Annotated in this window: 41 protein-coding genes (2 of these 41 running past the window's edge); 6 read left to right on the forward strand and 35 right to left on the reverse strand. The window is 48.0% G+C overall.

The window, feature by feature from the left end; genetic code table 11:
* From GV64_RS22635 to GV64_RS22665, 7 genes are all read right to left on the reverse strand, one after another.
* A protein-coding gene (locus tag GV64_RS22635) for a chondroitinase family polysaccharide lyase (protein WP_081622082.1) crosses the window boundary here: on the reverse strand, window positions 1-1,718 show its 5' portion. The gene continues 1,294 nt to the left of window position 1, outside the view; only the first 1,718 of its 3,012 coding nucleotides appear in the window; it begins with the start codon at window positions 1,716-1,718; its stop codon lies off the left edge, out of view.
* A gap of 146 nt (window positions 1,719-1,864) precedes the next feature.
* Window positions 1,865-3,400 (reverse strand): polysaccharide lyase 6 family protein, encoded by a 1,536-nt coding sequence (locus GV64_RS22640; RefSeq protein WP_020581872.1) that lies wholly within the window; start codon window positions 3,398-3,400, stop codon window positions 1,865-1,867.
* A 66-nt stretch (window positions 3,401-3,466) separates the two neighbouring features.
* The gene (locus GV64_RS22645; protein WP_160171825.1) at window positions 3,467-5,107 is read right to left on the reverse strand and encodes a sulfatase family protein; all 1,641 of its coding nucleotides are present in this window, start codon (window positions 5,105-5,107) and stop codon (window positions 3,467-3,469) included.
* 715 nt (window positions 5,108-5,822) lie between these two features.
* The gene (locus GV64_RS22650; protein ID WP_020581874.1) at window positions 5,823-6,713 is read right to left on the reverse strand and encodes a PTS system mannose/fructose/sorbose family transporter subunit IID; all 891 of its coding nucleotides are present in this window, start codon (window positions 6,711-6,713) and stop codon (window positions 5,823-5,825) included.
* Window positions 6,703-7,455, reverse strand: a complete 753-nt coding sequence (gene agaW / locus GV64_RS22655) for a PTS N-acetylgalactosamine transporter subunit IIC (RefSeq protein WP_020581875.1) — start codon at window positions 7,453-7,455, stop codon at window positions 6,703-6,705. Before agaW (GV64_RS22655) ends, GV64_RS22650 begins: the two co-directional genes overlap by 11 nt.
* 164 nt (window positions 7,456-7,619) lie before the next feature.
* Window positions 7,620-8,216, reverse strand: coding sequence for a rhombosortase (rrtA, locus tag GV64_RS22660; protein WP_081622083.1), 597 nt, complete (start codon window positions 8,214-8,216; stop codon window positions 7,620-7,622).
* An 8-nt stretch (window positions 8,217-8,224) separates the two neighbouring features.
* Window positions 8,225-11,389, reverse strand: coding sequence for a chondroitinase family polysaccharide lyase (locus tag GV64_RS22665; protein WP_152554165.1), 3,165 nt, complete (start codon window positions 11,387-11,389; stop codon window positions 8,225-8,227).
* On the opposite strand from GV64_RS22665, the gene GV64_RS22670 reads away from it, so the two are divergent.
* The gene (locus tag GV64_RS22670; RefSeq protein ID WP_020581878.1) at window positions 11,389-11,631 is read left to right on the forward strand and encodes a hypothetical protein; all 243 of its coding nucleotides are present in this window, start codon (window positions 11,389-11,391) and stop codon (window positions 11,629-11,631) included. The two genes, GV64_RS22665 and GV64_RS22670, sit on opposite strands and share 1 nt — an antisense overlap.
* Window positions 11,632-11,651: 20 nt before the next feature.
* On the opposite strand, the gene GV64_RS22675 is transcribed toward GV64_RS22670, so the two are convergent.
* From GV64_RS22675 to agaR, 17 genes are all read right to left on the reverse strand, one after another.
* A complete protein-coding gene (locus GV64_RS22675; protein ID WP_201772510.1) occupies window positions 11,652-12,884 on the reverse strand; it encodes an anaerobic sulfatase maturase in 1,233 nt (410 codons plus the stop codon).
* Window positions 12,885-13,019: 135 nt separating this feature from the next.
* Window positions 13,020-14,561 carry a DUF2264 domain-containing protein gene (locus GV64_RS22680; RefSeq protein ID WP_020581880.1) on the reverse strand — a complete coding sequence of 514 codons (1,542 nt, stop codon included), beginning with the start codon at window positions 14,559-14,561 and terminating at the stop codon, window positions 13,020-13,022.
* Window positions 14,562-14,692: 131 nt separating this feature from the next.
* Window positions 14,693-17,800, reverse strand: a complete 3,108-nt coding sequence (locus tag GV64_RS22685; RefSeq protein WP_020581881.1) for an autotransporter outer membrane beta-barrel domain-containing protein — start codon at window positions 17,798-17,800, stop codon at window positions 14,693-14,695.
* A 78-nt stretch (window positions 17,801-17,878) separates the two neighbouring features.
* Complete coding sequence (locus tag GV64_RS22690) at window positions 17,879-20,299, reverse strand: polysaccharide lyase 8 family protein (protein WP_020581882.1); 2,421 nt, start codon at window positions 20,297-20,299, stop codon at window positions 17,879-17,881.
* 27 nt (window positions 20,300-20,326) lie between these two features.
* Entirely contained in the window at window positions 20,327-21,298 is a 972-nt protein-coding gene (locus GV64_RS22695; RefSeq protein ID WP_020581883.1) for a hypothetical protein, read from the reverse strand.
* A 512-nt stretch (window positions 21,299-21,810) separates the two neighbouring features.
* Entirely contained in the window at window positions 21,811-22,881 is a 1,071-nt protein-coding gene (locus GV64_RS22700; protein WP_020581885.1) for a glycoside hydrolase family 88/105 protein, read from the reverse strand.
* A gap of 118 nt (window positions 22,882-22,999) precedes the next feature.
* A complete protein-coding gene (gene kduD / locus GV64_RS22705; protein WP_020581886.1) occupies window positions 23,000-23,764 on the reverse strand; it encodes a 2-dehydro-3-deoxy-D-gluconate 5-dehydrogenase KduD in 765 nt (254 codons plus the stop codon).
* Between the two features lie 129 nt (window positions 23,765-23,893).
* Window positions 23,894-24,724 (reverse strand): 5-dehydro-4-deoxy-D-glucuronate isomerase, encoded by an 831-nt coding sequence (kduI, locus tag GV64_RS22710; protein WP_020581887.1) that lies wholly within the window; start codon window positions 24,722-24,724, stop codon window positions 23,894-23,896.
* A gap of 125 nt (window positions 24,725-24,849) precedes the next feature.
* Window positions 24,850-25,704 carry a tagatose bisphosphate family class II aldolase gene (locus GV64_RS22715; protein WP_034844478.1) on the reverse strand — a complete coding sequence of 285 codons (855 nt, stop codon included), beginning with the start codon at window positions 25,702-25,704 and terminating at the stop codon, window positions 24,850-24,852.
* Entirely contained in the window at window positions 25,704-26,894 is a 1,191-nt protein-coding gene (gene nagA / locus GV64_RS22720; protein ID WP_020581889.1) for an N-acetylglucosamine-6-phosphate deacetylase, read from the reverse strand. The genes GV64_RS22715 and nagA overlap by 1 nt, the downstream gene beginning before the upstream one ends.
* Window positions 26,895-27,329, reverse strand: a complete 435-nt coding sequence (gene agaF, locus GV64_RS22725; protein WP_034844481.1) for a PTS galactosamine/N-acetylgalactosamine transporter subunit IIA — start codon at window positions 27,327-27,329, stop codon at window positions 26,895-26,897.
* A gap of 123 nt (window positions 27,330-27,452) precedes the next feature.
* Entirely contained in the window at window positions 27,453-28,343 is an 891-nt protein-coding gene (locus GV64_RS22730) for a PTS system mannose/fructose/sorbose family transporter subunit IID (RefSeq protein ID WP_020581891.1), read from the reverse strand.
* A complete protein-coding gene (agaW, locus tag GV64_RS22735) occupies window positions 28,333-29,118 on the reverse strand; it encodes a PTS N-acetylgalactosamine transporter subunit IIC (RefSeq protein ID WP_020581892.1) in 786 nt (261 codons plus the stop codon). Before agaW (GV64_RS22735) ends, GV64_RS22730 begins: the two co-directional genes overlap by 11 nt.
* A 2-nt stretch (window positions 29,119-29,120) precedes the next feature.
* Window positions 29,121-29,609, reverse strand: a complete 489-nt coding sequence (gene agaV, locus GV64_RS22740; RefSeq protein WP_020581893.1) for a PTS N-acetylgalactosamine transporter subunit IIB — start codon at window positions 29,607-29,609, stop codon at window positions 29,121-29,123.
* A gap of 33 nt (window positions 29,610-29,642) precedes the next feature.
* Window positions 29,643-30,809 (reverse strand): SIS domain-containing protein, encoded by a 1,167-nt coding sequence (locus GV64_RS22745; RefSeq protein ID WP_034844483.1) that lies wholly within the window; start codon window positions 30,807-30,809, stop codon window positions 29,643-29,645.
* 195 nt (window positions 30,810-31,004) lie between these two features.
* Window positions 31,005-32,276 carry a D-tagatose-bisphosphate aldolase, class II, non-catalytic subunit gene (locus tag GV64_RS22750; RefSeq protein WP_020581895.1) on the reverse strand — a complete coding sequence of 424 codons (1,272 nt, stop codon included), beginning with the start codon at window positions 32,274-32,276 and terminating at the stop codon, window positions 31,005-31,007.
* A 138-nt stretch (window positions 32,277-32,414) separates the two neighbouring features.
* Window positions 32,415-33,182, reverse strand: coding sequence for a transcriptional repressor AgaR (gene agaR / locus GV64_RS22755; protein ID WP_020581896.1), 768 nt, complete (start codon window positions 33,180-33,182; stop codon window positions 32,415-32,417).
* A gap of 229 nt (window positions 33,183-33,411) precedes the next feature.
* Between agaR and GV64_RS22760 the strand changes: the two genes are divergently transcribed.
* The 5 genes from GV64_RS22760 (at window position 33,412) to ptsI (ending at window position 38,924) form a co-directional block, all read left to right on the forward strand.
* Entirely contained in the window at window positions 33,412-34,395 is a 984-nt protein-coding gene (locus GV64_RS22760; protein WP_020581897.1) for a sugar kinase, read from the forward strand.
* 86 nt (window positions 34,396-34,481) lie between these two features.
* Window positions 34,482-35,114 carry a bifunctional 4-hydroxy-2-oxoglutarate aldolase/2-dehydro-3-deoxy-phosphogluconate aldolase gene (locus tag GV64_RS22765; protein WP_020581898.1) on the forward strand — a complete coding sequence of 211 codons (633 nt, stop codon included), beginning with the start codon at window positions 34,482-34,484 and terminating at the stop codon, window positions 35,112-35,114.
* A 2-nt stretch (window positions 35,115-35,116) separates the two neighbouring features.
* Window positions 35,117-36,754 (forward strand): sulfatase-like hydrolase/transferase, encoded by a 1,638-nt coding sequence (locus GV64_RS22770; protein WP_020581899.1) that lies wholly within the window; start codon window positions 35,117-35,119, stop codon window positions 36,752-36,754.
* Between the two features lie 110 nt (window positions 36,755-36,864).
* Entirely contained in the window at window positions 36,865-37,125 is a 261-nt protein-coding gene (locus GV64_RS22775) for an HPr family phosphocarrier protein (RefSeq protein ID WP_020581900.1), read from the forward strand.
* 92 nt (window positions 37,126-37,217) lie between these two features.
* Window positions 37,218-38,924, forward strand: a complete 1,707-nt coding sequence (gene ptsI, locus GV64_RS22780) for a phosphoenolpyruvate-protein phosphotransferase PtsI (protein WP_020581901.1) — start codon at window positions 37,218-37,220, stop codon at window positions 38,922-38,924.
* A 48-nt stretch (window positions 38,925-38,972) separates the two neighbouring features.
* Here ptsI and GV64_RS22785 read toward each other — a convergent pair whose 3' ends face one another.
* From GV64_RS22785 to GV64_RS22835, 11 genes are all read right to left on the reverse strand, one after another.
* The gene (locus GV64_RS22785) at window positions 38,973-40,310 is read right to left on the reverse strand and encodes a hypothetical protein (RefSeq protein WP_152554166.1); all 1,338 of its coding nucleotides are present in this window, start codon (window positions 40,308-40,310) and stop codon (window positions 38,973-38,975) included.
* Between the two features lie 252 nt (window positions 40,311-40,562).
* Complete coding sequence (locus tag GV64_RS22790) at window positions 40,563-41,423, reverse strand: hypothetical protein (RefSeq protein ID WP_152554167.1); 861 nt, start codon at window positions 41,421-41,423, stop codon at window positions 40,563-40,565.
* 514 nt (window positions 41,424-41,937) lie between these two features.
* Complete coding sequence (locus GV64_RS22795; RefSeq protein ID WP_020581904.1) at window positions 41,938-42,876, reverse strand: carbamate kinase; 939 nt, start codon at window positions 42,874-42,876, stop codon at window positions 41,938-41,940.
* 259 nt (window positions 42,877-43,135) lie between these two features.
* Complete coding sequence (gene guaD, locus GV64_RS22800; protein ID WP_020581905.1) at window positions 43,136-44,455, reverse strand: guanine deaminase; 1,320 nt, start codon at window positions 44,453-44,455, stop codon at window positions 43,136-43,138.
* A gap of 142 nt (window positions 44,456-44,597) precedes the next feature.
* Window positions 44,598-45,593: a dihydroorotate dehydrogenase-like protein gene (locus GV64_RS22805; RefSeq protein WP_020581906.1), complete on the reverse strand. Its 996-nt coding sequence runs from the start codon at window positions 45,591-45,593 to the stop codon at window positions 44,598-44,600.
* A 76-nt stretch (window positions 45,594-45,669) separates the two neighbouring features.
* Window positions 45,670-49,290, reverse strand: a complete 3,621-nt coding sequence (gene nifJ / locus GV64_RS22810; protein ID WP_020581907.1) for a pyruvate:ferredoxin (flavodoxin) oxidoreductase — start codon at window positions 49,288-49,290, stop codon at window positions 45,670-45,672.
* Window positions 49,290-50,954, reverse strand: a complete 1,665-nt coding sequence (locus tag GV64_RS22815; protein ID WP_020581908.1) for an NAD(P)-binding protein — start codon at window positions 50,952-50,954, stop codon at window positions 49,290-49,292. Before GV64_RS22815 ends, nifJ begins: the two co-directional genes overlap by 1 nt.
* Before the next feature lie 90 nt (window positions 50,955-51,044).
* Window positions 51,045-52,409: a nucleobase:cation symporter-2 family protein gene (locus GV64_RS22820; RefSeq protein ID WP_020581909.1), complete on the reverse strand. Its 1,365-nt coding sequence runs from the start codon at window positions 52,407-52,409 to the stop codon at window positions 51,045-51,047.
* A gap of 180 nt (window positions 52,410-52,589) precedes the next feature.
* Window positions 52,590-55,472 (reverse strand): molybdopterin-dependent oxidoreductase Mo/Fe-S-binding subunit, encoded by a 2,883-nt coding sequence (locus GV64_RS22825; RefSeq protein WP_020581910.1) that lies wholly within the window; start codon window positions 55,470-55,472, stop codon window positions 52,590-52,592.
* A gap of 2 nt (window positions 55,473-55,474) precedes the next feature.
* Window positions 55,475-56,266 carry an FAD binding domain-containing protein gene (locus GV64_RS22830; protein WP_020581911.1) on the reverse strand — a complete coding sequence of 264 codons (792 nt, stop codon included), beginning with the start codon at window positions 56,264-56,266 and terminating at the stop codon, window positions 55,475-55,477.
* A gap of 618 nt (window positions 56,267-56,884) precedes the next feature.
* Window positions 56,885-57,671: the 3' portion of an NCS2 family permease gene (locus GV64_RS22835; RefSeq protein ID WP_020581912.1), read on the reverse strand. It continues 560 nt past the right edge of the window; only the last 787 of its 1,347 coding nucleotides appear in the window; its start codon lies off the right edge, out of view; the stop codon is at window positions 56,885-56,887.

The following is a 57,671-nucleotide window of genomic DNA, read 5'->3' on the forward strand; positions in this document are numbered from 1 at the left end:
TACGTAGCGGCCAGCTCTGCATCCAGCGGCTCACCGGTTTCAGCATTTCCTGCCACGGCCAGCATGCGATAAATTTCTTTAATTCCGTGTACGTTGCTGCCCTTGAATGGGCGACGACCGCTGATACCCATGCCAATCTGAGGGTTGGCATAGTTTCGGGCTGCCATGAAGGCATTCTTTACATTTTTTCTGGCCGCAGGTGTCAGTTCAAACCCGGTTCCAGAAAGCAATTCAGCAACATGAGCCATGCCGACAAAAGCAGGGAAAGAGTAACCCGGATAGTTGCCACGATGGCGGAAGGCGGTGCCATCAGGACGCAAACCATCGTATTCACCGGTCGGAGTCTGAGCCAGGGCTCCAGAAACGAAGCCGCTGAATTTGTTCAACAGAGCCACACGACGATCAGGGTCTTCTTCCAGCAGCACCATGATCAGGTGCTGGCGTGACAGCGTATTGAAGTAGTCCAGGTTGGAGCTTTTTTTATTCAGCTCCATATCAAAGCTGTCTTTAAACTCACGGGAATACCACATCAACGCATCATAGGCATCATCAAGCAGACCCGCTTCACGCAGTACATCTTCCATGACAAACATGGAGGTATACCAGTCACGGCCGCTGTATCCCCAGTGGTGACTGGTTACCAGTGTACTGCCGGCAACGAAGCCCTGGTTGTACAGGTGCTCACTCATCATCACAAACTTGTCTGCCATCTCTTTCTTCAGAGCAGCATCATCGGTTTTGTGATAAATCTGGCCAATCTTCAGCATCAGTTCTACATAAGGACGGAAGATGAGGTAATCCTTAACCAGCAGCTTGTCATCAGCATCAAGGTGCTTTGGCTGGTAGATTTTAACCTGTTGTCCAGTCAGTACATGGCGACCGGTCAACACGCCATCTTCACGCTTAAGCTCAGTATCAGCAAAGTCTTCCCTAACCTTGTTGATGCTTTTTTCAGTCAGTTTGCTGCGACCAACATAAAAGTTCTGAAGGGAGGTTTTGATTTTTTGGATATCCTGCAACTGTTCAGGGGTTGCAGCAGGAACGTTATCCGGAATGCCAAAATCAATTTCCGGCACTTTATTGTCGGTCGTCGTGTGATAGTCACTCCAGTGACGGCGGTCATCGTCAATAGACACCATCAGACGATCAATATAGAACGTACCGCCTTTGGCGGTATTCGGCGCAATAATCCGCACCGTATCCATGGTGCTGGCTGGCTTGCCACTCATGTCACGGTCAAAACCCTGACCCGGACTGCGCCAGCCATCAAAATTCAGTTTCATCTCAAAAGAGGCATTGGTACCGCTACCATTACCAAACTCAAAACGGACGGTCTCATCCATTGGCTGGTCATTATGCAGCCATGCGGAGAAGAGAGAGATCGCATTACGACCATAGGCATCGGATGCCTCTTTTCTCGGATAAACCCGGAAAGGCTCTGGCAGTTTCAGTTCCAGTACATCTCCAGGCTGCCAGTCCCAGCGCATGCCCTGACGACCATTGATGTAATAACGGCTGTCCATGCTCAACTTGCCGGATTTGGCCGTTGCCCACGCCGGAACCTTTGCTTCCTCAAAGGAAACAATCTGCGCCCTGAGCTTTTCGCTGTTGGTCAGCTCACCGCTGGCCATAACGTTCAGGCTGTACATGCCACCCAGCATGCCAGTTACCATGCAGATGGAGGTGGCCAGACGGGTCATTTTTCCAGGTTTTCTCATGTTTACTCCCACGAGCTCTGTGCTCAAAACCTGGGTTCCTTTTGATGAAAACAAGTAGAAGGACCCGGGCAGATGCTGCTGTTATTGTGAATTTGATCGATTGAATTCCGATACTGCCTACTCTCGCAGGCAGTACCCTAAAAACCTCAATGCATCATCCATGAAGGTCCAACGTCGTTTTTAGTAAGAGGGTGGACTGGCTGATTCTCAGCGTTGTGAGGTATTGAAAAACCGGCAGTTGCTGTCTGATTTTGAATACGCTCAACCATCGAGCGGTTCTCTTCCCATGTCATATCGAGATTCAGCTTTTCCAGATAAACGCCGAGGTCTTTACCACTGACACCGGCCTGCATATCCGTTGGCATGGGCATTCCAAAAGGTCCATCAGCCAAGGAAATTAGCGAATCAGTCAGACCTGTATGATCATGTCCTGGAATCGCATCACTGCTGAAGTTGGCCTGCCATACCATATCTTTGGCCCCATCCAGCTGAAGCACAGATTGACGTCTTGCGCCCACCAGCTGATTGTTGATCAGATAAAGACTATCGGGAATCAATGTACGATCACGGCTGCCAACCTGTGAGCCGATGACCATGGCAAAATCACCGGGCTTCACGATGGTGTTATTGGCAAAAAGAATATTCCGGGTAATGGGAAAGTGGCGACCATTCAGCCCTTTGTCTGCACGCTGTCCATCATAACTACCGGTTGCAGCGCCAAACGAAACAGCACCTTCTTCTTTATATCTCGGCTTGGCGTTCAGGTTATGAAAATAGTTATTGAACACCACATGGCCTTCACCCCGGACAAACAGGCCTCCGTGCTTTTCTTCACCAGTACCAATAAAGTAGTTGTCATAGACCAGAGCGCGCTCACCCTGACGAAGACTCAGGTGACCACGGGAGTTTTTAAAGGTGTTGTAACGGAAAATGTTCTCACTGCTCTTGGCAGAGATCACTTCGCTTTCACCACTTTCATCATCAAACAGGTTGTATTCAAACAGGATACGGGCATTGTTCAGGTACATGGAGCCATGTCCTACCCGTGAAGCAGAGCCTCCGTTTTTGCCCAGTGGCTGACGGGTAAAGTAGTTATGATCAAGTTGATGATAAACGGGTCTGTTTTCTTTGATGTCCATATTGATGTAGCTCTGCCCACTGGTTTTGCCCTCAAACCAGCTATGATCAATACGATTGTAGCGCCCGTTCATCTGAACCCAGACACCTTCCAGATCATCAACATTCCTGAACAAACTCTGGGTAATGCGATTGTGTTCGCCCGCCATGTAAATCAGTTCTGCTTTACCACCAGAACGGGTACCACGCTCAAAGGTAAAACCAGATAACGTGATATGTTTACCGGTAATCTGAATCTCGGTATCACCCGTGATAAAAACAGTACCCCCCTCCTTCGCCTTAATCAGCAACGGGCTTTCAGGCCGATAGGAACGGGAGAGGCTGAGATTCAAATCATCATAATCCCCACTTTCCAGAATAATGACACCGCCCCTGCGCATACGGCTGACCGCCTTGGCCAGCTCCTTTGACGTGCTGACGGTCACTTCACTGAACTCTGTTTGAACAGAGGATGCCGACTGCCTGCTGCTTTCAGATACTGTTGAGCACCCGGATAGCAGCCCAAGAGTGGTCGCCAGAATTACCAGAGAAGTCTTCAAATACATGCTGTTCACTTAGCTGTCATTAAACGGAGGGATCTGACTGGCCTATCACCAGTCAGATGTTGCGTATTAAACGTAATCAATCAGGTGTTTATTGATTCGGGTCTGGAACCAGAGATCATCCCCCTTACGGAGCCACTGCCCAAGTTCCTTACCCAAGGCCTTGACCACTTCCTTTTCAGCGTCAAACAGGTTGTTCATCTGATATGGGTCAGCACTGTTATCAAACAGAACCCCTTCACCTTCTTTATTGATCACAAAGGTGTAACGGTCAGTACGAAGGCCTTTCTGCTCGGTATGCAGGAGATAAGGAATGGAAGTTGGCCTGCTCTCTTTTGCCGCCGTCCCCAGGAAATGAGGTGTCAGGTCCTGTCCATCAACAGACTTTGGAATTTCGCTGTTCAGACCAGCAAGGCCAAGCAACGTAGGCATGAAGTCCATTGACCCCATCAGTACATCGTTAACACCAGGCTTGATAGCTTCTGGATAGCGGACAATCATCGGGATACCCAGTGCTTCTTCATAGGCAGTACTTTTCGACATCAGGCCATGACTACCCATCATCTCACCATGGTCAGAGGTATAAACGACGATAGTGTTTTCTGACATGCCCAGCTCATCCAACGTTTTCAGCAGACGGCCAAACTGACGGTCAACACCGGAAATGCTTGAATAGTAATAGCGAACAACCTCTGTACTCAGCCCTTTACCCGGCTTCCCTTTCATCAGCTGTTCGTTGCTGCTATAGACCATTTTCATGGGCAGCTGATCGTTATGCCGGTTAGGACGGTTGAGCAGATCATCCACATTCGCCACTTTTTCCGGAGAGTAATGTTTGTGATACATCTCAGGGTCAGTGTCTTCCAGATCTGCATAATCCGGGTGTGGAGGGTGCGTGCTGACAAACAGACAGAAAGGGTTGTCTAAATCACGCTGATTGCTGGTGTTTTTCAGATAATCAATGGCGACATCCGTTTCATGGATGGTTGCCCAGATACCCGGCTCATGACGTTTACCATCATTATCATAGTAATGAGGGTTGGCATGGTCATCGTCGGTACCATAGGCATACCAGAAGTCAAAGCCCTGACGGTCTTCCGGTGGTGTGTAGGAGTCCATGCTGTGCTCAATAGGCCCCGTCCAGTTCGGTGAGCTTTCGGCAACATATTTACCTGGGTTGGCCGGATCATTGGGTTCTGGCTTATCCAGATGCCACTTACCAATGTAACCACAGGAATAGCCATTTCTGCCCAGAACCTTGGCCAGAGACTCGGTATCACGAATCAGCCCCCAGTCACGATCTACACGACAGTTCCAGGGAACTCCATTCGAGTGAGGAAACATACCACTGAACAGCATGCCACGGTGTGGACTGCAAACCGGAGTGGATGAACAGCACTGGGAAAGCACCAGACCCTGCTGAGCAAACTGGTCAATGACTGGAGTATGAACCGGATCGGAAACGCCATTAAGGTAGGATGCGTACTGAGGATTTTGCCAAAGCCCTAAAGCCTGACGGCGATGCTGGTCAGCCAGGAAAAAGACAATGTTTGGACGCTTGCTTTCCTGTTCAGGTGTTCCTGCTTTACTGTCAGCAGTTACTGTCTGGCTTGTTCCACTGCAGCCGGCAAGCATACCGGACACGGAAGCCGTACCTGCTACTGCGGCCAGTGCAGCGCTTCTTTTAAGGAAATCTCTGCGATTGGTCATTTTTTTACTGCGCTCACCCATGTCTTTCTAACAGGCTTTCATATTACTTTGTAAATATTTTCGTTTATTGACTCCAATCAACGACCATCGACTTACGAAAAATATCGAAACAAAAAAGCAAACAACAAGAAAGAGAAACAAAACACAAACTTTCAGATTAAACACCCTCAGATTGACGGCTATCAAAGCCTGAGTGTTCAACCTTGAGTATTTTTGCGCATTACTTGCAGCGTCTAACGTTTCTTTATATGACCAATCGAAGGAACTTTTTGAAAGCCGGCGCCTTGCTGTATTGTCAACACACTGGGTAAGGAGCCGGGTACTATTTTGCGGGATTCAGATAACCTGTGGTATCAGCAGCGGATAAATATAGATGTGTTTACTTACGCTTAGGGCCTGTTGACGTTTCGTTGCGTGCTCAGTGATCTAGAAAAGCGTCATATGCGCGAAAGGCTTGCGAAGCATATAGTTATTCTACATCAAGCAAGCCTGACAAAGCAGATGGTGCTTTTCTGGGTCACCCTTCGGGCGGATCAGGGCGCCCCTATGGCTTCGTTGCGGCATTTTGAAAGGCACCAGCATTCCTGCAATGCCGCGCCTCGTCATAGGAGCGCCCTGATCCGCTGAGCTCGCAACGAAACGTCAACAGGCCCTAGGCATTTGCAGGTTCCTGCTGGCAAACCAGTCAGGAACCCTTTCTTAACCAACGCAGACTTTACAGAACCCCAAAGTAAGAACCAGCAAGCCCCATTGTCACAATCCCACCGATAATCTTCAGCGGTGAAACGCCTTTCTTCACGAAATAGAAGATCATCATGGTAAACGCCAATGGCAGCAGTTTTGGCATGATCGGGTCAAACAGGTCTTCCTGCAGACTAATACTTGCTTTACCGACTTCCACCACCGCAGTCATTTGCAACCGAACGAAGGTAGCAATCAACCCACCCACTACGGTCAAACCAACAATCGTCGCCGCATGGGAAAATTTCTGGGTATGTTCCTTCAGGGCACTGATCGCTCTTGAGCCGGCATTATAGCCATAATGCGCCAGGCCAAAACGGAGGCCAAAATGAACCGCATTAAACAGCACCAGAAACAGAATAGGCCCCAGTACACTGCCTTCCATTGCCAGCGAAACACCGAGAGCCGCGCAGATAGGTAGCAGAGTTAACCAAAACAGTGCATCACCGATACCACCCAGCGGCCCCATCATGGCAACTTTGATCGCACGGATAACAGACAACCGTTCTTTGCTGCGCTCCATCGCCAGCACCACCCCCATAATAAAGGAGACCAGAAACGGATGCGTATTAAAGAACTCCATGTGTAATTGCATGGAACGACTCATATCCGTATCGTTTTTATGGATCTTTCTTAGAGCAGGGTTCAGACCATAAAGCCAGCCAGCTGCCTGCATACGTTCGTAGTTGAACGATGCCTGCAAAGCCAGAGAGCGCACCGCCATTCTATTTATATCATCACGGCTCAGCACTTCACCCGGAGATTGATCCTGGTATTCATCCACATCCAGCTTGCTGCTTTCCTGAGCCTTGTTCAGCATCCGTTTGGCCTTTGCGCTCATGGCCGCTTCGCTATTAAATGCCATCGTTTACATCTCCAGCCTGGACGGTTGCCTGTGTTACGGTTTGCTGACTCTTAAAGTAATCCGCCATGGCAATGGCAATACCCACCAAGGCAATAGCAATGACCGGAAGCTCCAAATAGGCTGCCGCCAGAAATCCTGCGATAAAATAGGGGATATAGTTTTGCTTGAACATGATTTTCATCAGCATGGCAAAACCAATAGCAGGCATTAAACCACCAGCAACCCCCAGACCATTCATCACCCATTGTGGAGCGACTTCTACGACAACTTTCGCCTGTTCAGCACCAAAATAGATTGGTAGAAAAGCCAGAATAAAATAGAAGCTGAAAAGCACGCCAATGGCTAGATAATTGATCTTATCAATTCCTTTCCAGTCTGCTTTTTCCGCTAATTCATCACAGCGATGCATCATTGGAGACATGGCGGTAAACAACAATGTAATCAACCCCTGAACCGCTACTGCAAAAGGCACAGCAACACCAATGGCAGCCTGAGGCTCTGCCTGAGTCAGAATGGCAAATGCCACCCCGATGATTCCCCCTATAACGACATTCGGTGGCTGGGCTCCTGCCAGCGGTGCCATCCCCATCCAGACCAGTTCCAGAGACGCACCAGTGATCAGCCCCATTTCCAGATCACCCAGAATCAGTCCAACGATTGGGCCGGTGATAATGGGTCGATGAATGTGGGTCAACCCGTTAAACAGATCAACACCTGCGACACCCGCAAGTATTGCAATCATAAGCGCTTCGAATAGCACAGGAATCCCCCTACCAATGAACAACTGGCACGAAAAAACAAACAAAAGGAAAGAAAATGAAATTTAGAACTAAAAAAACATCAACATACGGAATATATAATCATTATAAACTTACGTATATTGACATTAATCAAAAAGTACAAACATTAATCAACAGTCTTACCCGAATATGATATTTCAGGATAGCTGCGCTCTGGCTTGAGCAAGCCCCTCAGTACAAGCACTCCCCACCCTCCAGCCAGACCATACAGGTGCGCATCAATGGCAACAGCGACACTCAACAGCTCAGCCCTGCTGGATAAGTCTATGAAGCCTGACTGCTCAAGAAGTACTTTCCCCGCCCAAAGAGCCAGTAATAAAACCTGAAATGTTCTGCTATATCGATCTGTCATGACAACAGCAAGAATAAACAAACCGTGCAATACACCGGACAAGCCGGCATAAGTCACGATTTCCGGGTTGAATAACCAGATACCCGCACTGACCCACAGGCAAAGAAAGATAAAACTGAGAGCCCCTTGCCGGGAAAAAAGAAATGCACGGTTGATGGCGGCAATCACCAGCATGCCTGCCAGATTCAACAGGAAATGAACGGCACTGAAATGAACGATATGGGCGGTAAGCCAGCGCCAGATCAGGTTGCTGATGCCTGCATCACGGTCAAGGGCAAACCAATCAAGAAAGAAGGATGACATGGGGAGTATCTTGAATGAGTTGCCAGTAAGCTGGCAACTCTTATTCATTTAGTAATTTACCTAATGTCAGGCTTTTTACGCATGGCAAAGGCAAACAACAGAGCCAACAGGGTCATCCATTCAATAGCGCCGCCACCCTCACCACCGCCTTCACTGGGTGGAGGTGGTGGTGTTACAGACTCTTCACCTTCTGGCTTCAGTTCAATAGATTTGCTCCGCCCAAAATCACTGGTAAACGTGACCTCTGTACTGTCAGACAGTTTGTTCAGCTGAATTCCCTGTTGTGAATCTTCAACCAGCTCCCATAACCCATCCACTGTTACCGTGACATCCACTGGCTGATGACTTTGACGATCATCTTCATGATTTAACGTTAAACCAGGTGATACCGCTGTCAGGGAGAGCCGTCCTGTGGATAATGTTCTGACCATGGCCAGTGCCGGTTTATCAATATGGGTAATCAGGGAGTGATTGGTTTCACCGCGTTCAAAAGCAACATACCCCGTTACGCCAGAGCTTTGATCCTGAATAATATGGAACTGGTGATCCTTGCGAAGGACTTCGTAACCAGGGTTCCCCTGCTGCTGGTTTAAAGACAGGGCTTCCATTTCCTGTGGCGTCGTATCAAGAATCACCTGATATTCATACCCGGCTTTATCTGGCCGCACACCATGATCAATCCAGGCACTGGCAAAGTGGCCTGAAGTAGCTTCCTTTGTCTTATTATGTCGGGATGACTGTTGCTGTCGTCTCACCTCTACAATGGAGTTGCTGCCGATCAGATAACCATTTCCCATACCATCAATCAGCCAGTCATGTTCACCCAGCTGAGTTGAGTCAGTGGATGTGGAAATCTTTCCTCCATTAATCCAGGTATCCATAGAATCATCGGTAATCGCATGCTGGAACAGTGTGGTTTCCGTTCGATTAGAGCCTGAGCCCGTATTGGAAATATCGCTACCGAGCATAATCAGGCGATTGCCAATGGCCAGGACACTTTTGCGAGCGACAAAGGTTGGATCAAAGTTTGGACGGTCTGGAGCCTTGTGCTTGAAAGCAAATAAACCAAACTCATTGTCCAGTGAGGCACTGCCACTGAAGGCTTCATCAGAGAACACCATCAGGGTTCCACTGTTCGGACTTTCAAGCGTATCCCACTCCAGATGGATCGTGGTGGTGCCCGGGTTGCGGTTCCAGTTCCAACCATCTTCTTTATAACCGAAGGATTCAGGATTGCCATAAGGCATGATCTGCACGCCACCATGGCTCTGATAACGACCATACCGGTTATCCGCCGCATAAATCTCCGAAGACCAGACGTTGCTGTTATAGGCCTTCAACGTCACCATAGTGTCTCCATAGCGGTGAATACCAAACGCCCCGCCATTAAACGACCAGTGCCCTTCAGGCAGGGTCGCAGGGTTGATGCTGCGTCCGAATATAGACTGCCCATCCTGCGCCGATTTCCCGGTTACCTGCAGATAGATGGATGCCAGCTCCTCATCAATGGAATCTCCGCTTTCAGGGTTTCCGCTGAGAGCCAGATACTTCATACCGTCGTCATAGGCTTTAATTCCAAGCCCGGTAAAAGGATGCCTTCCGGAATTACCCAGCCCAACAATCGGGTTAGTGTACAACCAGCCCGCCATCATGGCTTTTTTCAGATTTGCTTTTCCAGCATCACTGACTGAAAACGGTGAATCGTTAAGGAAATAGACAACCTTTGCCACATTATCCATGGCAGAAAACGAGTAGCCGGGGTAATTGCCTTTATGACGCCAGGCCGTGCCGTCAGGACGGAAACCATCAAAAAAGCCTGGAGGCGTCTGGGCAAGTGACTCTCCAATAAAGTCGGAAAACTTGCGTATCAGCGCCACTCTTCGATGTTCATCAGGCTCCAGAAGCAGGAGTGTCAGATGCTGAATAGAGAGGGTGTTAAAATAGTCCATGTTGCTACTCTCTGGTCCCGCAACCATATCAAAGCTCTCTTTGAATTCACGGGAGTACCAGACCAGGGCATCATAAACTTTATTCCGTATGCCTTGTTCGAGCTGGTCAGCCATCAACAATGCTGATAGATACCACCAGCGACCGCTGTAACCCCAATGGTGGGTGGTTACCAGCGCACTGCCCTGAAAAAATCCCTGACCTAAAAGATGTTCAGTCAGCTTGATATACATTTCGGCCAGTTCTACCTGATGAGCCTGAAATGCATCCTGATGATAAGCCGTACCAATATTCAGCATCAGCTTGGCATAACCTGCCACTTTACTGTCTGCACCTTCGCGGTCGTCTTTATCCCCCAGAATCACATATTCATCAAACTGGAGTTTATCATTCCCCACCAGAGAGTCCGGCTGATAGATCACCTGCTGTTTATCGGTAATGATATGACGCAACGGTCTGGTTAAATTGTCGTCCAGATGCAGCTCCGCATACTTGCTCTGCAACTCCCGGAAAGTAGGAACGTTTGAATCAACCAGATATTCCAGAGTTCTCTGGTAAATATCTTTAACCCCTGCGAGTTCTGAGGGTGTTGCCTGGGGTGGAGGCTCGGCAATATTGAAATCAATTTCTGTAAATGGATGGCGGTCAATCTGAATATGATAGTCCGACCACTGATAACGATCGTCATCAATGGAAAACATGACTCGGTCGATCAGTAGTGAGCCATTGCTAACACTGGGCGCTTTAAAACTTAAAGAGTCAATCGGCCCATTGTTAAACCCAAGGTCATTGATGATGGAAACACCAAATGTTCGCCAGCCAGTAAAATCCAGTGATACTTCGGTTTTATGGTTTGTGTCATCATTCAATAAAACCTGCAGCTTCTTACTTTTATCCTGAGCCTGCTCATTGTAAACCCAGAAAGAAAGTACATGAGTTGCCGGACGTCCCAAAGCATCTCTGGCCTGCTTATCAGTAATCAAATCAATAGCAGAACTGTTGTTAATCTTCAGAGCGGCTGATGGAGCATTCCAATCCCATTGAAGTGACTGGTCACCGTGAATGGCTTTATTGAAGGAGAGTTGAACCAATGAGTTTTCCTGAGGCTCCACATACCCCGGAACAGCATTCTCTTCAAAAGATATCACATCAGGTACAAGAACATTCGCGGAAACCGATCCAGCTAATAAACACTGTGAGATAAAGAGAAGGCTTCTCCCTAACCCCGTTACGCGACATCCTGATGCCTTAGAGGACTGTTTCGAGGTAAGCAATGGGAACTCCTGAAGGTATTCGGTTGGCTGTTGCTCATCATTGGAGCCAGTCTTTCATCTCAATAGTACGTTTTGTTTATTTTTGTTTATTGATTGCCGTCAAAGACAATGTTTTGAAAGAAAATATTTCAAAAAAAGCGAAAGAATCGGCGCGAACCGAGAACAAATACTTTCGTTTTGAAGAACTTAAAGCTGGACCAGCTTTAAGTTCTTCAAATAGGAAAGGCACTCACTGGATGTGAATGCCTGTATAAAAGAACAATTATTGAGCAGAAGGCGTAAAGCTTTTTACCGTTTGTGGTGCACGCTGATGGCGGAGTTCGTTAGCCATGTATTCCATATACGGCTTCATATGGCTGAAGATCTTTTTATAGGAACCACACAGATGGTTCTGCTGATGCTTCTCACCAACCTCAACAACCCGGTGCTTCGGGCAACCGCCATTACACAGGTTGAGAAACTCACAACTACGACATATGTCCGTCAATGTGGTTTCCTTACTGTCACCAAAGGCTTTTTGTTTATCTGACTTTGCCATATCAATCACATATTCGTCATTGATATTCCCAAGCTTAAGATCTTCATAGACAAAATGGTCACAGGGATAAAGGTCGCCATTCTGTTCAAGTACCAGCGCATTACCGCAGGTTTTCTGGAAAATGCAGATGGAAGGCGGGTATCCCAGCGTCTGTGCGAGTACGGTTTCAAAAAGACGCACATAGATATCACCTACGTCGTTTTTAACCCACTCATCAAACACCTCAGTCATGAACTTTCCATACCCCTTCTCATCAGAAGAGCCGGGGACAGAGAAGCTGGTCATTTTATTATTTCCCCGCTTTACCGGGAAAATAAGCTGAGCGGCCTGCTCATCAATACGAGCATCAGACTCCATTAATTCAACAATGGGAATGTACTGGTGAAAATCCGAGCCAATGGACTTGAGAAAGCGATAGACCTCAAGGCCATGATCACAGTTATGATCATTGATGACCGTCAGGGTATTGAAATCAACCTTATACTTTTTCATCCGCTCAATGGCGGCCATGACCTTTTTAAAGGTTGGAGTTCGCCCTTTGGAAACCCGGTAACGATCATGCAGATGCTCAGGCCCATCAATGGAGATTCCCACCAGGAAGCGATTCTCAGCAAGAAACCGCGCCCACTTGTCATCAATCAGCAGGCCATTGGTCTGAATACTGTTATTTACCGGTTTACCATTACTGTAACGCTTCTGGTACTTCACGATGGTTTTGAAAAAGTCCAGACCACAGATGGTTGGCTCCCCCCCCTGCCAGACAAAACTGATCTCAGGGAGGTTGGCCTGAGCCTTTACCTGCTGTTTGATGTATTGACGAAGCGTTGCATCATCCATACGCATGGGCATCTGCTTGCCATAGATCGTTTCTTTCTCCAGGTAAAAGCAATAGTCACAGGACATATTGCACTGGAAGCTGCTTGGCTTAGCCATGATATGGAAGACGGAGTCTGTCAAAATAACCTCTGCTAACTGCTGCAATCCCTAAAATAAGCCCACATGACCAAGCTCATTATTTTGAGCGCTGATCATATTGGCTTTATCTCCTATTCGTATTGAGTAAGGTCAAAAACCAAACAGTTCTCTGACTTTCTAGAAGAAATGTGCCATCTTTGAGCTGTAACTGGTGACCCCTTTTCGGAGAAGGTTATTTTTGGGGCGTTCAGCTCGCCCTGTCAGCTGTTCAAGCAGTCTATTTTTCAACGACTGTGTTTCCAGCCTTCGGGTTTCCGGTGACTGCTCCTGAGTGTAATCACTGGTAAAGATCACCGTCACTTCCCCGGTCTGCTTTACGCCAATCACTTTTGCGTCTATTGCTGGAATCTCGAGCTGAAAATCACTGATCTCAACGGGCAAAGGCTCCGGTCTGGCATCCCATAAGCCAGTGCGATGGCCAGAGTAAAGAGCAACTACCAGTGCCCGCATGGACCAGAAGCTGCTGGCGGGACCACTGTAGTTATCCACTAGACGACTGTCTTCTGAAAAAAGCCCCTGAGTTGGAGCACCGTAACGCATAGCTCCATTACCGATAAAATACCTCAGGCTGGTCGCCAGTGACCGCTGAGCTTCACCCGCCGTAATGGACGATTTTTCCGGATCGTTTTCCATATCCCCCTTCATATCAAGAAGGGCCAGCAGTGGTGCAGAGACGGCCAGACGGTAGCAGGCACTGCGTCCAAAGAAGGCAATACCTTCAGGCGTCAGAAAATGAAGATAGGTGGACACAAATTCTGACATTGAGGTGTGGATAAAACCACGATCAAACTCAGGGTCAATTTGATCTAACCAATAGAGTGAGTAATGAAAACCCCAGGCGTTGTAGTAATCGTAATTACCCCGGGCACCATCACGAAACCAGCCTCCCCCCACATGAAACTCTTTAATTCGCTGATACTTCTGGTGATCGACATGATCAACCCCGGTTAACGACTTCAACACCAGCTGAACGGTCAGTGGAAAAAGATGCCAGTTGTTATCCACAGTGGACAGGGGATTCACCTGAAGAAACCAGTCGGTAACCTGCCTGCGCTCATTGTCAGTCAATGTATTCCAGACCCAGTCCTTACTTATCCACAATGCCAGTGCCAGATCAGCGCTTTCACAGATTTTCTGGTCATAGCTTTCGAGTTTTCCCCAATAACCCCGATGGCTCGGATTGGTACCTGCCAGAAATGCTGATTTTACTATCTCTGGAATATTCAGCTTCTGACCGTTAAGGGTTATTAATTCCCCTTGCTTGGCGGATTTCTTCTCAAATTGTGTCTCAACTTGCGTCTCAACTTGAAAGTGCAGCCAGGCGGCCAGCACAGGAATCACACGACTGGTACCTTCCAGTGCATCGGTTCTGGCCGTCTGCTGGCTGGGCCGGCCTGGATAATAGGCGTGACTGTAACCCCAGGCTGCATAATGGTCAAAAGCTTCAGCAATATACCGGGTTAATATATCGCACTGTTTTACAATGGGTTGGTCATGGCTCTGAAACAGTGCCTGCAAGTCAGCATCGTTTCTGTCATAGGCCGACTTCCTGGTAAAGCGTCGAACGAGACTCTCTCGAAAAATACGAAAACGCATGGAAAGATCGGGGTTTTCACAGGGAATAACCGGACGGGGGCTGGCACTGATTTCAATGGTCATGACAGAAAGTGAAAGATAAATGAAAGCGAGATAATAAATCAGACAAGATGAATATCAATAAATGAAAACCATTTAATGGATTCGCAGTCAGCCCTCGAAAAGTCGAACAGTTCTCGAGGGCTGGATAATGCTTAAAAACGCCAGTTCATATTGGCAGTCAGCGCATAATCCCGATAATCACCACGCTGATAATATTGCAGGCCTCCTCCCACATTAATACCAGAAGTCATTTCAAGATCAGCTCCAAAGTGAGCATACAGGCTGTCATCACCCACGCTATCACCGGTCATAATAAAACCTTCATCACTGGTGTCACTGACCAGGCCAGCGTTTTCCTTAATGTATTCATCGTTACTGAGGTCTTTGTAACCCATGACAGTAAACGACGGAGTAAGTGTGCCAAGCTCGACAGGAATATTGTAAGAAGCAGAAAGACCAGCCCCTAATTCCATGACCGTGTACTTCTGTTGCTCATATCGAAGCGCTGCTGGAGATCCGGTTTCCTGGAACTCTTCTACCTGAATCCATTGCAGCCCATAAGACAGTTTCGGTTTGACATGAACACCAGCCATATCGAACTTCATACCAGCTGCTACCTGATAGCCCATTTGATGGCTGCTGTATTCAGCATTTGCCTGCTGGTTACCTTCGTACCCGGTGCTGGCGCCCACATAACGCGTGCTTTCGTTATCGTTGAAGGCCAGACTGAAGTTGCCATCCAGGAAGAAGCGGTCATTAAACCAGCCGGCATAACCCATTGCCTGATATGAGGTCACATCTTTTGTATTCTGGCTTCCGCCGATTTCAATATCCGCATTGGCCATACCAAAGGAAAGCCCCAGAAATTTGTTATTGTCCATTACATGGTCAATACCAAAAGAAGCACCCAGCATACTCATCTCATAACCATTGGCTTCACTGGAATTATCCAGTTCCCCATCGCTGTAGAGCACCTGGGTCCAGCCATTCCAGCTGTCGTGGCTGTTACCCAGCCAGGCCTGGTTTCTCAGGTAATCACTGCGCAAGCCTGAACCACGACGCATCTGGTCAGTAATCGCCAGTGCCGAACGCACTTCTCCACCTTCTGCATCCGGGGTCAGTTCATTGGCCAAAGCGGCTGTTAAGGCTGCATCGCTGCCACTACTGGCCAGAAGTGCCACCAGCTCACCGGCGGGATTGCTGTTGCTGTTTAACACCGCAATCTCATCAGCAGCCTGCTCCGGTGTTATACCCTGACTTTCATTAAACTGGGTCAATGCTGATTTAACGATGTATTCAGAAGCCGCAATATCCTGAGCGTTACCACCACCTTCTTCCACCAGATCACCAAACTGATCGGCCCCCATTTCGGCATCCAGAGTAACGCCAACTTCTACGATGATCTCACTGCCAATCACTTCACCATTGAGGCCAATTTTTGCGATTTCCTCACTTTCACCGGTCAGCAATGGAGACAGGCTATCTTCCAGTTCATAGGCAATATTCTCACCGCCATCAATGGTGTCAGCCTCCAGAACGGTGATCTGCTGGCCAATAATGTCATTGATATCTGCACCTTTATAAGTCAGGCCAACAGAGCTGCCAGTTTCGAACTTGGCATCTCCGGTCACCTGCAGAAGGGTTTCATCCAGATTGGTCTCTTCACCAACGACAAAGTTGAGGGTTGAATCGGCTTTATTCGCAAAGGTGTCTGTATCCCAGACGACGGTTTGCTGCTGTCCATGAATGGACAGATAGCCACTGTTCTCAATCCAGCCCACACCGGATATGGAATGACCATCGAAAACAGAGTTGCCTTTGAAGTTAATTCGATTACCGGCACTGCCATTGTTATGGGTGGTATTACCGATAATGTCACCAGTGATGGTTCCGTCAATAATATCGAGCTTGACGACAGAATCCGCGCCCGAGAAATCAATGGCTGCCTCTCCACCAGAAACCGTAGCGCCCTCAGCAATCTTGAGGTTAATAACTCCACCATCCACCGCCTGACCATCAATCACGATAGCCGTACCGTTCTCACTGGAAACGACGCTCCCAGCCTTGGCAATGGTCAAGTTATCAATAGTCGCACCATCAGCGATAACAATGGCATCTCCATTCACACTATGAACAGAACTGTCGTATATTTTGAACCCGTCTTTTTCAATGATCGTACCGGAGCCAATCAAGATGGCCGTTCCATTGGTACTCTGGACGCTGCTTCCGGTCTGGATAACCAGCCCATCTTTCTTCAACAGCCCACTTTGAATATGGATGGCATTGCCATTGGTACTTTGAACAACGCTGTTACCCTGTACTTTTATACTACCGGTAATGTCTGATGCATTTTCTATCGAAATTGCAGTTCCATTTTCACTGCTAACAGTGACCCCACTATCAAGCAGTAAGCTGCCATTGATCGTTGAGCCATTTTTGACAGCAATAGCATCACCATCGATGCTGCTGACTTCACTGCCACCCTGAATTTTCAAATCACCAGTGATGGTAGAACCATCAACATTGATCGCAGTGCCAGAGATACTGCTGACTGAGGCTTTGTAAACCGTCAAGCCACCATCACTGATGGTACTGTCTTTAAGATGAATTGCATCACCATCACTGATCACCTGACTGCCATTCTGAATTTTCACACCGCCTGAAATAGTCGTAGCATTTAAATCAATAGCGGTAGCACCTGAAGACTCAATCTGGCTGTCATCAATGGTAATACTTCCGGCAACGTCGCTGTTCTTGATGCTGATAGCACTGCCATTAGTGCCCGATACCTGCGAGCCTTTGGTAATTTTTATACCACCATCAATATCAGCTCCATCAATTGCAATAGCGGATCCATTCGAGCTCGCGATCACACTTCCCTGAATATCCATCCCTTCCTTAATGGTTGCACCATTTTTGATATCGATCGCCGTACCATTCTCAGTTGTTACAGTACTTCCATACATTTTGAACTTTCTGGTAATGGTTGCGCCTTCTCCAATGAGAATAGCGCTACCACTACCTTCAACAGTGATCGTTTTTCCATCCGTGTCCAGCCATGCATACTCGGTATTCTCTTTTGCTTCCAGGGCATTCTGATCAGTAACACAAATATCACTGACTGGCTTAATGTTCCCACTATCCGGTGATACGGGGGTTGTAGAACACTCAGCTAAAGTAAAAGAGGAGTAACCCGCGAGTACGGAGGAAACGGCAATAGCAAGAATACGCTTATTGAATAACTGCTTTGAAGACTTCATAAACTTCGTTCTGATTCTGTGTGTTTTTTGAAACTCGTAAGGAGAGCACGGGGCCTTCTGACCCCATGCTCATTCAGGTCATCCTTCGACTTTTCTCAAAGTAAACTGGTAACTGCTGCCACGAAGACCGGAAAGATCAGCCTTGATCTCTCCTTTTTCATTGAATGAGATTCGCTGCTCAGGGTCTGCGATCAGCTGTAGATTGCCATCCATGGCAAAAGAAACTCGTCCCCAGCTTCGGGTCGGATCTGAAACGGCCACATGAATCAGGTCTTCTGAAGGTTCCACCATGATCGACATCGGATCGTATGCAGTAACGACCCCGGCTCGCCCCTCTTCCCAGAAGTTGGCAGCCAGCAGACCGCTTTCAGGGTGCTCAATGGCCTGAACCTGATCATTGTTTGCCAGTACATTAACCGACGATTCACGTACAAATGAGTCCAGTTTCTGCTGATCTGCTCCAGGCAACATGGCAAAGGCGTAATCCGTGCCGCTATCGTGTGGCAGTACAGCTGTTGTAAAGCAACCCTCAACCGGGCCACGGTTCACACCAACGTCAGACCAGTCACCTTTTCTGCATAAGCGGGATACTTCTGCTGGTACCGGTGTCAGCATGACATAGCCAAGGTTGGTGCCCGACTTAACATCATTGATATGGAGCTGTTGTAACTCGCCATTAAACTGGCCACCTGAAGCCAGTACGTGACCATTGACAGTGACCTGAACCAGGTCACCTTCCCGGCGGTTTTCCATGGTTGTTAATGCGGGAACTTCACTTTTATTACGAATCCCGGCGCCAAGCGAAATAACCACATCATCCAGCATGAACCAGGATTTCTTCGCCTGAAGCTGGTTATTCCAGTTGGTGAAATTCATACCTGCTGTACCACGACTGCCCAGCTGACTGCCGCCAACCCAATCCATCCTGTTTTGCCGGCCACTGCGCTGAGCACTGAGCTGGCCACTGCACAACCCCCGTTTCTCATCGAGCACAGTAGTTCCTGGCAGGCGGTACGGATCAACCACAGGCCAGAAGTTACCGTAATGTTCCTGCTGGGCGTTGTAGAGATAGGTCATACCGTCAGCGGTATACCAGCCTTTCAGGTTCTCACCATTCATACACTCATAGTTACCAACGCGATCTGAGTGCATGGCTATACCAAAGCTCCAGTCCGGACGGTGATGTACCACCCGATCCATATCAGCAAACTGCCGGTGAGCAGTCCTGGGCGCCAAAGCAGGAATGGACGAATCGTTCAGAATTGTTCGTGCCAGCTGGTGCGTACTCAGGAATTTCGGATGGTTAAAAAACGCTCCAGAATTATCCTGCTCAATCTGTCCTTTAATAAACGACTTGAGTTGTGCTTTATAAGGTTCCGGAGCACCCTCTACATAAAGCAGCATGGAATTGAGCATGGCATGGCCAACCTTATGATTCTGGCCGTGTAACCTTGAGATCGCCCGGCCATTCACCATGTCCATCATCTGCCCATTCACCATCAGGGGGGCAAAAGCATTCAGCAGTAACGGGTAGATTTTCTGCAGTTCAGGATCCGTCGCCTGCCAGGGGGAATCAGCAACCAGCCCCAACAGCAATCCCAGACCTTCCACCATGACCTGCCCATAGGTTCCACTGTATGGAAGATCCTTATGCTGGATGAATGAGCCATCGGGGTAAAAGCCATCGCCTTTATCCACAAAAGGAAGTACAGGGGACAGAGCTGCAACTGCATCCGCAATCTCTTCAGGGTTCTGATCCAGAATTCCACGAATCAACACAACCTGAGCATTGTCTGTGCGGTTACCACCAGTGGACTTAAACAGGGTAGGCGTGGAGGAATAAGGTGCGCCCGCCCCCTCACTGAAGTGGGTTGGCCTGACGACAAAGTATCGGGAAGCACTGATGTAGTTTTGGACCAGGTCTTTCGGTAATGCATCATAGAGTACGACCATCAGATTACCGGTTACCTTGGCAATGCCCACCTGCCAGTGCCACCAGTTTCCCCACTCAGCGGCACCTTTGTGATAGTAGTTCTGGTTCAGCAATGTCAGGCTATTCACCAGCGTCTGCAGAAGTTCAGGATTACTTTCCAGCTCTCCCCCGCTCATCCGGTAGGCTCTGGCCAGAGTGAACAGTCGCTGATAGGTCGTGTATAAATCACGCCCCAGACGCTGTTGGCCCGAAGTTGTTTCCTTGTCCAGAACCAGATCAGACCAGAGCCCTTTCCCGGATAGCTGGAGAGTAGACAGCAGCTCTGCAGCCTCTCGGTTTACATCGATAATTGACTTCTGAATACCCTCTCCCATCGGCAGTTCAGGGTCTCCAAGATAGTAGCCAGCCCATCGCTGACGGAGCGTGTCATAGGCTCCAGACTGAATAATGGATACACCTGAATCAACTGCAGGATGGTTTCCAGTAGCAGTGTCCGAAGTCAGAGCTATACCCGGGGTACTCATAATCAGCGCCGACATCAGGACGGCAATTTTCGAAGGTTTCATTATCCGATTCCCAAAGTTCTGATGCGGTTAGAAGTGACGCTGAATACCAAATTTGATGAAATATTTATCCCTGTCCGGGTATTCAACCGTCATGTCCGGAGCGTCCCTGTTGTACCCTTTAAAATCAGCAAACTCGTAATAGGTTTCGTAAATGAAATTCCACTTACCGGAGAGACCAATATTTCCGTAAACACCAAACCTTGAATAATTAATATCTCGACTCGCACCATGCCGGTCAGGATGATTTGGAACCGTTTCATTGGGCTGATCGGTAACATCTCGACCAAGGCCATAACGAATAAATGGATGGATAGAAGAGCGGCCAATTTTATGAGAGTAAACCAGCCTGAACTGCCAGTAATTAATTCTGTAGTTATTATCAAAATCATCGTACTCAGTATAGAAATGAGGCCTAATTGAAGAAACATTATTAATACGATGAATTAAACCAAACTCTGCTTCATACCCCCAGTCAGTATACGTTTCTGCAACGGTATCATTAAAACGCTTTCCCTGACTGTCACCCATGTAAATATGACCATTGGCAAACAGCTGATTTTTTGAATTAAGAAAATAATCAACCTGAGGGTACAATCGATACTCTTTCTCATATCGATCGATATCATAACCGTTATACCGGAAACCGACACCTGGTCTGAAACGCCAGTTTCCACGGCGGATTACCTTGGTAAAGTGAAGCTCAGCCCGATCCGTCATGGAAGTTGTCTGATTATTCAGGTAGAGATTTTCATTAGGGTAATGTTTTTTAAAGACACGCCCCCAGACATTCCACTCATTACTGTCTGGAGAATGAAAAAAACGAATATATGGGGTTAATGAATTCAGTTGTTCATAGTTGTACGGCGCACCTTTCTGACTTTGATCACTGTACTGCTCATACTCAGAGCCAAACTCTACCCATGTTTTTGCATACCCGTTTACAGAAGATAAAGTTAGAGCTGCCCCCACCAGAATACTGACACTGGCTTTTTTAATCATAAATAGTCTCTGTGCTTAATTAGAATTAGTTATCAAAGAAAAACTGAACCTGCAAAAAAATAGGACAAAGCAGTACATGCCCCCTGAAGAAAAGTGCAGTATGCTTTCAGTGATGATTTCAGCAATAAAACAGAAGACTGATTTACAGTGATCACCATCTCGTATTTCCACTCAGGAGGTGGTTAATTAACAATTGATTATTTCAATAATAAGATTCTCAACAACAAACAAACATTACCTGACTGTTGATTGATATAATAAATACATCACATTTACATTTCTTGATACAGGTCAACAATCGCAACCAATTATTTTTCATCTAAAAATTAAAAGACAAAAAAACACCTAATTATTGCGTATCAAGTTTCAAAATCATTAGAAATCTTTCGCTTTTATTGCTTTATTACCAAAAAAATCAGTCAAGCCATTATTCATAATTTTTCATCAGAAAATAAAAAAGGTTAAGGTGGATAGAGCCACCTTAACCTTTATCGATCAGTAAACGATGGTAATCAAGCGCAGAGCTTGGCCACTTCTTCTGCAGCCAGCAGGAATGCACCTGCACCATAATCAATATTGTGCTCTTTCTTGGTTTCTCTCGGGTTAAAAGCAGGAAGCTGAATCCAACCCATCATGCCATCATCGTGGACACAGGTTTTCAGAGCAGCCCAGGCCTTTTCCAGAGCTGGCATATAGGCGTCACGATCCAGGATACCGTTGTTGATACCCCAGGCCATACCATGAGCAAACAGAGAAGTAGCACTGGACTCTGGTGATGGGAAGCTTTCAGGGTCAAGCATACTGGCACGCCAGAAGCCATCGTCGCCCTGCAGCTTCACAACCGCTTCACAAAGCTTCACAAAGAGATCGATGTACTTCTGACGGTCAGCATGATCTTCAGGCATATGATCCAGTACACGACAGATAGCGGAAACTACCCAGCCATTACCACGACCCCAGAATACTTTTGCGCCATTTTCTTCACGCAGCTCGCCACCCTGACCATCTGGAATATAACGTTTGTCACGGTAGAACAGATCAGTTTCCGGATCCAACAGGTGCTCAACACTATCCCACCACAGGGTATTCATGGCATCCAGATACTTTGGTTCACCCGTCATCTCAGTCAGCATCGCAAACGCTGGAGGAGCCATAAACAAGGAATCACACCACCACCAGTCTTCACGACCTGGCTTTGGATCGTTCAGCATCAGGTCAAAGGCTTCAATAGAAGATTCCATCATGAAATCTTCTTTCATGGCCTGATAGAGTTCCAGATAGGTCTGGCAACAGGTATGGTCATCGGCAAAGCGGTCTTCCGGACCTACTTTCCACTGGTTGGCTTTGGCCCACTTGATCGCTGAATTCAGGTATTTGCTGTCATCAGTAGCACGCCAGGCGGCCATAACACCGGTATACATAACACCGCGTTCCCAGTCAGTGCCCTTAATGTAATAGGTGGCACCACTGCGGCGGATCCAGGACTTGGTTGGGTTTTCCAACTGCCAGTCGCATACCATGCGTATCAGCTTAACCGCTTCTGCATGATCAAAAACGGCAGGAAGAGTCTTTTGTTCAGTCATCGTCGTATTAATCTGTTTTCGTAACCCATGAGCTAAGTATCCGGCCATATGGTTTCAAAGATGTCATATGGACAGTTACTTATAAATAAGGGCTCTGCTGAGCCCTTATTTATTCCAATCAGCGAGCCAGCCAGCCGCCATCTACTGCTACGGTGTAGCCGTTAACGTAGTCACTGGCATCAGAAGCCAGGAATACAACAGGGCCAGCCAGGTCTTCTGGTGTTCCCCAGCGGTTTGCAGGAATACGGCCCAGGATTTCAGCATTACGCTTCTCATCAGCACGCAGAGCGGTCGTGTTGTCAGTAGCCATATAGCCAGGAGCAATGGCGTTGACATTAATACCGTGCTGAGCCCACTCACAGGCCAGCAAACGAGTCAGACCGGCGATACCACTCTTACTGGAAGTGTAAGACGGTACGCGGATACCACCCTGGAAAGACAGCATGGACGCGATATTGATGATCTTGCCACCTTTACCTTGCTCCAGAAACTGCTTGGCAACCGCCTGGCTCAGGAAGAATGGGGTTTTCAGGTTAATATCCATAACCTCATCCCAGTCTTTTTCGCTGAAGTTCACAGAATCTTCACGACGGATGATGCCCGCATTGTTGACCAGGATGTCTACTCGGCCAAACACTTCTACGGTTTCCTTAACGATACGCTCAACCGGCTCAATGCTCAGCAGGTTAGCTTCAACAAAGTGAAAACGACGGCCAGTTGCTTCAATCTTTTCACGGGTTTCAGGCGCATCGATATGACCGACAGCACAGATATCAGCACCAGCCTGAGCCAGTGCAACTGCCATACCCTGTCCCAGACCGGTATTAGCGCCAGTAACCAGGGCTACTTTGCCGTCGAGGCTGAAAGAAAACTGTTGAGTCATGATACTTCCTTAAATTCTTGAGCTTTCCAACGCTGCTGTTAATAACGCTTTTTACGAAACAACAGGTCAGTCACAAACTATCTTGATCTTTTCGATCCTCATGCTAGGCATGAGGATTATTCAATACGATTACTTCAGGTCGCCCATTGGCACGAAGTCCATATCAGAGAAGGTCTGGTTCTCACCAGCCATGCCCCAGATAAAGGTGTAGTTAGCACTGCCAACACCGGAGTGGATGGACCAGCTTGGGCTGATAACCGCCTGTTCGTTGCGCACTACTAGGTGACGGGTCTCTGTTGGTTCACCCATCATATGGAAAACAACACCGTCGTCTTTCATATCAAAGTAGAAGTACACTTCCATACGACGCTCATGGGTATGGCAAGGCATGGTGTTCCAGATGCTGCCTGGCTCAAGAATGGTCATACCCATAGCCAGCTGGCAGGTGTCCAGTACCGCTGGAACCATGTACTTGTAGATCGTGCGACGGTTACAGGTTTCAGAATCACCCAGTGTTTCAGGGCTGGCCATTTCCTGGGTGATTTTCTTGGTTGGGTAAGCTGCGTGTGCTGGTGCACTGTTCAGGTAGAACTTGGCTGGCTTGTCAGCATCAACGCTGGCAAAGGCGACTTCTTTAGCGCCCATGCCAATATACAGGGCTTCGCGGCTGCCAATTTCGTGCTCAACACCATCAACAATAATGATACCGGCTTCGCCAATATTGATAGCACCCAGCTCACGGCGAGCCAGGAAGAAGTCAGCACCGATTTCCTTGCCGGCTTCCAGTTTTACGGCTTCAGTGCCAGGCATGCAGCCACCGGCAATCACGCGGTCAACATGGCTGTAGGTCAGATTGATAGTACCGTTGGCAAAAATGCCATCGATCAGAAACTCACGACGCAGACCTTCGGTGTCCAGCTGTTTTGCGTGATCACTGTGAATTGGCTGACGAATTTCCATAAGTCTCTCTTCTCTGCTCTTTATCATGAGAAGACGTGTTCAGACACATCCTCTATTAATTCGGAAAAAAAAGTCCGCCCGAAGACGGACAAAGGCTACTTGGTTCTTTACACACTCAAGACCGCTTAAACGCGGTTACTGCTGCCACACATATCAATTTTTTCGCGGATCAGGGCCGCCATGGCATCTTTGCCCGGCTCCATGTATTTGCGAGGATCATTAGCTTCCGGATTAGCCAGGAAGTATTCCTTTACTTTGTCGGAGAACGCGATCTTCAACTCAGTAGCAACGTTCACCTTGGTCACACCCAGCTCGATGGTGCGACGTACGTCCGGAGTAGAAATACCGGAAGCTCCGTGCAGAACCAGAGGTGCTGTGGTGACGTTGCGAATTTCAGCCAGACGCTCAAAATCCAGCTTTGGCTCAGACTTGTACATGCCATGAGCAGTACCAATGGCAACAGCCAGAGAGTCAATGCCAGTACGTTCGATAAACTCTGCCGCCTGTGCAGGGTTGGTATACAGCGCATCTTTTTCATCAACAATCAGGTCATCTTCCTGACCGCCAAGACGACCCAGCTCTGCTTCTACGGTAACGTCACGGGCATGGGCGTACTGGACGACTTCACGGACGATACGAATATTTTCTTCAAAATCATGATGGGAGCCATCGATCATCACAGACTTCACACCCATATCGATCAGCGGCTTGATCGCACCCAGAGATTCGTGGTGATCCAGGTGCAGTGCGATGGGAATGTCGTGAATTTCAGACGCTGTCTGGGCAATCGCCACCAGATATCGAGCACCTGCGTAGCTGATGGTGCCAGGCGTACCCGCCAGAATGATCGGAGAGCGCATTTCAGCAGCCGTTTCAACAACGACGCGAACGGTTTCCAGGTTGTGGATATTAAAAGCTGGCACTGCGTATTGATTCGCCTGAGCATCCAGCAACATTTGTCTTGTTGAATAAAGTGCCATTAATTTGTCTCACTCCAAGCAGAAAATACCTGCTGACCTTTAACGAGAGTCAGCAGTACATTAAAATCGTCGTCCATTACAGTCAGGCTGGCTTCCATACCTGCAGCAATGGATCCCATCCGGTCATTCACCCCAAGAATTCGAGCAGGTAATTCAGATGCCATTCTGACGGCATCCCACTCAGGCACTTCTGCCAGACGGGTCATATTTCTAATGGCCATGTTCAGCGAAAGTGTACTGCCCGCTAGTGAACCGCATTCCGTGCGAGCTACGCCATTTTTTACCTGAACCGGTAATTCTCCCAGCTGATACGTTCCATCAGGCAGGCCACCGGCACACATACAATCTGTTATCAATGCAGACCTTTCTGTTCCCTTGCACTTCCAGCTCAGCTTAAGAACGGCCGGATGAACATGAACGCCGTCTGCAATCATTTCTGCGATCACCGAGTCACTAGCCAGCATGGCGCCAACACTGCCTGGTTCGCGGTGATGCAAACCACTCATCCCGTTGTAGAGATGAACCCCGATAGTGGCGCCCGCCTCGATGCAGTCTTCCACCTGGTCGTAGGTTGCATCGGTATGCCCCATGGCAACACGAACGCCATTGGCAACCAGTTGTTTTGTTGCTTCAACAGCACCTTCGGTTTCAGGAGCCAGGGCAACGACTTTCAAAGAGTTACCGGCCACTTCAAGCAGGTCAGCAATACGCTCTTGAGAAGGCGCCAAGAAAAACTCTTCCGGATGAGCACCTTTATGTCGGGGTGTAAAAAACGGCCCCTCAACATATGTACCCAGAATTTCCGCTCCCCCCTCTAGACCGACAGCCATGGTGCTTTTGACATTAGCCAGTGCCGCCAAAACCTTCTGCCAGGGAGCCGTTACTGTTGTCCCCAAAAATCCAACGACACCTGTCTTTGGAAGATCGTTGGCAATCGTCGCCAGTGCTTCCGGTGTCGCATCCATGGTGTCTGCACCACTCTGCCCATGAATATGCATATCAATCAGTCCCGGCATCAGTTTGTGATTGCCAAGATCCACCAGTGTGTAGCCAGTTTTCAGGCTGTCGCTTACCGAGTCGATCCTGCCATTACTGATGTGAACAAACGCATTGTCCAGAATGCCTTCAGGGGTAAAAACCTGAGAAGCTTTCAGTGCATATTGGCTATCGGTGATGCAGTCCATCATCATTTAAATTCCATCATCCATAGCGTCAGTGCTTTTCACCGCACGCAGTTCCTGCTGGAAGCTCTTGATGTTTTCTACCCCGGTTTCCATCACCTGTTGAACCAGCTCTCCCAGTTCCATGCCATCGCGTTCAAGACAGGCTTCAGCAGCCATCACCAGGTTGGTGCCGGAAATCACATCCGCATTAGTCATATCAGCAGCTACTTTCGCTGAACGCTGAAAAGGTGAGCCACCAGGAATATCAGTCAGGAACAGAACGCCTTCGCCGCTGTCAACTTTGTCTGCTGCTTCGCGGAGCTTTTGCTCCAGCTCATCGGTAGACATAGACTCCAGGAAGTCCACATACTCAACCTGTGGATTTTCACCAGCAATGGCATTCACGGCAGACTGGTAGCCGGTGGCAAAGTTAAGATGGCCAGTAATTACGAGACCGATCATGTTCAATTCCTCAATACTTCAACATGCCATCCTGATGTGCTGCAGGGAGAAGATGACATTCTATAAAGACGATTAAGAGCTAAAGGCTTTTCAGAGGGGAGAAACTCCCCTCGATGAACGTTGTTACAGGATGCCCAGGTACTTACCGGCAATACCGATCACCATGGTCAGACCAATCAGGCCGCTGGGTGATTTACCTTTCTGCACCAGGTAATACATCATGAAGACAAAACCAAGGGGCAACAGGTTTGGCATGATCTTATCGAGAAGATCCGTCTGTATGTGCACCGTCGCCTGCCCGGCCTCCACCACCAACGGTGTGGAGATCTTGATAAAGCTGGCACTGAGTGCACCAACCACGGTCAAACCAAGAATGGTGGCCGCACGGGACAGCAGAACTGTTTTCTCTTTCAGCTGAGCCAGGGCATTCACACCGGACTGGTAGCCGTAGAAGGTCAACCAGAAGTACAGTGGGAAGTGAATCATCTGGTACAGGAAGAAGAACACGAAAGGTCCTGCCACACTGCCGTCCAGAGCAATCGATGCACCGATACCCAGGGTGATTGGCATCAGGGTCATGTGGTCGATAGCATCACCGATACCACCGGTAGGCCCCATTGCTGCTACTTTCAGAGAACGAATGGTACTTGGCTTCTCTTTGTTCTGTTCCATCGCAGCCACCAGGCCAACGATAAACGTGAACAGCTTTGGAGAGGCATTGAAGAGTTCAAGATGCATCTTCAATGACTTTGCCAGGTCATTCTTGTTCTTGTGGATCTTCTTCAGGATAGGGATCAGGGTGTAAGCCCAGCCACCGGCCTGCATACGCTCGTAGTTGAAGTTACCTTCCATGAACAGACCGCGGATAGAGATATTCCACAGATCCTTCTTGGTAATCACTTCTTCTTTAGACTGATCTTCAAAGTAATCCTGATTCAGGATCTCATCGCTCACGCCGTCTACCAGCGCTTTACCTTCAGCGATGTCATTTACATATGCGGTATTAGATGCCATCGCTGAAATCTCCATGTGCAGATGCTGGTTGGGCCTGGGCTACAGTTTGCTGACGTTCACTGCGCATCATGTAATCGAGTACAGCAATACAGGTACCGAGAATGGCGATAGCCAGAACAGGAAGCTTCAGATATGTAACCAGTACGAAACCGATAAAGAAGTAAGCCGCCACTTCTTTTTTCAGCATGATCTTCAGCAGCATTGCAAAACCGATAGCAGGCATCATACGACCGGCAGCAGACAGTCCAGCAAGTACTTCTTCTGGCAGCAATGCAACGATGGCAGCAGCGGTCTCAGCACCGAAGTAAACGGGCAGGAATGCAACCACTGCATAAAGCAGAGCACGAACACCAAGACCGAGGTACAGCATGTTATCGATACCGCGGGTATCGCAGCGCTTGGCATACTCATCACACTTATGCATAACCGGCGCGAAAGCGGTAAACAGCAATACAACCAGGCTCTGCATCGCTACAGCGAATGGCATGGCAATACCGATACCCACTTCAGGGTTTTCACCGGTCAGGATGACAAAAACGGTACCAATGATTGCACCGATACAAACATCGGGTGGTTGTGCACCAGCGTTTGGTACCAGACCCAGCCAGGCCAGCTCCATTGCAGCACCGGCCATCAGGCCTGTCTGAAGGTCACCCATGATCAAGCCGACAACGGTGCCGGTGATCAAAGGACGGTGGATATTCAAAGCGACATCGTACTTGTCGATGCCGCACAGCGCCGCCCAGAGGGCGACGAGCAGGGCTTCCATAAACATGCTTATCCCTCGTTAACAGCGCTCATGATTTCGATTTTTTCTTCTTCTGGCATACGCTGGATGGTGCATACCACACCCAGTTCAGTCAGCTCACGGAAGGTATCGATATCGTTCTGGTTCACAGATACGGTTTTGTGGATTTGCTTTTTACCTTCGCTGAAGTGCATGTTGCCCACATTCACTTCCTTGATAGGTACTCCACCCTTAACCATGCGCAGCACATCCTGAGGGTTTTCAACCACCATAACGATTTTCTGAGCAGGGCTTGCCTTGTGAATAACATCGATGGTCTTCTGAATAGAGAAATAGCGAGTCGCCATTCCCGGAGGTGCCGCCATATCCATCAGGTTCTGGCGAACTGGGTCTTCAGATGCTGAGTCATTAGCTACCAGAATCAGGTTACCACCGGCGTGATGGCTCCAGGTGATAGCGATCTGTCCATGCAGCATGCGGTTATCAATACGAACCAGCGCAATGTTGGGTGTGTTCATATACCGTACTCCTGAAAGTATCTAACCAATCGGTCACTGTTTGTTATAAGGGTGAATAATGACGCCCTGGACGACCCTGTTTACTTCACCTGTTGGGCAGGGGTTATCCGGTGTTATTTGCAATTGTACGGATTTGAAGAATGCAAAAACTTGAGCTAGAGCAATGAAAGGAAACGAAAGCCAAACATTTTCAGTTTCAAGTGTTTGACCCAGAGTCATTGCATTACCCTTTCGAACATCATCGTCACACTCATCGGAGATGGCCAGAATGTGTGCAGCCTTATCATCACGACGCAGCTCAGCCAGCAGATCAAGGTCGTACTGTCGTGTATAAGAGTCATTGGTCATGAATTCGATAATGACGGTTTTATCATTAACGATGGACTTAGGTCCGTGACGGAAGCCAAGCGGGGAGTCAAAGACAGAAACAACCTTACCAGCGGTCAGTTCCAGAAACTTCAAAGAGGCTTCCTGCGCCAGCCCCTTCAGACTTGCGCTACCCAGAAACACCAGTCTTTCAAAGTCTTGCTCAGCCAGTGCTTTCAGTTCGCCAATTTTATCTTCCAGCAGTTGCTCAGTGACCTGACTCAGCTTTTCAACCAGCTCAGCAGTACCCTGCTCACGATCAAAGATACACAGCGCACTCAGCATCATGCTGGTGTAACTGCTGGTCATCGCAAATCCTCTGTCGTTAGTACCCTCTGGCATTAACAGGCAGAACATGTTGCTACGGGACTGACTGGCCAGAGCCAGATCACCTTCCGGGTTACAGGTCAGCAACAGGTGATAGCACTCATCAACCAGCTGATCAGCCAGCTCGACAGTAGCAACACTTTCAGGACTACGACCGGAACGGGCAATGGAGATCACCAGTGTTGGCACCTGTTCAGCAAAGCACTCAGCAGGAGAAGCAACAACATCGGTGGTGCTAACCGCTTCAAAACGACGACCAGTAACACGAGCCAGGTGAGGTGCAACCACCTGACCTGCAAAAGCTGAAGTACCTGCGCCGGAAAGAACAACCCGCAGATTTTCTTTTGCCAGCAGTGGCGCAAGAAATGCGTCCAGTTCTGCACGGCAGGCTTCGATATTGGCGAGAGCTTCACGCCATACCCTTGGCTGCTGGCTGATTTCAACGGCTGTTTGCTCGCCTCCGATATCACGAAGGAAGCTTTCGTCCATACCCAGATAAGTACTCATGTTTCTACTCAACTCTATTCAGCTTTTAACTCGGCCCTTCTTACAACTCTGAAAGCCAGGAAGGGGCTATAATTCGCAACCAAGAACCACTTCAGGTTTTGCCGGACTTTTTTAGGGACAAAAGAACCCCGTCCGACAAAATCGAATTTCTTTTTGCCAGTGATTTAAAACAATTGATTTTCAGTGCATCTGTTATTAACAGGCTCTGGCGTAATCTTCAGTTACCTGCATAACCCGATGATGAACCAGAGAGCGAGCATTACCCTTGATGTCACCACGACGGATAGCCCAGTACTGATCTGGCAGGTACTGACTGACCAGAGGCATTGGAATCACCCGGTTCTGGAGGTTTTCCAATAAGGCAGTTAATGCCTTATCAGCTTTCTCACTATTCCAGTAGTAACGGATACGATCACTGTAACTGTAGGTACGGGCAAAACGACGATCGTCGTCATTGCCAGCATAATATTTTTCCCAGTTCCCGGGGTTCGCCATCATCTCCTCTTCCATGGCTTCACGGATATTAGAGCGATCGGAAGCGGGCACCAGGGCATCTTCTATATGAGCCAGTGCATAGAGAGCTTCACGCATGGCAAAGGTCAGCTGAGGACCTACCTTAAGAATCGCAAAATGATCACGGACCAGCGCTTTATAGGCATCCGGTGTTTGATAGTCGGTAGAATGGGCTTCGAAAACAATATTAGGGTCATTCTCAATAAACCGGCTCAGCTCAACAGCTTTTTCCGGTTGATAATCAATAACAGAGGTATGATCAAATTCAACACCCGGCTGAACCACCAAACCAACAACGCGCTGCCAGGCATCCTGAAGGCCCGACTCTTCAAATACACGTCGATGACAGTCCAGTGTGTAACCAGCTCTTTCTGGCGTAGTGATGTGAATGCCTGAAATTTCTTCAGTTTCACCGCCAGGAACGGGCACTTCAGTTCCTATAACATAAACAATATTGGATTGACCAAAGCACTCGACAGCAGTTGCTTCAGCAACCTTGCAAAGGTTAGCAGCGCGTGCAGCAACAATTTCATCATTAAGTACTGAAGGATCGCCCTGACAGCTCATACTGGCGTCAAGATGAATCTTGGTGAATCCAGCAGCAACGTAAGCCTTAATCAGCTCACGGGATTTCTCCATCGCCGCTTCTACAGGCTCATTCTGCCAGCAATTTGGGCCCAGGTGATCGCCACCCAGCCAGATATTTTCTACCGGAAAATCAAGCTCACGGGCGATGTCATAAACGTATTCGCGAAAAGCAACCGGGTTCATGTCGGTGTAACCACCGAATTGGTTAACCTGATTGGAGGTTGCCTCAATCAGGACTCCGGAGCCGTCTTTTCTGGCCTGCAGAATAGCGGCTTCAAGAACCAGCCGGTTAGCGGAGCAGATGGAGTAAACCCCACACTGTGCTCCCTGTTTATGACGCCTGATGATCTCAATTAAACTGCTCACAGCAACACCTTATGTACTGCTTTCGATTTAAGCTGCGGCGTCACTGGTCAAGTGTTATTACATGAAAGTTACAACCTTTCAATAACTTCAAAACCATCTGAAAAAATCAGAAAACGATTTGAAAATTATCGAAAGCGATCAACTGTCAGCAATAATGACTCTGACTCCCTGACGCTGCAAACCTGCCATATAGTCGGCTGGTATCCCCTTATCGGTTACCAGCGTATGGAAAGCGCCAAAAGAGCGGATGAAGTGATAACCCTTGCTACCGAATTTGCTGGAGTCTGCCAGTAGAATAATTTCACTGGAAATATCACACATCACACGGTTCAGGGTAGCTTCACGATCAAAATGCGTAGTCAGGCCTGCAACAAGATCAAATCCGTCAACCCCAAGGAACAGCTTGTCAAAGCGGTATTGACGCAGAGCGTCTTCCGCCTGTGAACCATAAAAGGAGTGTGACTTTGAACGGAGGGTTCCTCCGGTCATCATGATCTCAATACCGGAAGCCTTCACCAGCTCACTGGCAACATTAAGCCCGTTGGTCATTACCACCAGGTTTTTGTTGTTCACCAGATGCTTTGCCAGCTGCTGCGTAGTGGTACCAGAGTCAAGAATAATGGATTCACCATCATTAACGAGTCTGGCAGCCGCTGCACCGATTGCTTCCTTCTGGGAGATGTTTACAGAGCCTTTATCGTCAAAAGGCATCTCTTTAACAACATCATCCAGGGCCATGGCACCGCCGTGAGAGCGAAGCAGGAGACCTTTGTTATCCAGGTAATTAAGATCGTTGCGGATCGTGACACTGGATACCTTGAAGTGCTCAGCCAACTCTTCCACCCGAGCCAGACCTTTGTCACGCACCAGGCGAACGATGGCTTCGCGTCTCTCAACAGTACTCATTTAAACCTCTCTTTCAACTGCGCTTTCACACAGTTGCAGCAAACATACAGGCTTTTCACTTGCCTTTCAATTTTTTGTTTCAAATTTTCACTTATTAGTGATTTTGCTTTCAAAACAGCGATAAACTCAGTTTTTACACCAAAAATTTTTCATTAATAATGATAGAGATCATTAAAATGAAAACTATTTTGTGAGAGCATCATCTAAACACGAAGGAATTCGAAAGACTATGACACTGATCATTAAGCCGGCTTCCATAGCATGCATTGGTGAATGCATGGTCGAACTCACTCAAACTGATGTTTTGGGTGAAAACAACAGCGAAAACGAAAAGTTTCTGAAAGTAAACTTTGCGGGCGATACACTTAACACCACTGTTTATATGGCAAGACTTCTTAAGGAAGCTTCAGCCAGCCAACAGACAGATATCGCTGTTCGCTATGTTACGGCCCTGGGACAAGACAACTTCAGCAGCCGGATGCTAGCGGCATGGCAAAGCGAAGGTATTGACACCCGTCATGTCTACAGCCTGTCGGGTAAGTTGCCCGGTCTCTATTCGGTCAATGTCGATGCAACCGGTGAAAGAAGCTTCCACTACTGGCGCTCAGAATCTGCTGCCCGTTCACTGTTTTCCGATGCTCTGACTCAGGATCAGATAGAAAGCATAGCTTCTGAAAACAGTCTGATCTTCTTATCCGGTATTACGGTTGCAATTTTACCTTACGAATCTCGAAAGCAGCTAGTTAATTTACTGAAAATAGCGAAACACAATGGTTCGATTATTGCTTTCGATACTAATCACCGCCCGGCTCTCTGGAAAGATGCTGAAGATGCACGACAGTGGTATCAGCAGATTCTGGAGCTGACCGACATCGCTCTGCTGACCTTCGAAGATGAGCAGCTGCTGTTTAATGACCAGTCGGTAGAAGACACGCTTCAACGCCTTGAGCACATTCCTGAGCTGATTATCAAAAGAGGCTCTTCACCGTGCCTGGTGAAATCCAATGGCGAGGTCCAAACCGTCGTTGCCCAAAAGGTCAGCACGCCCGTAGATACCACCGGTGCTGGAGATTCCTTTAATGGTGCTTACCTGAGCAGCCGCATGCTTGGAGCTTCACCCGTTGAAGCATGCCAGGCCGGTCATCGTCTTGCTGCTGAAGTGATCATGCATCGCGGTGGTGTTATTCCCAAAGAGGTTATGCCTGCGTTATAGCAGTCTCTTAAGAAGATATATAAAGGCATTGTCGTTTTATGAACCTAAGCCCTTCTTACAAAAGCGCTGACAAAAGAAGAAGCTCCATGACAAGCGAATACATTCTTTCAAAGGCTTACCCTGTTCTTCCGGTTATTGTTATTGAAGAGCTGAGTCACGCTGTTCCCCTTGCCCGAGCATTGTCAGCCGGTGGAATTAATGTATTTGAAGTTACCCTGCGCACATCCTGTGCTCTGGAAGCGATTCAGGCAATCAAAGCGGCAATGCCCGAGTGTATTACCGGGGCAGGCACAGTCACTTCTGCCTGTCAGGTGGAAGCCGTATTGAAAGCAGGTGCAGACTTTGCGGTATCACCCGGGGCAACACCGGCACTATTAAAAGAAGCGAAAGAACAGAAACTTTCATTTCTACCGGGTGTTTCTACACCGTCTGATATTATTCAGGCCATTGAGCATGGCTATAACCTGCTGAAACTCTTTCCTGCTGAACAGTCTGGCGGTATCAGCATGCTCAAAGCCCTTGCAGGCCCCTTCCCTGACGTTAAATTCTGCCCTACTGGTGGTATTGGTCTGCACAATGCAAAAGATTATCTGACACTGACTAATGTTCTGGCCATTGGTGGCTCCTGGGTGTGTCCGGGCAACCTGGTAAAAGAGGAGCGCTGGGATGAGATAACCCGGCTTGCAGGTGAAGCAGTAGACGGACTCCAGAAGGCATAACCATGAAACGCAGAAGTTTTTTAAAGACCCTTGGCATTACTGGCGCTTCCGCCATGCTTCCACTGACCCTGGGTGGCTGCACCAGCGCCGCACAGCGGGTTAATCAATTACTTGGGGATAAAAAGAATCCGCCCAACATTATTTTGATGGTCACCGACGATCAGGGTTTTGGGCAGTTTGACTTCCTGCCTGAGAGTTATAACAAAACCGTTCTGGCGGAACGTTATGTCAGTGAGCGTTATGCTGTTGATCTGGATGCAGCTATCCATGCTTCCAGATCCGCCATGCCAACGCTGAAAAAACTGGCCGTTGATGGTGTTCGCTTCAGTAACGCACACGTTACTCACCCAGTCTGTGCCGCTTCACGTACTGGCATCATGACCTCCCGCTACCCTCACCAGTTTGGTATTTACAACAATGACGATGTAAAACCTGGTGTTCCACTGGAAGAGACCTTCCTGCCAGAAGTCTTCCAGAACAACGGCTACCGTACCGGCGCTATTGGTAAATGGCACCTGGCCAAGGTGCGTAAAGAAGCGGTGAAAGGTTCTACTTCACGAGATTACCACGACAACTCGATTATCTGGGCAGAAGAAGGCTATCGTCCTACCGACCGTGGTTTTGACTACTTCTTTGGCTTCCATGCTTCCGGTGTATCCAGCTACAACTCACCAACCTGGATGCGCAATGGTGAACTGGCTGAATCCAAAGGCTACATGACAGACCAGATGACGGATGAAGCGCTGGCCTTTATCCGCAGTGTGAAGAAAGATCAACCATTCTTCCTTTATTATGCTCATGCGGCACCCCATATTCCGCTGACCGCCATGGCACCGGAAAAATACCTGGGCCGCTTTAATACCGGAAACCAGGAGGTCGACAATTACTACGCATCCATCGCTGCAATTGACGACAGTATCCTTCTGCTGATGAACGAGCTGGAAGCCTCTGGCCGTGCTGACAACACCATTTTCCTATTCATGCCGGATAATGGCGGTGTTGCTGACTCACCAATGCCACAGAACGGCCTGTTAACCGGGAACAAAGGCTCTCTGATGGACGGTGGGGTTCACATACCACTGGTTGCCTGGGGTAAATCACTGCCTAAAGGCATGATCTATGATGGCCTGGTATCCACCATGGACCTGATGCCAACCTTACTGGCAGCATCTGGGTTAAACCAACCGACATCACTGGATCTGGACGGAGTTAACCTGCTGCCACACCTGAGTGGCAAAAATCCTTCTGACCCTCATGATATGCTGTTCTGGGCAGGCCCCCGTGCGTTCCACTGGGGAGAGCCGAATGACGACTTCTGGAGCGATTACTTCGAATATGTCTCCGGACGTTCAGAATCTGATATCGAGCCAAGCAGCCCACATCTGGAAAAGTACTCCACCGCCAGTTGGAGTGTGCGCAAAGGTAAATGGTCCCTGCACTGGTGGCAGAATGACAATCAGGTTCGACTTTATGACCGTACTGTCGATCCTGCAGAAACCAATGATATTGCTTCAAAACACCCAGCCCTCGTCAATGAAATGATGATGGGGATAAAGCGCTGGATTAAAGACAAACCTGAACCTGCTGTCTGGGGGCAGCAGTACTTCAGAGAACTGAAAAACAGCCTGTTACAGCCTTGAGCGGGAAATGCCCCTAAAGGGCAGGCTAATTCGATCATTAAACCATTACCAGGGCTCTTCTTTATTTTTGACCAAGAGAGCCCGGATATAAACTTTTAGGAAGTGAAACCATGCAAACTGCACAAATTCAGGTTACCAATGAAAATGGTCTGCACACTCGCCCAGGTGCCGTCTTCGTAAAAGCCTGCAAAGAGTTTTCCAGTTCCATCACTGTAGAAAACAAAGGCCGTAAAGCTAACGCAAAAAGTCTGATGAAACTGATGTCTGCCGGTATCCTGAAAGACGACGTTATCACTCTGACCATTGAAGGTGATGATGAAGTAGCGGCTATGGAAAAACTAAAAGTCGTTATCGAAAATCTGGAAGGATAATTTATTTTTGAACCACAGAGGTTCTCCACCTCTGTGGTTACACTTCTCCGCTTTAGATGATTTTTAATTCAGCAGGTTCAAGAGTTACTTCCATGATCAAGGGCATCATTGCATCCGAAGGCATTGCGATCGGTAAAGCTGTTATCCACTGTGAGCAGGAGCTGATCCTGCCAGAGTACAAAGTAACGGATGACCAGGTTAATAACGAAATAGAAAGATTCAAAAAAGCCCGGGAACAGACCACAACTCAGCTCGATAAACTCTATCGTGAAATGCTGGGTAAATTCGGTGAAGAAGAAGCTGCCGTATTTGAAGGCCACATGATGGTGGCTGAAGACGAAGAGCTTGAAGAAGAAATCTTCAGCCTCATTGGCGAGGGAAAACCAGCGGCTACAGCAACTCATGAGGCTATCCAAAGTAACGTACAGCTGCTGGAAACGCTCGAAGATGCTTATTTGAGAGAGCGTGTTGCTGACTTCCGTGACGTTGGCCTGCGTCTGGTAAAAAATATTCTGGGTATTCGTATCTCTGGCCTGGAAAATCTGGAAGATAACTCCATTGTCATTGCCAATGATCTGACACCTTCAGATACTGCTCAGCTTGACCTGGACAAGGTCATTGGTTTTGTAACAGACGTCGGTGGACGCACATCACACTCGGCGATTATGGCACGCTCTCTTGAAATTCCTGCCATGGTTGGATGCCAGCAGGCAACCACTGCTATTTTGCATGGTGATCAACTGATTCTGGATGCGGTCAACAATCAAATCATTGTTAACCCAACAGACGAACAACTGACAGCCGCTCGTGCACAGCAAGATGCACTGACCAGTGCCCGTAATGAGCTGGCAAAACTGAAAGATCTACCAGCAGTTACTGTCGATGGTAAACACTTCGAACTTTGCGCTAATATCGGAACACCAAAAGACGTTGATGGTGCTTTGCGCAACGGTGCTGAGGGCGTAGGCCTCTACCGTACAGAATTCCTGTTTATGGATCGCAACTCCCTGCCTTCTGAAGAAGTTCAGTTTCAGGCCTATAAGGAAGTTGCTGAATCCATGGGAGACAGACCCGTCATTATCCGTACCCTGGATATTGGTGGTGACAAGGATCTTCCTTATCTGGATCTGCCAAAGGAGTTGAATCCATTCCTGGGCTGGCGTGCGGTGCGTATGTGTTTAGACCGCCCGGAAATCCTGCAGACTCAACTTCGTGCCATTCTGAGAGCCAGTGCTTTTGGTAAGCTGCGCATCATGTTCCCCATGGTCATTTCGGTCAATGAAGTGATGCAGCTAAAAGAGCATGTTGAGCAGGCCAAACAGAGCCTGAGAGACCAGGGTATTGCGTTTGATGAGCAGTGTGAGCTGGGCATCATGATTGAAACACCAGCAGCTGTCATGATTGCTGATCAGTTGATTGAAGAGCTCGATTTCTTCAGTATCGGCACCAATGACCTGACTCAGTATATTCTGGCGGTAGACCGCGGTAACGAAAACATTGCCCACCTGTATGACAGCTTCTCTCCTTCTGTATTAAGAGCGGTTAAGCAGGTCATTGATGCTTCCCACGCTGCTGGCAAATGGACGGGTATGTGCGGTGAGTTTGCCGGTGATGAACGCGCTGCGTTGATTCTGGCAGGTCTTGGTCTGGATGAGTTCAGTATGTCTGCACCGTCTGTTCCCATGATTAAAAAGATCCTGCGTGAACAAAACAGTGGAAAACTGAAAGAATTGGCCGAGCAGTGTCTTAAAGCACGTGATGCTGACGCTGTCAGAGCATTAGTGGATTCCATCCATTAATATCTGGATTGCTTTCATATTAGAAAGTCTACAAGGCAGGGGTCAGTGTTAGCTGACTTCTTCCTTTTCGTTTTTTATTCTTCTCAGCCCATCATAATGGCCTCCTTCACCAACGTCTTTGCATACCAGATAGATAACGTCCTCCTTCGGTGAAATATCCTCAAGATCGCGATTATTGCCATCAAGCCCGTAACCAAGACTGGCAACGCTGGCATAGTGATCACACTGCTGATAACCATATACGATGACTGTTCTTCTTACGGCGTATGCAAGCAATGGCACATGCTGTAGAGTTGCCCAGAAAGCTAAGCTGCTCTCAGTTCTATCAGGATTGTAAGGAACATGTCTGATAATATATTTTCCCTCTACCTGATTTTGCAGCCACTCACGATCAAAGATTAGTAAATCGTTATTCATTGCTCTTGTGGGTGACTCTATTAACCTAAGGGCCGCTTTGTGCATTAGGACTCTCAAACTAACCGCGTTTTCTCCATGGATCTGACCGGCTGAAGCTTCGTAAAAGCAATTTCCGAAAGGAGCCGTAGGACACAGTTCAAATCCCAAGTATTTCAGTGTCTCAGGGCTTGCACTAACCTCACCATCCCATCTTGCCAGATAACCTCTCATCCCCTCATGACCTAATTGCAATGCACCAGATGAGAGGAGCTCTGCTTCCTTTAAACTTCTTAAGAAACGATCATCAGCCCTATCTGAAGTTTTCAAATCCTGATCAGGCCTATGATCAATAAAGTGTCTTGCCCTTTGATGATAGGTTTTCCACATGAACCAGTCAGGGTTATTAGGATAGCGAATTAATTTAAGAGAATCCTGAGCCTTGGAGTAATCAGGTAAGCAAGAAATATATTTTGTCCTTATTCCACCACAGGTGTATTCAATTGAGATATTAAAGGCTGATGAAATAATGGGAAATATAGCTTCAGGATCAAACTCAGGACAAGATGCTTCATCTTCAATCAATCCACGAAGATTCTCCATATATAGCTTTTGCTCATGGTACTTTTCTTCTCCCTTGAATGGGTTAGGATTATTTCCCCAAAACCGACTAACTTCTTTGATCACCTCAATATAATTTACTCTCCCAAGTTCCCTTGCTAAAGCTTTATATACTTGAATATTTGGATCACCACTGAAATTAATTTTTTCAGAAATCAAAATATAAGCTTTTCTTTTGTTGAGCGGCCTTTCACTATGCCCCCCCCTTACTTCAGAATCCACATTTGTAACTGGATCACGTAACTTTGAGTATATTTTTATCGGAATACAGACCTCTTGACCATTACATCCACTTAAGTGGACACTACTTAAATCTCTAACAGCCGACCCAGAATAGGCTGATTGAGCATATCCGCCAAGCTCATCCATCATGACAACCTGCCACAAAAAACATTACAAACCCCGAAGAGACTCAAGTCCTCTTGGGATAAATAAAAAACTGATGCATTAAGAATATCAGAAAATACAAAAATTAAAGGGTAAGATAAATAGTATTACAGATAGACTCAATGAGTGGCCTATCACAGACAGGCTTCACTCTGTATTTCAAACCACTCAAGCTTTATATAAAATTTAATATAAATTTCCTACAAGAAAACTACTTATATTTTTTTAAATATAAAATCAAAGAAAAACATCATCGACCTGTTTAATTAACTCTTGTAATTTATCTCTAACCATATCAATCTTTTCCCTAGCCTTATTTAACTTCATTGATTGTATGTATTTTTTATTATCAGATGACGAAAGCATCTGGTTTTCTGACTGAAACTGCGTCAATTGATAGGATGAGGAATTACTGTCAAACTCAGGGTGAGAAGCTTTTATGCTTTCTTCCATTTCCACCACAATCACAGGGACTTCTGGCTGCTCTTCCAGCTTGCTCAATTTTTTCTCCATAACCCTGTCTGCAAAAGAACTAAAGTTTACTCTCAGCTTTCTGTCTGACTGACCGAATGAGACATTCGTTGCATGTGATGAAACCAGCCTTCCTTCAATCATAAGACCTGGATCATGGGGTAATGCAACTACCCATTCTTTGGGTGAAAAAGAAAATTCATTACCAGATTGAGGCAGTATGATGACGAATTGTTCCTGATCACAGGCGGCAAACACGCCTGTACTTTTCCTTATCAGCTCATAATCTGGTAAACTTCCACCGATATTGGGAACCGAGTTCTTTATTTCATAAGCCAATCGTCTGGAGTTGTCAGGATCTGTTATATTCAGGGAAAGACCAAATCCAAAATAAAAATCACTTCCTTTCATCCCAAAATAGACAGATTCTTTTTTGGCACTGTTAGCCTCCATAAATCCAAACCGAATTGGAGCATTGTACTCTTCATCAACTATATTATTAAACACTGCGTTTTTTAAAAAGCATCCACTCTGCTTTTCCTTATTAGCTTGTTCTGCAATTGAATGACCAGAATTTAAAATAGCAGTACTCATAATTAATGGGGATAACCATCTCATCCAACTCATATTTTTTTCCTATTTATCATTGAGGTTTTCCCAGTATATGTGATAAACAGAATTTAGCTCACCAATTACGATTATATTTTCATACATGCTCGCCCAATCATTAAGATGATTTTATCAAACAACCAACCTATTTATTTAAATCATTATTTTAATTTACCACAACTACAAAAAGTAATAATCGACATTTATTCATTAGCTATCATTTTCTTCTTATTACAATTTATCATCGGACAATTACTAAATATTTTTTACCAGCAAGAGGTAAAAATAGCAGCATTTTCTCCTTAAAAACCTGAAATAGATAACAAAAATATGCAACAGGAACTTTAAAGCAAGATTAAATAAAAAATCACAGAATCAGTTTTATATTGATTTACTGTCATCATTTGTGATGATGACAGATATTACAAAATGCAAATAGTCCAATTGTTGTGCATATACACAACAACTGGCTTATAGATGAAAATTTGATTTCGCCGAAAACTGGTAAACCCAACCTCCTTATACTCAGAGGTTATTCATAGTAACTGATACCACCGGCAACATCCGGTCTGATCACAGTACCTGAATCAGACGTCAGAATCTCTGCAGCCTGATCCAGAGAACCAATAGCCGCCATCTTACCGCCATTTCGAACAAACTCGACGACAGACTCCACTTTAGGCCCCATTGAGCCAGAGGCAAAGTCGAACTGATCCATTGCTTCAGGTGTCGCACAACGAATATTCTTTGAATCCGGATGACCAAAGTTGGTAGCCACGGCAGGAACATCGGTGAGAATCAGGTAAGCATCTGCCTTCAAGCCTTCAGCAAGCAGACGGGATGAGCGATCTTTATCAATAACCGCTTCCACATTCTGCAACAGTCCATCATCGGCTCTGGTCACCGGTACACCACCACCACCACCACAAATAACCGTGATCCCTTCATCAGAGATCAAATGCTGCAATGAAGACAACTCAAGAATTTCCTCTGGCAGGGGTGAAGCAACGACACGACGGAAATATTGGCCATCAGCCTTAATGGTCCAGTCTTCATGAGCCTTCAGAAGCTCATCAGCCTGTTCACGGTTATAAACAGGGCCAACAAATTTATCCGGATCACCAAAAGCAGGGTCGTTTCGATTGACCAGTGTCTGGGTCGATACCGTACAGATATTATGTCCAGGCATCTGGTTGCGCAGTTCCTGCTCAAACATAAAGCCGATCATTCCCTGGGTCTGAGCGCCGAGGGCATCCAGTGGGTAGGGTGATACACCTTTATAAGCATCATTCATTAATGCCAGCAGGCCAACCTGAGGCCCATTACCATGGGTGAGAATAACTTGATGATGGCGGGCAATACGAGCAATAGCCGAAGCGGCCTTGCGGATGTTTCTGCGCTGGATTTCACACTCAAGCGGTTCTCCACGTTGCAGGATTGCGTTTCCACCCAGGGCAATTACGATTCTCATGACTTTATTCCGTTATTTAATTAAATATTAGGTCGTTTATTAATCTCTTGTTTTTTCATCAACGCTTACTCAGCGGGTTACTCCCGAATAATCTGGTAATACCTTGATGATGAGTGCTTTCAGAAGTGATCGGGTGAATCCCTGAAACTGCAACGAAAGCGAAGGGTTGATAACAACCGGGTTAAATCCGGTTTTTAAACAGCAAAGGTTATTTTTCTAACGCCCATGATTGCATGGGAACGACAAATCTTTTGATTTGTTATCGTGTGCTTGAATAAACCAGACGCCCATCCACATAAGTGCGATAAATATTTCGATCATCCCCAAGCGTCATCAAGACAAAAAGCTTTTCATCCAGGGCTTTGGAATTATCCCACCGCAATTGTTGAACCTGGGTCGCTACCGGATCCAGTACGACAAAGTCTGCTTCTTTACCAACATTAAAGTTACCAATGCAATCATCCAGATATAATGAATGAGCACCACCCAGAGTGGCTCGATAGAACCCTTCAATGGCAGGTAGTTTTTCTTTTTGCAGCTGCACAACCTTGTAGGCTTCATTCAGTGTTTCAAACATATTGAAAGAAGTACCCGCTCCTACATCTGTGGCCATTCCCACTCGAACACCGTTATCAGCTGCCCGCCGATAATTGAACAGGCCACTGCCCAGATACATGTTAGAGGTCGGACAGAATGCAACCGATGATCCGGTTTCTTCCATCACCTTCCATTCCTGGTCCGTCAGATGAACACAATGCGCATAGACAGATCGCTCACCGGTCAGGCGATAGTGGTTGTATACATCCAGATAACAATCATGCTCGGGGTACAGGGATTTTACCCACTCGATTTCATTCAAATTCTCTGACAAGTGTGTCTGTACATAAGCATCAGGAAACTCTTCACGCAGAGCCATGGCTTTTTCCAACTGCTCTGGTGATGAGGTGGGGGCAAACCTTGGTGTAATGGCGTAAAGCAGACGGTTACGCTTGTGCCATTTCTTCAATAAACGACGGGAATCCTGATAACTGCTTTCTGGTGTATCCAGTAATGCGTCTGGAGCGTTACGGTCCATCATCACCTTACCGGCAATCATACGCATATTGCGCCGGTCGCACTCTTCAAACAAAGCATCGACTGACTCAGGATGAACACTGCAGAACACCATCGCAGTGGTTGTACCGTTCTTCAGCAGTTCATTCACAAACAAACCCGACATTTCTGATGCGTAACGCTTGTTACCGTATTTTTGCTCTGTCGGGAAAACATAAGTATTCAGCCACTCCAGTAACTGCTCACCATAGGCACCAATGATCTCCATTTGTGGGTAATGGATGTGCGTATCCACAAAACCTGGTACCACCAGCTTGCCCCGGTAATCACAGATACGCAGACCTTCTGGCAGCATATCCTTACCATCCTCCCAGCGGCCATGCCAGGCAACCTTACCCTGATCAATGATCAGCAAACCATCACTGACATAGCGCAGGCTATCCTCAAGCTGCTCAGGGTTTGTGACAACCTGCTGGATATCCAGCAACGCCCCCCTGATGGCCTTGACGGTATTGGAAAACATCATAATGGTCTGCTCCTCTTTTTATCATTGCCGGGAGCAGCCCCTTTCCCCAGAGCACTCTCCCTATTTATTGATTTTGACCTGCATTTCCACAGATGGTGGATGGGTTGGCATGGCAGTAGCATCTACCAACCCATTGTCGTCATTATTTCCGGACTCCATCTACAGTTCGAATATAATTGGCTCTTTCAAACGCTTCAGGATTGGCAACAGAGCGCTGGCTCATCATTCCACGCATCTCATTCAGGTCTTCAAAGTCCCGTTGCTTCAACCAGACTTCCAGCCCTTTCAACAGGACAGATACATAGTCCGCGCCATTGCGAATCAATGCTGAAGCCAACATCACTGTATCCGCACCACCCAATAGGTACTTTATGATGTCTTCATGATCATAGGCACCAGAAGTGGCTGCCAGCGAGGCATTGACCTTGCCATGAAGAACACTGATCCAACGGAGAGGAATGCCGATTTCACCAGCCTTGCTAATTGGCCAGCTTGGTTCGACCAGCATATTGTTAAGATTAAAATCGGGTTGCAGCATCCGGTTAAACATCACCAGTGCATCCACACCAATCTCATCAAACTGTCTGGCCATATTGCCGAAAGCACTGAAGAATGGATCAACCTTAAGCGCCACAGGAATGGTGACACTGTCTTTCACACGTCTTGCGACGTCTAGATAAACTTCTTCTACCTGTCTTCCTGTAATATCCAGTGATGGTGGGTTGTAATAAATATGCAGTTCAATACCATCGGCGCCGGCCTGTTCGATTTGCCGTGCATAGTCGACCCAACCACCTTCAGAACAACCATTCAGACTGGCAATCACCGGAATATCCACCGCAGCCTTGACTTTATGGATAGTATCCAGATAAGCCTGTGACCCCCGCTCCAGTGTCAGCCCGGAAGGCAGAAAAGAGGTAGCTTCCGGGAACAGGTCATTTCTGGAAAGGGCTATACGCTCTTCCTCTTCCTGCTCCCTGCGAATCTGCTCTTCAAACAGCGATGGCAGAACAATAGCGGCAATACCTGCTTTTTCCAGGCGCTGAATGCTTTTAACAGTAGACGTCAACGGACTAGCCGCAGCCATTAACGGATTTTTAAGGCTTAACCCCATGTATTTGGTGGTCAAATCCATCATCTATACTCCTGGTTCACCACAGGAGCACAGAGATCCATATTCAAGATCTCCGTAGCTGCTGCAGTAAATAAATCTTCTAGTGAACTGCTGACGCCTTTTCCGGCACAAAGTCCATCGCATTATGAGTAGCCATCTCTTCGTAGACACCCCATTTACGATTGATCACCGTCTGAGCCTCTTCAAGAATGGCACCCGCCTCATCAGGACAGGCAATATTCAGGGCTCGATAGCGCACTTCATTTCGAATGTAGTCCGTAAGGGGCACACTGGGCCTCAGAGAGTCCAGAATAAATGGATTCTCATGGTGATCTGTGCGACCAGGGTTGTAACGGAACAGCGGCCAATGGCCGGAGCGAACGGCTAATCGCTGCTGCTCCATACCATGGGTCATGTTAATACCGTGGGCTATACAATGAGAATAAGCGATGACCAGTGAAGGTCCCGGCCATGCTTCAGCCTCGCGAATTGCCTGTAATGCCTGCTGCGGACTGGCCCCCATGGCAATTCGGGCCACATACACATTGCCATAGGCAATGGCCTGAAGTGCCACATCTTTTTTGGCCGAACGCTTACCAGCAGCGGCAAATTTCGCAACGGCACCCATTGGGGTTGATTTTGACGCCTGACCGCCGGTATTGGAATAGACTTCTGTGTCCATTACCAGCACATTCACATTGCGTCCACTGGCCAGCACATGATCGAGACCTCCAGAACCGATGTCGTAAGCCCAGCCATCACCACCAACGATCCAGACAACCCGTTTTAACAGCCGATCCATAACGGCTCTGAGGCTCTGGGCTTCAGGTGTATGAACATCCTGCAATTGTTCCTGAACTGACTTCAGTCGTTCACGTTGCTTGTGAATATCGGTGTCATTCTCCTGGGGTGCATGGATGATGCTATCCACCAGCTCAGACCCAAGCTGTTCGCGGAATAACTCCAGCTCCAGCATCGCCTGCTCGGCCTGGTGATCACTGGACAGTCGGAAGCCAAAACCGAACTCTGCATTATCTTCAAACAACGAGTTCGCCCAGGCTGGTCCACGCCCTTCCGCATTTTTAGACCAGGGTGTTGTGGGCAGGTTACCGCCATAAATAGAGGAGCAACCAGTCGCATTGGCCACCAGCAAACGGTCACCGAACAACTGAGTCATCAGTTTAAGGTAAGGAGTTTCGCCACAACCGCTACAGGCACCAGAAAATTCAAACAAAGGCTCAAGGAACTGAATTCCACGAACGGTTGAAAAATCAACTTGTCGACGGTCATTGATGGGTAGTTGTTCAAAGAACGACAGGCTTTGCTTTTCCTCTTCCAGCACCGGTTCTTTGTCCATCATATTGATAGCTCTGGAACCACTCTTCTTAGGATTGCGAACTGGACAGGCTTCCACACAGAGACCGCAGCCAGTACAGTCTTCCGGATAGGTCTGCAGGGTATAACGGGTTTCCGGGAAGCCTCTGGCGCTGATTGGCGCTGATTTAAACCCTTCCGGAGCATCGGCCAGACTGGCTTCATTGTAGAACTTTGCACGAATAGCTGCGTGAGGGCAGACCATGCTGCAGTTACCACACTGAATACAGACCTCTTCATCCCAGACTGGAATCTGCAGGGCAATATTACGCTTTTCCCAGCGGGTAGTTCCACTGGGCCAGGTGCCATCCACTGGAATCTGGCTGACCGGAATCAGGTCACCCTGACCACTAATCATACGACTAGTGACTTCTTTAATAAACTCAGGTGCTTCTTCAGAAACCACTGGTTTTTCTACAATGATCTCTGCATGTTCTATGTGTGCAGGGATTTTCACAGAGTAGAGATGTTCCAGAGTCTGATCCACCGCCCGGAAGTTCCGCTCAACAACATCAGCCCCCTTACGGCGGTACGTCTTCTCAATAGCATGCTTAATGCGGGCAATGGCCTCATCTCGTGGCAGAACACCAGACAATGCAAAGAAGCAGGTCTGCATAATGGTATTGGTGCGGTTGCCCATACCCGCAGCTTTGGCCACTGCAGAGCCATCAATAACATGCAGCTTCAGTTTTTTCTGAATCAGTTGCTCCTGAACCCGCCTTGGTAGCTTAGACCATACCTCATCAGGCCCAAAGGGGCTGTTCAGCAGGAAGATACCGCCCGGCTCAATATTGCTGAGCATATCGGTACGTTCGAGGAAATTGAACTGATGACAGGCAACAAAACTGGCTGATTGAATCAGGTAAGGCGCCTCAATGGGCTGCTTACCAAACCTCAAGTGAGAAATAGTTTGAGAACCAGACTTTTTAGAGTCATAAACAAAGTAAGCCTGGGCATTAAGCTGTGGGTCACTGCCAATAATTTTTACCGAATTCTTATTGGCTCCAACGGTGCCATCCGCACCCAGACCAAAGAACATAGCCCGAACGCTTTCCGGATCCTCAATCACAAAGGAGTCGTCATACTCCAGGCTGGAGCCCATCACATCGTCGTTAATGCCAACGGTGAAGTGATTTTTCGGTTGTTCTTGACTCAGTTCGTCATACACCGCCTTAACCATGGCTGGTGTGAATTCTTTACTGGAAAGACCATAACGACCACCAATTACCTTCGGCAGGCGTTTAATCCGGTCATTCATATAACCTTCTGAGAGTACCGTCATCACATCCTGATAGAGAGGCTCACCACTGGCGCCTGGCTCCTTGGTACGGTCAAGAACAGCAATACTGTTAATGGATTCAGGCAGAATATGAAGGAAACGATCTGCAGAGAAGGGTCGATACAGCCTTACCTGAATCATCGCGACCTGATCGTCTTCAGGCAATTCGCGGTTCATCGCTTCCATGGTCATTTTGACGGTTTCAGCACCGGATCCCATCAAGACTATCAGCCGTTTGGCATTTTTCGGGCCATACCAGCTGAACGGACGATAATGGCGGCCGGTTAGCCCAGCAAACCGCCACATGCAGGCTTCAACAATATCCGGTGTTTTCTCATAGAATGAACTGGCGCTTTCCCGTGCCTGGAAATAAACATCAGGGTTCTGGGCAGTCCCCCTGATCACGGGGTTTTCAGGGTTCAATGCTCGACGACGATGATCATGTACCAGCTTGTCATCAATCATTGCCCGAATAACACCATCAGGCAGTAAAGATATTTTATTAATTTCGTGAGAAGTTCTGAAACCATCAAAAAAATGCATGAAAGGTATGCGGGATTCCAGTGTTGCAGCCTGGGCAATCAGAGCAAGGTCGTGGGCTTCCTGAACTGAACTGGCTGACAGCATCGCATAACCGGTACTGCGTGCTGCCATGACGTCCTGATGATCACCAAAAATAGACAGCCCCTGGGTCGCCAGTGAACGGGCAGCTACGTAAATCACCGAAGGCGTTAACTCTCCGGCAATTTTGTACATGTTGGGCAACATCAACATCAAACCCTGTGATGCTGTAAATGTGGTGGTCAACGCACCGGTCTGTAACGAACCATGAACCGCACCAGCAGCTCCCGCTTCACTCTGCATCTGGGCAACATGAGGTTTACCACCCCAGATATTCTTTATGCCCTCTGCAGCCCACTGTTCTGCAAGCTCCGCCATATTAGACGACGGAGTAATCGGATAAATAGCGCAGACTTCGTTAGTTCGATAAGCGACGTAAGCTGCAGCCTCATTACCATCAATGGTGACGCGAACAGGTTGCTCTTTAGAATGATTATGCTGCGACATCACCGAACCTCCATACGAACAGCCATTGCTGGCAAAGAGACTTCCTGTTGAACGGCCTGCATCTCAATGGCATGGCATGGGCACTGGTTATAGCAGGCCAGACAGCCGGTACAGAGATCGTGATTAACCTGATACCCCTCACCTTTACCCAGCTTGGTAATAGCCCCTTCAGGACAGGCCCCGAAGCAGCCATCACATTCAAAACAGTTACCGCATGAGAAGCAGCGACTGGCCTCAAAACGAACCTGGGCCTCGGAAAGTCCGTGGACTACTTCACTGAAATCATTACGCTGCTCTGGAGACAGTGCATCCTCATGTTGACGATCCGCCTGAGTGCGGTACCAGAGGTGCAAACCATCATAATCCACCAGATGCTTTACGGTTATCTCCCTTACCGCATTACCTTGCAACCATTCCCCCATGCAACGGGCTGCTTTCTTACCATGACCAACAGCAATAGTAGCTGTACGATCAGAAGGCACCATATCACCACCGGCAAACAGACCTTCACAGCCGGTCATCATATTCTCGTCAATAGTGAGTGAACCCCAGCGATCAAACTCCAGACCCGGGACTCGATCCAGCATGCCTCTCTCCACATCCTGGCCAAGCGCCAGAATCAGGGAGTCAACAGCCAGTGTTTCATAACGACCGGTTGGACGGGGACGGCCATCATCGCCAATTTCCATAATTTCGACTTTGAAATCACTGCCCTCAATATCCTGAATAGTTCTCAGCCAGTGAATGTTGACGCCTTCAGCTTCTGCCTCATCGGCTTCAAAACTGTGGGCTGGCATATGATCACGGTCACGGCGGTAGATGATCATTGCTTCATCCACCCCCATTCTTTTTACCGTTCTTGCAGCATCCATTGCAGTATTACCACCGCCGTATACTGCGACCCGACGACCCAATACCGGTTTTTCTCCCATGCCGGTTTCACGAAGGAAACTAACTGCATCCAGCACCTTACCTGCATCGCGGGCGGGAATATCCACCTGTTTTCCAATATGAGCACCGATTGCCAGATAGACGGCATCAAACTGACCTTCCTGCTTTTCAGCCATCAGATCTTCGACCCGATGATTCAGGGTAATTGAGATCCCCATGGACTCAATACGGGCAATTTCCGCTGCAAGTACTTCCCGTGGCAAACGATAGGCTGGAATACCAAACTGCATCATGCCACCAGCAATAGGTGCTGCTTCCCGAATCTCAACCGTATGTCCCTGTAGACGAAGATGATAGGCAGCAGTCAGCCCGGATGGGCCAGCTCCAATCACCAGCACCTTCTTGCCAGACTCCTTTTTAGGTGCAGGCATATGCCAGTTCTGTTCGATGGCCATATCACCCAGGAAACGCTCAATGGAATGAATGCTGACTCCATCGTCTACGTGAACACGACTGCAGCCACCTTCACATGGGTGGTAGCAGATCCGGCCATGGGTTGCAGGCAGAGGGTTATTTTTCATGAAGGTACGCCATGCATCCTCGAAGCGTCCTTCCTGAGCCAGTGCCAGGGCTCCCTGGATATCATTCCCCGCCGGGCAGGTGTGATTACATGGGGGCAATGAGTTCTGATAAACCGGCTTATGGTTAACGACCGGACCAGTACCCTGTACCGGATAGCGTCCGGGGGGTTGTGTCATATCCAGGGTATTCATAACGACTCCTTTACTGAACACTTCCCACCATACCAGAGCACACTTGAGCAGCACTGATCAAAGTCATGGGAAGCGCTCATCTCATCAATTTCAGGAAACTAATTCCGTATTAAAAGAAGGTTGGTTTTTTACAGGCTCAATCTGTTCTGGCTCATCCATTTCTTCTGGTTCAGGTGCGTCCTGTATGAACAATTGATTCAACAGTACCGCAACCAGTGCTCCGGTTGTGATGCCTGAAGAAAGGCTGACCTGGAAGAATGAAGGCAGGTTTGAAAGAATATCCGGACGAGTAGTCACTGCCAGACCGGCGGTGATGCTGACCGCAACAATTACGCTGTTACGTTCATTAAGATCTACTCTGGAGAGCATTTTGATGCCGGCGGCAATGATCATACCGAACATGATAATACTGGCACCGCCCAATACCGGTTGTGGCACAGTGACAATCAATGCTGCAAGCTTGGGAAAGAGACCCGCAATCATTAACAGGCCACCCGTCATCGCCACGACAAAGCGACTGGCAACACCCGTGATGGCAACAATTCCTACATTCTGACTGAAGGAAGAGAAGGGTGTCGTACCAAACACTGCAGCCAGAGCACTGCCAACCCCATCACAGAGAATACCCCGTGACAGTCGTTTACCTGTGAGTTTGCAGTGGCTCACTTCACTCAGAGCCAGAAAGTCCCCAGTTGACTCCATAATAGTCACCAGGTAGACAATCCCCATACTGATCACACCGGTAATCGGAAACGTCAGCTCCACAGGTAACAGGCTGGGAATTCGAACGAATGCGGCTTCGCTGATCGGGGCAAAGTCCACATCCCCCATGAGCACACTGAGCAGGTAGCCTGTCGCCATGCCAATAACAATGGCACCGGTTTTGAATAACCCGGACCCTCTGCGGTTAAGCGTGATAACCACAACAGCCACTAACAGGCCAATCATCAAATGAGGCAGTGCGCCATATTCGGCACTGCCTGGCAGGGCTCCGGCAAACCAGTCAGTACCCACTGGCACCAGAGATATTCCAATCATCAGAATTACAGTACCGGAGACAATGGGGGGAAACAGCTTTCTGACCTGCACCATGAACTGGCTGCCAATAATCATCACCAGCGATCCACCCAGGGCTGATCCCAGAATGCCAGACAAGCCATGCTCCTGACCGATAGCAATGGCCACTGCCACAAAAGTGAAACTGGTACCCATCACACAAGGCATGCGAATACCCACAGGCCCAAGCCCTAGGCACTGAACAATGGTAATTATTCCAGAGACCAGCAGTGCCGCACTGACAATACTGACCATTGTGCTTTCTGGTAATCCCAACACACCACCTACAACCAGAGGGACAGCAATAATGGCACCAAAGGCGGCCAGCATATGCTGAAGAGCAAGAACAAATGATGTTCCCAGTGGAGGCCGATCTTCAATCTCGTAAAACGACTTCATTGCTGTTTCCCCGAAATCCAGGCAAGACGATCCCGTCAACACGCTGGATAAGCTTGTTGTTGGTATGAAATAAAATGGGTATTAGCTATGTTCTCTGTCGAAGACGGCCTACCACAAAGGCACCTGAAATTTTCCTGTGCCTGTGTGGTAAAGCCTCTTTAATCAGAACAAATGTCAGCGTTACAGTACTTCTTCCTTCAAAGCGTTAAGCATTTTTTCTGGTGTGATGTGCCAGTCTCTGACCCATACACCAGTAGCATCATGAATAGCAGAAGCAATGGCGGGCGCTGCTGCATTGACGCTGATTTCTGATACAGATTTGGCACCATAAGGCCCGACAGGGTCATCACTGGGCACCAGTATTGCCTGAAAGTCTTCTGGCAGATCACCAACCATAGGGGCTCCATAGTCGGCAAAGTTGGCATTCACCACACGACCATGCTCATCATACTGAATGGCTTCCTGCAGGGTATGGCCAATGGCACGCATGCTGGCGCCATAGATCTGACCCAGTGCCAGTTCCGGGTTGATGGGTGTACCGCAATCCAGCAGTGCATGGAACTTACGAAGAGATACCTTACCGGTGCGAGTATCAACCGCCACTTCGGCAAAGTTGGCCCCGTATGGGAAAGCAAACTCACTGGTAATAAAGCTGCCCTGCCCCATCAGCTGACCGCAGCCGGTGCCACTTTCAGCATAGTGAGCAATGTCTCCGAAGCTGATGCTCTTCTGCCTGCCTTGAACCACGCCGGGGTACTCTACAGCCAGTGCATCAACAGGCTCTTCGAGCAGATGGGCAGCAGTTTTCAGAATCTTGCTCCGAAGGTCTTCTGCCGCAAGACGGGCTGCATTTCCAGAGAAGCAGGTACCACTGGAAGCATAAGCGCCCTTATCAAACAGGCAGTGGTCGGTATCACCGGAAATAACATGAATATCAGACAGTTCTGTACAGAGCACTTCTGCAGTCAGTTTTGCTACCACAGTATCCAGACCAGTACCGATATCAGCACCACCAGAGTGAACAATCAACGTGCCATCAGAGGCTAGCTTGACCCAGGCATTAGCCTGATCAATATCAGGAATACCAGACTTCTGTTGCATGGTTGCAACGCCACGGCCAATCTTGATGTGTGGGTCTTTAGGTTCTTCTTTAGGTGTTCCCCAGCCAAAACCAGCAGCACCCTGCTCCAGAATAGGCCCAAGAGCACAACTGTAAGCAGTAGGAACTTTGGATGGCAGCTTGCCTTCTCCCACCTTGCCAAGCAGGTCCAACTTCTGACCTTCTCTTACCCGGTTCATTTCAACCATTTCCAGATGATCAATGCCCAGGGCGTCAGCCATTTCTGCCACAATCATCTGCACCGCGAAGTTACCCTTTGGACCACCATATCCCTGGTAAGCACCGGTAGGCACAATATTGGAATAATAGGTATCCACCTTGAACCGGACATTAGGGCAAGGGTAGAGCGGCAGAGAAATCGCCGGAGCATTACAGGGTACCGTCAAGGCATGGTTGCCATAAGGGCCTGTATTAAAGCGATAGTTCACATCAAACGCAGTAATGGTACCGTCTTTCTTTGCACCCATTTTGATATCAATTTCTGCCACATGTCGTGTAGAGGTGGCAATAAACTCTTCTTCACGGGTATGGCGGAACAGAACAGGGCGACCGGTAGTATGTGTGGCAAAGGCGCAGACTTCTTCCACCAGAATGTCCTGCTTGGAACCAAAGCCACCACCCAGGCGCTCTTTGATAACATGAACCTTATGCTGCTTCAGGCCAAGAACAATCGCGATCTTGCGACGCACATGCCATGGCACCTGTGTTGCTGCACGGACAACAATCCGGTCACCTTCCATATAGGTGTAACAGAGGTGCTGCTCTGGAGGTAGCTGCTGAGACTGGCGTGACTGGTAAGTCCTTTCGAGAATAACATCCGCTTCCGCAAAGCCCTGGTCAATATCACCAATTTCGCCATGGCCGCGAGCGGCGATATTTTTCTTGGGATCACCACCAAACGGGAAGTTGAAGTGAATCTTGCCATCACGGGCATCAGATGTTTTATTCTGTTCATCCAGATCATCAGGAGCGCCAACGCTGTAGCTGATCACACCGTTGTGAACGACAGGTGCATCTTCTGCCATAGCTTCAGCAATGGACAACACAGGTTTGAGAACTTCGTAATCCACCTTGATGGTTTTAAGCGCCGCTTCTGCCTGCTCCTCAGTTTCCGCAACCACAGCAGCAACACGGTCACCGTAATGCCGGACTTTCTGACCAAACATACGACGGTCTAGAGGTGAAGGTTCGGGTGCTGTCTGACCTCCTGGCGTGTAATAAACATCAGGGCAGTTGCGATGGTCAAAAACAGCAACCACACCAGGCATCGCTTCGGCGTCACTGGTATCTATGCTGGTAATGTAAGCATGGGCATGAGGACTGCGCAGCATCTTCAGGACACAGGCATCCGGTGCAACAAAATCCTCAACAAAGCAGGCTTCGGCCTTAATGGATTGCGCCGCATCCACCTTACCGCCGGGCTTGCCGACCTCTCGGTTTTCACCGACAAAAGAAGGTACGCTGCTCGCTATAAATTCTGGATTAACGATACGCTGACGGGCAATCTCAACAGCATCATAAACCTGCTGATAGGCACTCTCACGCAGGAAAATGGAGGACATCACATCGGTGATTTCTGCTTTTGATGGGTTTGGACTGCGCTTCAGAAGGTCGGTAATCAGTAAGGCCAGTGCAGGGTCGTTATAACCAGACTGGATCACACCAGCATCAATCAGTGCAGACTGCACAGGACTGAGCCTGCCATATTCATTCAGCGACTCTGGAGTCAACACCTCACGCCCTTCGAGTTGCGCAGCAATGAGCAGTGAAGCATTAACAGAGCAGCCATCCAGCAAAATAGTATCGGAACCGGCGAAGCCATAACCATCATCACTGTTACGGACGGCACGCATACCCAGACGCTTCAGAAGCACCTGAACATTTTCACCGGCCTCTGCCTGAATCGCTTTCTGCTTGCCATTGAGGGTAAAGACGATTTCCACGATCAGTTACTCCGTCCATTAAACTCTTCTACCAGCAGTCCAACGAGGACACTGCTGATGTGACGCTTGTATTCAGCGCTGCCAAGAAAATCAGTTTCAGGGAAGACTGATTGGGCAACGGCTTCTTCAACGGCTTCACGGCCCTGAAGATCCTGATCAGTGAGCAAGGCTTCTACGTCATGAAGACGAATGGCTTTTTCTGCCACGCCAGCTAGTGCAATACCAAATTGTTTCCTGCCTTCTTTAATGTTCACTGCCAGAGATACACTGACGATAGGCAGACCAGCGCAACTTTTTACAACTTTCTCACTGCGACAATAATGCAAGCTGGCAGGAACGATCACCTTGGTGATTAAGCCATAAGGCTTTTGCTGCCAGGCTTCCACCGTAATCCGACCACCTTCAGCCACTTCAACTTCTGCATCCATAGCCAGCAGCGCAGGTACCACCTGGCAGGCTTTTAAATTGGCAGCAATTTCACCACCAAGGGTAATCTGGTTGCGCATATTACGGCTGAAGATCAGGGCTGCAGCTTCTCTCAGGCCTTCAGGCAGTTCACCATGGTCAATGACCTGTTGAAGTGTAGTCAGCGCACCAAGTTCCCATCCCTCATCGGTTTGTTCAATACTCTGAAGACCAAGATGGGAAAGACTGATGGCAATGGTTTTATCCGTCTTCGTCGGCGCAGCGTTCAAACGTGCACCACTGGCCATATACACGGCCTGATCACCATGCTGTTCTTTCATGGCCAGAGCCTCTTGAAGAGTCTCGGGCTGCAAAAATTCCCTGATCATATTGTTTGCCTTTTATATACCGGAAGTTATATCTACAGGATCATGGATCTCTTTTTTCCGCAGCATAATTCAGGCCAGAAGGTAGCCTTGGCATGAGGAGATAAGCAGTGAATAAAAAAAAAAATGACTTATGGCAAATCTGTTCCGGAAAGTTTTCACAAACTCTTAAGCCAGTGATAAAGCCAGCATCTTATTTTTACGGTTACCATCCGAATACTTGGAAATATCACTACATAAACACTGTGATTATCAGAATGATGCATCATTCTGATAATCACGTGGATCTGAAACAAAATCCTGCGAACACAGTCAAAATACCAATCGTGCTTTCTAACTACCGTAATCAACATAGTGATATGGACGCCTGAACAATGCAGAAGGACGAGTAATAATGGGGCTATTTAAGCCCTTGGGTATTGCGAGGGATCCCAACACAGGATTAGCGTCCATATCACCAGCGCAATAGCGTAATTAGAAAGTACGATTGGTATAACAGAGAAGGGAAAATCAATACATACTGAAGGAGAGAAGATAGGATGTTGCGAAACTCAAAGCTAACCTCTCAGCCAGAATTTCACAACAACCTCACACATGCGATAACGAGGTTAGCCGCCTGTCTTATATGCCAAAGATAATAAACTTAAGGGCGAACATAATGGCCAGTGCCCACACACTAACGCTGACTTCCTTAACCCGGCCTGCCAACAGTTTGATCACTGGGTAAGCAATGAAGCCCAAGGCAATACCATTAGCGATAGAGAAGCTCAAAGGCATCATGATGGTGGTGATCACAACAGGACCTGCTTCGGTCAGATCGGACCAATCCATAGCGCCCAGACTTCCTGTCATCAGAACGGCTACATAAAGCAGAGCACCGGCAGTTGCGTAACCGGGAACCATGCCAGCCAGCGGAGAAAGAAAAAGAGTCAATAGGAATAGCAGGCCGATAAATACCGCGGTCAGACCGGTACGACCACCGACAGCAACACCGGATGCACTTTCAACATAAGTGGTGACTGTTGGAGCACCAACAACAGCGCCAACCCAGGAGGCGGTACCATCAGTAACCATCGCCTTGCTCATGTTTTCCATCTTGCCATTTTCATCAGCAAGACCCGCTTTATCACCAACGGCAATCAATGTGCCGGTAGTGTCAAACAGGTTAACGAACATAAAGGCAACGATAACCCCAATCATGTCAGGGTTCAGTGACCCCATAATGTCGAGCTTGGCAAAAATGGGCTCAATACTGGGAGGAAGGGAAACGATACCGGTAAACTGAACTTGTCCGGTAACTAGAGAGATCAGCGTTACCACTGCGATAGAGACCAGCACCGCTGATTTCATCTTGCGATAACTCAAGGCGAGAATGAGAAACAGGCTAAGGCTCGCCATAACCTGGGCA

The sequence above is a fragment of the Endozoicomonas elysicola genome (assembly GCF_000710775.1).
In the GTDB taxonomy this organism is placed as follows: Bacteria; Pseudomonadota; Gammaproteobacteria; order Pseudomonadales; family Endozoicomonadaceae; genus Endozoicomonas; species Endozoicomonas elysicola.

Bases quoted from the DNA above. Each gene is read 5' to 3' on its own strand.
- nifJ (WP_020581907.1), bottom strand. From the start codon at position 49,290: ATGTCGCAGCATAATCATTCTAAAGAGCAACCTGTTCGCGTCACCATT.
- guaD (WP_020581905.1), bottom strand. From the start codon at position 44,455: ATGATGTTTTCCAATACCGTCAAGGCCATCAGGGGGGCGTTGCTGGAT.
- GV64_RS22640 (WP_020581872.1), bottom strand. From the start codon at position 3,400: ATGTATTTGAAGACTTCTCTGGTAATTCTGGCGACCACTCTTGGGCTG.
- GV64_RS22795 (WP_020581904.1), bottom strand. From the start codon at position 42,876: ATGAGAATCGTAATTGCCCTGGGTGGAAACGCAATCCTGCAACGTGGA.
- agaW (WP_020581875.1), bottom strand. From the start codon at position 7,455: ATGATTGCAATACTTGCGGGTGTCGCAGGTGTTGATCTGTTTAACGGG.
- GV64_RS22670 (WP_020581878.1), top strand. From the start codon at position 11,389: ATGGGAACTCCTGAAGGTATTCGGTTGGCTGTTGCTCATCATTGGAGC.
- GV64_RS22690 (WP_020581882.1), bottom strand. From the start codon at position 20,299: ATGAAACCTTCGAAAATTGCCGTCCTGATGTCGGCGCTGATTATGAGT.
- GV64_RS22770 (WP_020581899.1), top strand. From the start codon at position 35,117: ATGAAACGCAGAAGTTTTTTAAAGACCCTTGGCATTACTGGCGCTTCC.
- agaW (WP_020581892.1), bottom strand. From the start codon at position 29,118: ATGTTTATGGAAGCCCTGCTCGTCGCCCTCTGGGCGGCGCTGTGCGGC.
- nagA (WP_020581889.1), bottom strand. From the start codon at position 26,894: ATGATGATGGACTGCATCACCGATAGCCAATATGCACTGAAAGCTTCT.
- GV64_RS22790 (WP_152554167.1), bottom strand. From the start codon at position 41,423: ATGAGTTGGATGAGATGGTTATCCCCATTAATTATGAGTACTGCTATT.
- GV64_RS22830 (WP_020581911.1), bottom strand. From the start codon at position 56,266: ATGATCAGGGAATTTTTGCAGCCCGAGACTCTTCAAGAGGCTCTGGCC.
- agaV (WP_020581893.1), bottom strand. From the start codon at position 29,609: ATGAACACACCCAACATTGCGCTGGTTCGTATTGATAACCGCATGCTG.
- GV64_RS22695 (WP_020581883.1), bottom strand. From the start codon at position 21,298: ATGATTAAAAAAGCCAGTGTCAGTATTCTGGTGGGGGCAGCTCTAACT.
- kduD (WP_020581886.1), bottom strand. From the start codon at position 23,764: ATGACTCAACAGTTTTCTTTCAGCCTCGACGGCAAAGTAGCCCTGGTT.
- agaF (WP_034844481.1), bottom strand. From the start codon at position 27,329: ATGATCGGTCTCGTAATTACTGGCCATCTTAACTTTGCCACCGGCTAC.
- GV64_RS22805 (WP_020581906.1), bottom strand. From the start codon at position 45,593: ATGATGGATTTGACCACCAAATACATGGGGTTAAGCCTTAAAAATCCG.
- ptsI (WP_020581901.1), top strand. From the start codon at position 37,218: ATGATCAAGGGCATCATTGCATCCGAAGGCATTGCGATCGGTAAAGCT.
- agaR (WP_020581896.1), bottom strand. From the start codon at position 33,182: ATGAGTACTGTTGAGAGACGCGAAGCCATCGTTCGCCTGGTGCGTGAC.
- rrtA (WP_081622083.1), bottom strand. From the start codon at position 8,216: ATGAATAAGAGTTGCCAGCTTACTGGCAACTCATTCAAGATACTCCCC.
- GV64_RS22775 (WP_020581900.1), top strand. From the start codon at position 36,865: ATGCAAACTGCACAAATTCAGGTTACCAATGAAAATGGTCTGCACACT.
- GV64_RS22650 (WP_020581874.1), bottom strand. From the start codon at position 6,713: ATGGCATTTAATAGCGAAGCGGCCATGAGCGCAAAGGCCAAACGGATG.
- GV64_RS22715 (WP_034844478.1), bottom strand. From the start codon at position 25,704: ATGGCACTTTATTCAACAAGACAAATGTTGCTGGATGCTCAGGCGAAT.
- GV64_RS22680 (WP_020581880.1), bottom strand. From the start codon at position 14,561: ATGACCATTGAAATCAGTGCCAGCCCCCGTCCGGTTATTCCCTGTGAA.
- GV64_RS22645 (WP_160171825.1), bottom strand. From the start codon at position 5,107: ATGACCAATCGCAGAGATTTCCTTAAAAGAAGCGCTGCACTGGCCGCA.
- GV64_RS22730 (WP_020581891.1), bottom strand. From the start codon at position 28,343: ATGGCATCTAATACCGCATATGTAAATGACATCGCTGAAGGTAAAGCG.
- GV64_RS22785 (WP_152554166.1), bottom strand. From the start codon at position 40,310: ATGATGGATGAGCTTGGCGGATATGCTCAATCAGCCTATTCTGGGTCG.
- kduI (WP_020581887.1), bottom strand. From the start codon at position 24,724: ATGGAAATTCGTCAGCCAATTCACAGTGATCACGCAAAACAGCTGGAC.
- GV64_RS22765 (WP_020581898.1), top strand. From the start codon at position 34,482: ATGACAAGCGAATACATTCTTTCAAAGGCTTACCCTGTTCTTCCGGTT.
- GV64_RS22685 (WP_020581881.1), bottom strand. From the start codon at position 17,800: ATGAAGTCTTCAAAGCAGTTATTCAATAAGCGTATTCTTGCTATTGCC.
- GV64_RS22700 (WP_020581885.1), bottom strand. From the start codon at position 22,881: ATGACTGAACAAAAGACTCTTCCTGCCGTTTTTGATCATGCAGAAGCG.
- GV64_RS22815 (WP_020581908.1), bottom strand. From the start codon at position 50,954: ATGAATACCCTGGATATGACACAACCCCCCGGACGCTATCCGGTACAG.
- GV64_RS22820 (WP_020581909.1), bottom strand. From the start codon at position 52,409: ATGAAGTCGTTTTACGAGATTGAAGATCGGCCTCCACTGGGAACATCA.
- GV64_RS22745 (WP_034844483.1), bottom strand. From the start codon at position 30,809: ATGAGTACTTATCTGGGTATGGACGAAAGCTTCCTTCGTGATATCGGA.
- GV64_RS22760 (WP_020581897.1), top strand. From the start codon at position 33,412: ATGACACTGATCATTAAGCCGGCTTCCATAGCATGCATTGGTGAATGC.